The 57,671-nt window shown below is 45.0% G+C and carries 43 protein-coding genes and 4 pseudogenes (1 of these 47 running past the window's edge); 21 read left to right on the forward strand and 26 right to left on the reverse strand.

The window, feature by feature from the left end; all coding sequences use genetic code 11:
* Nucleotides 1–111 precede the first annotated feature (111 nt).
* On the reverse strand, nucleotides 112–447 hold the full coding sequence (locus RIB93_RS21700; protein WP_446375517.1) for a hypothetical protein: 336 nt from the start codon (nucleotides 445–447) through the stop codon (nucleotides 112–114).
* A gap of 214 nt (nucleotides 448–661) precedes the next feature.
* Between RIB93_RS21700 and RIB93_RS21705 the strand changes: the two genes are divergently transcribed.
* Complete coding sequence (locus RIB93_RS21705) at nucleotides 662–1,159, forward strand: hypothetical protein (protein ID WP_446375519.1); 498 nt, start codon at nucleotides 662–664, stop codon at nucleotides 1,157–1,159.
* Nucleotides 1,160–1,288: 129 nt separating this feature from the next.
* Here the strand turns inward: RIB93_RS21705 and RIB93_RS21710 are convergent, their stop codons facing one another.
* From RIB93_RS21710 to RIB93_RS21720, 3 genes are all read right to left on the reverse strand, one after another.
* Nucleotides 1,289–2,683, reverse strand: a complete 1,395-nt coding sequence (locus RIB93_RS21710) for a sensor histidine kinase (RefSeq protein WP_446375521.1) — start codon at nucleotides 2,681–2,683, stop codon at nucleotides 1,289–1,291.
* Nucleotides 2,676–3,887, reverse strand: a complete 1,212-nt coding sequence (locus RIB93_RS21715) for a hybrid sensor histidine kinase/response regulator (RefSeq protein WP_446375524.1) — start codon at nucleotides 3,885–3,887, stop codon at nucleotides 2,676–2,678. The genes RIB93_RS21710 and RIB93_RS21715 overlap by 8 nt, the downstream gene beginning before the upstream one ends.
* A gap of 151 nt (nucleotides 3,888–4,038) precedes the next feature.
* Complete coding sequence (locus tag RIB93_RS21720; RefSeq protein ID WP_446375526.1) at nucleotides 4,039–7,806, reverse strand: PAS domain S-box protein; 3,768 nt, start codon at nucleotides 7,804–7,806, stop codon at nucleotides 4,039–4,041.
* Between the two features lie 658 nt (nucleotides 7,807–8,464).
* On the opposite strand from RIB93_RS21720, the gene RIB93_RS21725 reads away from it, so the two are divergent.
* Nucleotides 8,465–9,088 (forward strand): Uma2 family endonuclease, encoded by a 624-nt coding sequence (locus RIB93_RS21725; protein WP_446375528.1) that lies wholly within the window; start codon nucleotides 8,465–8,467, stop codon nucleotides 9,086–9,088.
* A 130-nt stretch (nucleotides 9,089–9,218) separates the two neighbouring features.
* Here RIB93_RS21725 and RIB93_RS21730 read toward each other — a convergent pair whose 3' ends face one another.
* Nucleotides 9,219–9,833, reverse strand: a complete 615-nt coding sequence (locus RIB93_RS21730; protein WP_446375615.1) for an alpha/beta hydrolase — start codon at nucleotides 9,831–9,833, stop codon at nucleotides 9,219–9,221.
* 266 nt (nucleotides 9,834–10,099) lie between these two features.
* A complete protein-coding gene (locus RIB93_RS21735) occupies nucleotides 10,100–10,300 on the reverse strand; it encodes a hypothetical protein (protein WP_446375530.1) in 201 nt (66 codons plus the stop codon).
* A gap of 210 nt (nucleotides 10,301–10,510) precedes the next feature.
* On the opposite strand from RIB93_RS21735, the gene RIB93_RS21740 reads away from it, so the two are divergent.
* A complete protein-coding gene (locus RIB93_RS21740) occupies nucleotides 10,511–10,888 on the forward strand; it encodes an NACHT C-terminal helical domain 2-containing protein (protein ID WP_446375532.1) in 378 nt (125 codons plus the stop codon).
* Complete coding sequence (locus RIB93_RS21745) at nucleotides 10,810–11,736, forward strand: histone deacetylase family protein (protein ID WP_446375534.1); 927 nt, start codon at nucleotides 10,810–10,812, stop codon at nucleotides 11,734–11,736. The genes RIB93_RS21740 and RIB93_RS21745 overlap by 79 nt, the downstream gene beginning before the upstream one ends.
* Nucleotides 11,737–11,907: 171 nt before the next feature.
* Here the strand turns inward: RIB93_RS21745 and RIB93_RS21750 are convergent, their stop codons facing one another.
* Nucleotides 11,908–12,582, reverse strand: coding sequence for a hypothetical protein (locus RIB93_RS21750; RefSeq protein WP_446375536.1), 675 nt, complete (start codon nucleotides 12,580–12,582; stop codon nucleotides 11,908–11,910).
* A 717-nt stretch (nucleotides 12,583–13,299) separates the two neighbouring features.
* On the opposite strand from RIB93_RS21750, the gene msrA reads away from it, so the two are divergent.
* Both msrA and crtA read left to right on the forward strand, forming a co-directional pair.
* A complete protein-coding gene (gene msrA, locus RIB93_RS21755) occupies nucleotides 13,300–13,962 on the forward strand; it encodes a peptide-methionine (S)-S-oxide reductase MsrA (protein WP_446375538.1) in 663 nt (220 codons plus the stop codon).
* 457 nt (nucleotides 13,963–14,419) lie between these two features.
* Entirely contained in the window at nucleotides 14,420–15,250 is an 831-nt protein-coding gene (crtA, locus tag RIB93_RS21760; protein WP_446375540.1) for a cyanoexosortase A, read from the forward strand.
* A gap of 553 nt (nucleotides 15,251–15,803) precedes the next feature.
* Here the strand turns inward: crtA and RIB93_RS21765 are convergent.
* Complete coding sequence (locus tag RIB93_RS21765; protein ID WP_446375543.1) at nucleotides 15,804–18,956, reverse strand: protein kinase domain-containing protein; 3,153 nt, start codon at nucleotides 18,954–18,956, stop codon at nucleotides 15,804–15,806.
* A 194-nt stretch (nucleotides 18,957–19,150) separates the two neighbouring features.
* On the opposite strand from RIB93_RS21765, the gene RIB93_RS21770 reads away from it, so the two are divergent.
* The gene (locus RIB93_RS21770; RefSeq protein WP_446375545.1) at nucleotides 19,151–20,212 is read left to right on the forward strand and encodes an adenosine deaminase; all 1,062 of its coding nucleotides are present in this window, start codon (nucleotides 19,151–19,153) and stop codon (nucleotides 20,210–20,212) included.
* A gap of 200 nt (nucleotides 20,213–20,412) precedes the next feature.
* On the opposite strand, the gene RIB93_RS21775 is transcribed toward RIB93_RS21770, so the two are convergent.
* Nucleotides 20,413–20,610 (reverse strand): hypothetical protein, encoded by a 198-nt coding sequence (locus RIB93_RS21775; RefSeq protein WP_446375547.1) that lies wholly within the window; start codon nucleotides 20,608–20,610, stop codon nucleotides 20,413–20,415.
* 228 nt (nucleotides 20,611–20,838) lie between these two features.
* Entirely contained in the window at nucleotides 20,839–22,467 is a 1,629-nt protein-coding gene (locus tag RIB93_RS21780) for a mechanosensitive ion channel family protein (protein WP_446375549.1), read from the reverse strand.
* Nucleotides 22,468–22,697: 230 nt separating this feature from the next.
* On the opposite strand from RIB93_RS21780, the gene acpP reads away from it, so the two are divergent.
* The 8 genes and pseudogenes from acpP (at nucleotide 22,698) to RIB93_RS21820 (ending at nucleotide 30,403) form a co-directional block, all read left to right on the forward strand.
* Nucleotides 22,698–22,946, forward strand: a complete 249-nt coding sequence (gene acpP, locus RIB93_RS21785; RefSeq protein ID WP_006101784.1) for an acyl carrier protein — start codon at nucleotides 22,698–22,700, stop codon at nucleotides 22,944–22,946.
* Nucleotides 22,947–23,009: 63 nt separating this feature from the next.
* Complete coding sequence (fabF, locus tag RIB93_RS21790; protein WP_446375551.1) at nucleotides 23,010–24,266, forward strand: beta-ketoacyl-ACP synthase II; 1,257 nt, start codon at nucleotides 23,010–23,012, stop codon at nucleotides 24,264–24,266.
* A gap of 61 nt (nucleotides 24,267–24,327) precedes the next feature.
* Complete coding sequence (locus RIB93_RS21795) at nucleotides 24,328–25,878, forward strand: AAA family ATPase (RefSeq protein WP_446375617.1); 1,551 nt, start codon at nucleotides 24,328–24,330, stop codon at nucleotides 25,876–25,878.
* A 241-nt stretch (nucleotides 25,879–26,119) separates the two neighbouring features.
* Entirely contained in the window at nucleotides 26,120–28,138 is a 2,019-nt protein-coding gene (gene tkt, locus RIB93_RS21800; RefSeq protein ID WP_446375553.1) for a transketolase, read from the forward strand.
* A 200-nt stretch (nucleotides 28,139–28,338) separates the two neighbouring features.
* Nucleotides 28,339–29,004: pseudogene (locus RIB93_RS21805) on the forward strand (ATP-binding protein); the annotation flags it as partial.
* Between the two features lie 30 nt (nucleotides 29,005–29,034).
* Complete coding sequence (locus RIB93_RS21810) at nucleotides 29,035–29,367, forward strand: hypothetical protein (RefSeq protein ID WP_446375555.1); 333 nt, start codon at nucleotides 29,035–29,037, stop codon at nucleotides 29,365–29,367.
* Nucleotides 29,368–29,399: 32 nt separating this feature from the next.
* A complete protein-coding gene (locus RIB93_RS21815) occupies nucleotides 29,400–30,086 on the forward strand; it encodes a hypothetical protein (protein ID WP_446375557.1) in 687 nt (228 codons plus the stop codon).
* Nucleotides 30,087–30,184: 98 nt separating this feature from the next.
* Nucleotides 30,185–30,403 (forward strand): hypothetical protein, encoded by a 219-nt coding sequence (locus RIB93_RS21820; protein ID WP_446375619.1) that lies wholly within the window; start codon nucleotides 30,185–30,187, stop codon nucleotides 30,401–30,403.
* A 132-nt stretch (nucleotides 30,404–30,535) separates the two neighbouring features.
* On the opposite strand, the gene RIB93_RS21825 is transcribed toward RIB93_RS21820, so the two are convergent.
* The gene (locus tag RIB93_RS21825; RefSeq protein WP_446375559.1) at nucleotides 30,536–32,197 is read right to left on the reverse strand and encodes an adenylate/guanylate cyclase domain-containing protein; all 1,662 of its coding nucleotides are present in this window, start codon (nucleotides 32,195–32,197) and stop codon (nucleotides 30,536–30,538) included.
* A 239-nt stretch (nucleotides 32,198–32,436) separates the two neighbouring features.
* The gene (locus RIB93_RS21830; protein WP_446375561.1) at nucleotides 32,437–33,978 is read right to left on the reverse strand and encodes an FAD-dependent oxidoreductase; all 1,542 of its coding nucleotides are present in this window, start codon (nucleotides 33,976–33,978) and stop codon (nucleotides 32,437–32,439) included.
* A 306-nt stretch (nucleotides 33,979–34,284) separates the two neighbouring features.
* Here RIB93_RS21830 and RIB93_RS21835 point away from each other — a divergent pair, with 306 nt between their 5' ends.
* The 3 genes and pseudogenes from RIB93_RS21835 (at nucleotide 34,285) to RIB93_RS21845 (ending at nucleotide 36,270) form a co-directional block, all read left to right on the forward strand.
* Nucleotides 34,285–35,400, forward strand: a complete 1,116-nt coding sequence (locus RIB93_RS21835; RefSeq protein WP_446375563.1) for a hypothetical protein — start codon at nucleotides 34,285–34,287, stop codon at nucleotides 35,398–35,400.
* A gap of 202 nt (nucleotides 35,401–35,602) precedes the next feature.
* Nucleotides 35,603–36,088 (forward strand): annotated as a pseudogene (locus RIB93_RS21840) (type II toxin-antitoxin system VapC family toxin).
* A gap of 2 nt (nucleotides 36,089–36,090) precedes the next feature.
* Nucleotides 36,091–36,270: a hypothetical protein gene (locus tag RIB93_RS21845; RefSeq protein ID WP_446375565.1), complete on the forward strand. Its 180-nt coding sequence runs from the start codon at nucleotides 36,091–36,093 to the stop codon at nucleotides 36,268–36,270.
* Nucleotides 36,271–36,663: 393 nt separating this feature from the next.
* Here the strand turns inward: RIB93_RS21845 and RIB93_RS21850 are convergent.
* Nucleotides 36,664–36,807, reverse strand: a pseudogene (locus RIB93_RS21850) (CU044_2847 family protein); the annotation flags it as partial.
* Nucleotides 36,808–37,078: 271 nt separating this feature from the next.
* On the opposite strand from RIB93_RS21850, the gene RIB93_RS21855 reads away from it, so the two are divergent.
* Nucleotides 37,079–37,537, forward strand: a complete 459-nt coding sequence (locus tag RIB93_RS21855; protein WP_446375567.1) for a hypothetical protein — start codon at nucleotides 37,079–37,081, stop codon at nucleotides 37,535–37,537.
* Between the two features lie 170 nt (nucleotides 37,538–37,707).
* Here RIB93_RS21855 and RIB93_RS21860 read toward each other — a convergent pair.
* Together RIB93_RS21860 and RIB93_RS21865 are read right to left on the reverse strand one after the other, a co-directional pair.
* Nucleotides 37,708–37,902: pseudogene (locus RIB93_RS21860) on the reverse strand (mechanosensitive ion channel domain-containing protein); the annotation flags it as partial.
* Nucleotides 37,903–37,985: 83 nt separating this feature from the next.
* Nucleotides 37,986–39,404 carry a glycosyltransferase gene (locus tag RIB93_RS21865; RefSeq protein ID WP_446375569.1) on the reverse strand — a complete coding sequence of 473 codons (1,419 nt, stop codon included), beginning with the start codon at nucleotides 39,402–39,404 and terminating at the stop codon, nucleotides 37,986–37,988.
* 135 nt (nucleotides 39,405–39,539) lie between these two features.
* On the opposite strand from RIB93_RS21865, the gene RIB93_RS21870 reads away from it, so the two are divergent.
* The gene (locus tag RIB93_RS21870) at nucleotides 39,540–40,766 is read left to right on the forward strand and encodes a bifunctional sterol desaturase/short chain dehydrogenase (RefSeq protein WP_446375571.1); all 1,227 of its coding nucleotides are present in this window, start codon (nucleotides 39,540–39,542) and stop codon (nucleotides 40,764–40,766) included.
* A 342-nt stretch (nucleotides 40,767–41,108) separates the two neighbouring features.
* Here the strand turns inward: RIB93_RS21870 and RIB93_RS21875 are convergent, their stop codons facing one another.
* The 11 genes from RIB93_RS21875 to galE form a co-directional block, all read right to left on the reverse strand.
* Nucleotides 41,109–42,377 (reverse strand): glycosyltransferase family 4 protein, encoded by a 1,269-nt coding sequence (locus RIB93_RS21875; RefSeq protein ID WP_446375573.1) that lies wholly within the window; start codon nucleotides 42,375–42,377, stop codon nucleotides 41,109–41,111.
* 76 nt (nucleotides 42,378–42,453) lie between these two features.
* Entirely contained in the window at nucleotides 42,454–44,076 is a 1,623-nt protein-coding gene (locus RIB93_RS21880; protein ID WP_446375575.1) for a glycosyltransferase family 39 protein, read from the reverse strand.
* Between the two features lie 20 nt (nucleotides 44,077–44,096).
* Nucleotides 44,097–44,921 (reverse strand): hypothetical protein, encoded by an 825-nt coding sequence (locus RIB93_RS21885; RefSeq protein WP_446375577.1) that lies wholly within the window; start codon nucleotides 44,919–44,921, stop codon nucleotides 44,097–44,099.
* Nucleotides 44,918–46,168, reverse strand: a complete 1,251-nt coding sequence (locus RIB93_RS21890) for a hypothetical protein (RefSeq protein WP_446375579.1) — start codon at nucleotides 46,166–46,168, stop codon at nucleotides 44,918–44,920. Before RIB93_RS21890 ends, RIB93_RS21885 begins: the two co-directional genes overlap by 4 nt.
* Nucleotides 46,169–46,382: 214 nt before the next feature.
* Complete coding sequence (locus RIB93_RS21895; RefSeq protein ID WP_446375581.1) at nucleotides 46,383–47,138, reverse strand: class I SAM-dependent methyltransferase; 756 nt, start codon at nucleotides 47,136–47,138, stop codon at nucleotides 46,383–46,385.
* Between the two features lie 39 nt (nucleotides 47,139–47,177).
* A complete protein-coding gene (locus RIB93_RS21900; RefSeq protein ID WP_446375583.1) occupies nucleotides 47,178–48,440 on the reverse strand; it encodes a glycosyltransferase family 2 protein in 1,263 nt (420 codons plus the stop codon).
* Between the two features lie 27 nt (nucleotides 48,441–48,467).
* The gene (locus tag RIB93_RS21905; RefSeq protein WP_446375585.1) at nucleotides 48,468–49,541 is read right to left on the reverse strand and encodes a glycosyltransferase family 2 protein; all 1,074 of its coding nucleotides are present in this window, start codon (nucleotides 49,539–49,541) and stop codon (nucleotides 48,468–48,470) included.
* Nucleotides 49,542–49,723: 182 nt separating this feature from the next.
* The gene (locus RIB93_RS21910; protein ID WP_446375587.1) at nucleotides 49,724–51,001 is read right to left on the reverse strand and encodes a glycosyltransferase family 2 protein; all 1,278 of its coding nucleotides are present in this window, start codon (nucleotides 50,999–51,001) and stop codon (nucleotides 49,724–49,726) included.
* A gap of 16 nt (nucleotides 51,002–51,017) precedes the next feature.
* Nucleotides 51,018–52,724 (reverse strand): ABC transporter ATP-binding protein, encoded by a 1,707-nt coding sequence (locus RIB93_RS21915; RefSeq protein ID WP_446375589.1) that lies wholly within the window; start codon nucleotides 52,722–52,724, stop codon nucleotides 51,018–51,020.
* A 127-nt stretch (nucleotides 52,725–52,851) separates the two neighbouring features.
* Complete coding sequence (locus tag RIB93_RS21920; RefSeq protein WP_446375591.1) at nucleotides 52,852–54,006, reverse strand: glycosyltransferase family 2 protein; 1,155 nt, start codon at nucleotides 54,004–54,006, stop codon at nucleotides 52,852–52,854.
* Nucleotides 54,003–55,115: a UDP-glucose 4-epimerase GalE gene (gene galE, locus RIB93_RS21925; RefSeq protein ID WP_446375593.1), complete on the reverse strand. Its 1,113-nt coding sequence runs from the start codon at nucleotides 55,113–55,115 to the stop codon at nucleotides 54,003–54,005. The genes RIB93_RS21920 and galE overlap by 4 nt, the downstream gene beginning before the upstream one ends.
* A 234-nt stretch (nucleotides 55,116–55,349) precedes the next feature.
* Between galE and RIB93_RS21930 the strand changes: the two genes are divergently transcribed.
* On the forward strand, nucleotides 55,350–57,671 hold the 5' portion of the coding sequence (locus RIB93_RS21930) for an AAA-like domain-containing protein (RefSeq protein ID WP_446375595.1). The gene runs 135 nt beyond the window's last position; only the first 2,322 of its 2,457 coding nucleotides appear in the window; its start codon is at nucleotides 55,350–55,352; its stop codon lies off the right edge, out of view.

A 57,671-nucleotide genomic window follows, 5' to 3' on the forward strand; every position in this document is an offset into this window, starting at 1 on the left:
TGATAGTAGCCATTGATTCGACCTCTCAATGTTCGTCTTATTTTATATCACCTCAGTCAACTCTCTCCGGATAGAACCTTACCAATAAATGGGCAACAATGGGTAGATGTGTCAAGGGTTTTGGTTACAGTTACTCACCCCCGGAATGTATTGTTGAACTAATCCGAACCAATACAAACCCTCTCCAACCTGGCTATCCAAGGAAAAATAATCCCGATAGCGGGGGATTTGAGGATGAGTGAGCTGTTGAAGAACCTCGGCTTCGCGTTCAAATAACTTAAACTCATCCCACTGCATCTGAGGGTTAAATGCCAACAGCTTAACAATCACTGATTCTGGCGGGGATACAGAATGGTCAAACGCCAACCAGGTTTGGCGTCCAGGGTTATTGCCAAAGGGATGATGAAGGTGATAGCGATCGCATAAGACCTGTTCTGCTTGCAGCATTTCCCGTGTAAGTCCTGATCAAGCCTATTTCTCTACTTTAACCGTATTCCTATCGGTTTATCTTTTCTCAGGAGATGATCAGCTCCCCCAGCTCCCAGACGTAGCATGCTACGTCTCTACATGCTCCCCCAGCTCCCCCTTTTCCCTCATCTGCTTGAAAACGGCTGTAAATCAGCTATCCTAGCGTAGGATATCGTTCACCAGAAAACCTCTTATGAACAGGAAAAATCGTGTTGGCAATCGTCATTTTTGGCAAATTTGTGCCAGTCAGCTCGTTACAGCAAGTTTATTTACCCTAGCCTTTCCTGCTACTCCTGTCAGTGCTGGTGTCGATCAGTTTCAAATCTGCGCCGCAGAACTCTTGCGTGCGGGTATCTCTAGGGAAAATGCAGCCAGAACTTGTGCTGAGGCGCTTGAACCCAAGGATTTATCTCTCTGTGTCCTGAAAATCGAACAGTTAACGCCAATTGCGGCGGATGAAGCATTATTCGCTTGTATGCGTGTCCGACGTCCCAAGGAATTGGCAAGCTGTACTGTTGATATTAACCAGCATACTCAAGGATCTGATCCGGTTTCGGTGCTGGCAAATTGTCGCCGCACTCTTCTACCCTTACGTTTTTCTGAATGCGTGATTGGTTTGAGTCGCGAAATTGATTTCTCTGTCGAGGGTGCGCTAGCTACTTGTATTGATGCTGAGGATTTCCCCCGTTAAGTCTTCAAAACTTACTCATTAAGGGGGTTTTTCTCTGGAACTCTAAGAAGATAAAACGAAAGGACGCGGCTTCTAGTCCGTCCTGTAGTATCCGCTTAAAATCCCCCGCGCTCGATTCCGGGGGAGAAGTCAAGATTGAATTGGAATCTCAATCACAAACTCTGTACCCTTTCCCATTTCACTCGTGACCCATAATTGACCTCGGTGCTTTTCCACGATAATTTGGTAACTAATCGTTAATCCTAAACCCGTTCCAGAACCGACGGGTTTGGTGCTAAAGAATGGATCAAATAGCCTCTGACTTACCTCCTCTGTCATTCCCGATCCGTTATCAGCGATGCGGATAATAACCTTTGCTTCGTCTATACTCTCCGTACTAATCTCAATAGTAGGGATTTGGGATTGATTGGGAGTGAGTGGCGATCGCACAAATTCTCTCTCTTCTCCTTCATCCCCTCTAATTGACCACATATCATCCTCTAGTTTTAGGTTGCCATACTTCTCCTCTAAAGCATCAATAGCATTGGTCAGCATATTCATAAATACTTGATTGAGTTCACTGGCATAACATTTCACAAGAGGCAAATTACCATAAGTTTTGAGTACCTCAATTCTCGGTCGTCCGGCTTTAGCGTCTAAGTGGTACTGTAAAAGCAAGAGCGTGTTATTAATATCTTGATTAATATCGACGAACTTCAACTCAGCTTCATGTAAATGGAAGAAATTCTTGAGCAAAGATACAGTTTGGCGAATTCGTTCAGCCCCCACCTGCATTGATTCTAGAAGTTTAGGTAAATCAGATTGGATAAAATCTAGTTCAATCGCCTGAATTTTGCGATTAATTTTCTCAGTTGGATGAGTATAAGTTTGTGTGTAAAGTGTAATCAGATCAAAGAGTTCTTGAATATATTCATTGGCGTGGTACAGGTTGCCATAGATAAAGTTAACGGGATTATTAATTTCGTGGGCAATACCTGCCGCTATTTTGCCAAACGAAGACATTTTCTCCGCTTGAATTAATTGAACTTCCGTTTGTTGTAGCTTGTGTAATGCCTCTTCAAGTTCTAATGTTCGCTGCTTCTCTTGCCGTTGGGATTTTAATAAGCGTTCATTTTTGGCTTGCAGTTCCTTTTGCAAATTTCGCAGCGTCAGATGAGTTTGGATGCGGCTAACAACCTCTTCCGGCTGAATCGGTTTGGTAATATAATCAACAGCGCCAATCTCGAATCCATAAACCTTGTTAGAAATATCTGAAAGGGCAGTCATGAAAATGACTGGAATATCCCGCATTAAATGATTTTCTTTAAGTCGTTTACAAACCTCAAACCCATCCATTCCTGGCATCATCACATCCAAAAGAATCAAATCAGGTTGAGCTGCTTCAACACGCTGGATCGCGGTTTCTCCATCCGTTGCAACCCGTACTTTGAATCCAAACTTTGTCAAATAAGTGAACAGAAAACTCAGATTCGTGGGATTATCTTCAACAATTAATAATTTTCCTTTATCTGCTGTTTTATCCATTGTTTTGCTTGGGTATTCTCACAGTAAAAATACTTCCTTTGTTAATTTCACTGGTTACTTTTATATCCCCCCCGAAACCTTTTAATATCTGCATACAAGTATAAACACCTAGTCCTGTGCCTGTGGGTTGATTTCGCTGTTTTTCCTCACCCTTCAATGGTTTAGTGGTATAGAATGGATCAAAAACTTTGGAGAGATTGTCTGGGGCTATTCCACACCCTGTATCTTGGACATCAATGTAAAGATTGTCTTCATCCTGCCGGGTGATAATTGTTAACGCTTGTTCTTCCTTATCCCACATAGCATCTAGGGCATTACTGATTAAATTATCTAAGATTTGGGAGATATCAGTATAAACTAAAGTAGTTAAGGGAATATGCTCATCCAAGACATATTTCTTTTTAACCTTGTGTTTAAATTGAAGGTTTGCCTGCCAAAAATCGAGTTCTTTTTTTAAGATATCATTAATATTCAGCAAAGTTAACTGCAAGGAGTGATCCATTTTGCTCTTGTGCATGAGATTATCCAGGATTTGACTCATATTCCAGGCAGCTTCAGCCATCTTTTCAATGTAAGCGAATGTCGTTTCTGAAGAAACAGCTTCTTCGGTCATTTCTCCCGTCGCCAAACATTTATAAGATAAAATAAGCTGAATACGATTTCGTAAATTATGGACGATTCCCTGAGTAAGTCGTCCGATTAAAGCGTTTTTTTCTTGTTCAATCAGTTGTTGAGTTCTAGCTTGAACAATTTCTTCGAGATTCTGATTCAAGTGGGCAAGTTCTTCGGTTTTAGTTTGCAGTTGACTTTGCAGATAATAGAGCTTGATGTGAGTCTGAATTCGACTCAGAACTTCTTCTTGATGAATGGGTTTTGTGATATAATCGACAGCACCTAGCTTAAAACCTTGAACTTTATCTACTGTGTCTGAAAGTGCCGTCATAAAGATGATCGGGATATCTCGATTCGATGGATTTTGTTTCAATCGTTTACAGGTTTCAAACCCATCAATTCCCGGCATCATCACGTCTAAAATAATCAGATCCGGTTTTGTGACTTCGGTTCGCTGAATGGCACTTTCACCATCTAACGCCACAAATATTTTGAAGCCAGATCGCGTCAAAAAGTCAAACAAAATACCTAGGTTATGAGGTTGATCGTCAACAATCAACAGCTTGGGGTTTTTGGGGGTTGAATTATCCATAAAGGGTAACGGGTTAAAATTATATTTATATTTGACAATTGATACAATATATAAATTAGCCTAACATAAGCAATAGTATTTTGTTTATACCTTATGGATGATTAATTAGAGCTTATAATTATAAAATTATGGCTTATAAGTTAAGTTTTGTTTACGAGGTATATTGATTAATAAGTTGCTCTATTTTTTTTAGCTGAAAGCCTCTAGCGAGATCATGAATTTGTGTAGCAAAGGGAATCCATTGACTGTTTACGTCTTGCCAATGCTGCGCTTGATCGATCATGCCTTGAATATCCCCCATTGCTAACAATTCCGACAAAATAGCTAATTCTGAAGCAGGTGGCGGAACCAGCGGTGTAGTATTGGTTTCCAATTCAAAAGTTGTTGAATCTCTAGGTTCTTCATAAATACCTTTCACACCTAAATGGACAATCAATAATTCCAGGAGTTGCTGGATTGGCAAAGGTTTTGAAAGAAAGTCTTGGCATCCAGCCGCTAAACTCTCCTGCTGGGTCATCTCGAAAACATTAGCGGATATGGCAATAATAACCGTCTTTTCGAGCTGAGGCAATTGGCGCAGTCGCCGCGTTGCGGTCAAACCATCTAATCCCGGCATGATTAAGTCCATTAAGATCAGATCAGGCTGAATCTCGACTGCCTTTTGTAAACAATCTTGACCATCGACGGCTTCAAAAATGTTTAAGTCGAACGGTGTGAGTAATTCTCGTAATAGAGACCGATTAATCGTATTATCATCAACAATGAGAAGCGTTTGCTGTTGTCCTTTAACGCCAATGAGTCGGCGATCGCACAATGACTCCGAGACTTGTCCGTCGGACACATCAGACAACTCTAAATCAAACCAAAATATACTACCTGCGCCATGGCACGTCTCTACATCTTCAACATAACCAACTTTAAACGTCACGCTACCCTGATCCGTAAACTTCACGGCATTACTAAGTAAGTTAATCAGAACCTGTCGCAACCGTTTCTCATCAGCGATAACATTCTGGGGAAGAGGAGATAAGACTTCATACGTAAAGTCAATCTGTTTTTGGCTAGCACGCAGACGAAAAAGACTGCTGATGCTGCTGAGAAAGGTTGGCAAATGAAACTCAGTTGGGTCAAGTTCTAATTTCTGGGATTCAATCTTAGAAAAATCTAAAATATCATTGATTAGCGTGAGTAAATGTTCGCCACATTGGTAAATAATGTTTAAATTATCTCGTTGAGTTTCGGTTAAATTGGTATCGTTTTGCAGGAGTTGAGCATATCCTAAAATGCCGTTAAGGGGGGTTCTGAGTTCGTGGCTCATCGTTGCCAGGAATTCGCTTTTCGCCCGATTTGCGACTTCGGCGGCGTCTTTGGCTTGTTGGAGTGCCACTTCTATCTCTTTATGCGCCGTAATGTCCCGGGTAACACTTAACACCGACCAAATTGTGCCATCAGCATTAAATTCAGGTACGATGCGAGAGTGAAAAAATTTCATCCCGTTGCTGGTGGGAAAGTCAAACTCAATCAGTTGTTCTTGTCCGGTTGTCAAGACAGATCGCAGCGCTTCATCCCAAAACTGGGCTTTATCGGGCGGCATTCCCAACTCCCCATTGGTTTTACCGATAAAGGTTTGAGTGGAACATTTTGTGACTTGTTTGATTGCCGGATTCACATAGAGATGACGCAATTGGTGATCAAATCGGGCAACAATATCCGGTGAATTTTCCACCAACGCCCTAAATTGTTGTTCGCGGTAATAGAGTGTTTCTTCGGTTTGCTTGCGATCGCTAATATCGCGGTTGCTGGCTCGTTGACCTAGCCATCGTCCATCCTCACTATAGACAGGCTGGCAAGCATGGGCAATCCAACGGATCGATCCGGTGCGAGTAATGATGCGAAAGTCTGTCGAGTAGACATGGGGATTGTCTAACTGTTGGCGGATATGTTCAGTAATTCTCTGGCGATCATCGGGATGAACAATTGCCTCAAGTAAGCGAGGATCATTGAGGAATTCCTCAGCCTGATAGCCAGTGATCCGTTGACAAGAGGGAGAAACATAAAGAAAGCTGCCATCGGGATCTCGCCAATATTCCCAGTCATAAGTAAAATCGGCTACGGTGCGAAAGCGTTGTTCACTCTCTTGTAAAGCTTGTTCTGCCTGTTTGCGTTCAGTGATATCATGAGCAATCACATAAACTAATCGTTCTTGCACAAACGGTACGGCTGTCCAAGAAAACCATTGGTATGATCCATCTTGACAGCGATACCGATTCTCAAAAGATTTAACTGTAATCCCAGATGCCAGTTTTCTCATTTGCGCCTGAGTCGCTAGGCGATCCTCGGGATGAACCCATTGGATAAAGGGTTGGGTTTTTAAGGCTTCAGAGGTAAAACCTAGGGTTTTCTCGAAAGCGGGGTTGACATCGATAAAGTATCCCTCGAAGTTAACAATTCCTTGGATATCCAGGGAGAGGTTAAACAAGCGATCGCGTTCTTGTTGGATTTGTTGACGTTCTCTTAATTCGGCTTGAAGTTGGGAATAGAGTTCAGCTTGTTGGATGGCGATCGTGACTTGAGTCGTTAATGAACAGAGGAGTTCAGCTTGCCACGGCTGCCATTGTCTGGTGGTGGTATAGTGATGAGCAATCAGTAATCCCCAAAGGGTTTCATTCTCCAGAATCGGCATCACGAGTTTGGATTTAACCCCAAACTGCCTGAGAGTATCAGCTAAACAGGGTACTATGTCATCCTGTTCGACATCAGCAATGGTATGAATTCCCCCGCAACAGTAAAATTGATGACAAGCTGGGGGAAAGATTAATTCAGGCAGGGAATGTTCCTGGGGAACTGAACAGTCTGAGGCTAAGGCTTGGGCGACAAGGTTTCCCGTACCATCACGATGAGTCTGGTAAATCACCACCTGATCACAAGCCAACAATTGCTGCACTTGGGTTACGGTGGTGTTCAGAATCTGATTCAGATCTAAAGACTGGCGAATCTGTTGAGCGATCGCACTAATTAACCGTTCTTGTTGAGCTTGCAGATGCACCGCAGCTTCGGCGCGTTGGCGTTCCTGAATTTCATGGTTTAAGTTGTCATTAGTACACTGGAGTTCTTGGGTACGCTCAATGACTCGTTGTTCTAACTCAGCATTGAAGCGATAGATTTGGGTTTCAGCTTGTTTGCGATCGCTAATATCAATCACTGTACCGAGCATCCGCACCGCTTGACCTGTTTGATCATAGATAAATTTTCCCTTTCCCTCAATCCAGTGAATACTCCCATCTGACCACACTACCCGAAATTCATGATCATATTCATGCTGTTCTAACTGAGAACGGTTCGCCGCTTGTTTAACAGCTTCTCGGTCATCCGGATGAATACAAGCCTCAAACTTCGCGTATGTGCCATCATAAGTACCTGGAGTCAAGCCAAACAGCAGTTCATGATACTCTGACCAACGAATCTGATTCGTCAGGAGATTCCAGTCCCAAATGCCCATCTGAGCCGCATCGAGAGCCAGGTTAAGGCGTTCTTCACTTTGGCGCAACTCGGCTTCTACCTGTTTGCGATCGGTAATATCTCGCAAAATGGATAAATGGCGATGAGGAATCACATTAGCAGTTGCCGCATATTCCGTCTCCCGGATTGTCCCATCCCGACGCCGGATACGAAACTCCCCCTTTACCTGTCCCTGTTCCAGAAACATACGCCACGCCTCTTGGAAATCCAACTCCGAGTCAGTAAAATCTGAGATGCGGCATCCTAAGAGTTCCTCTCTAGATAAACCAAACAGCCGACAAGCCGCCGGATTGACCTCAACATACTGTCCTTGATCATCCGCGATCGCCATGGCGTCGAGCGCTTGATTAAACAGTGCCTGAAATAGCGATAAAGAGTGACTGTCACTGTTGCTATACATAGCGTATACTATTTATTGATTGACTCTCATCCGTTGGGATGTGATGTGAACAACCGCTGCTCATCCTCTTGACTACAGCACCATCACGATACATATCGGATCAGGTCTAATTTGAGTTGATTCCAAACGTTGGTGGAGAAATTCCCCCCAAAAAACGATTCAGGGGTAAGGACAAAAAATGGGGGGTGATCCAGTATTTGTAATCTACTATACTCTAACTTAGAAACGTATAAGTTAAGGCTTGCACCATCCCAAGGCAAGTTGATTGAATAGGATGGGCAAGGGTGATCAGGATTAAAACGTTTGTACTATAATGTTGGGTTATTTCCTGCCTAATCTCAGCACTTTTGTGCAGAGGATGGAAAGTAAACTTGTGTGCTTGCCCTTTGTTTTCAGACTGTAATAGAGTGGTTGGTGGGCAATGCCCACCCTACGGATAGGATGATGGAGTGCGATTCATGATAACCAACTCTACTGGCGTGGCACACCTTAATTGGTTGATTAGAATTGTAGGGGCACCATCCTTGCGCCCAGTTTAACCCTTCGACTTCGCTCAGGGTTAACCGTCAAATCTATCCCACAATTTTAGCTGTGTCAGTCCACTACTGTTGCCTGTTGCCTTCCCCCACAAGCCCAACTTATTCAGCAGACCCTAACTATGGTTCAATCACCAGCGAAACTGATATCCGTTGATGAATTCATCACTCACTATGGTGACGATAATTGCTATGAACTAATTGATGGGGAATTAATTGAAATGGAACCCACAGGACCCCATGAACAAGTTGCAGCTTTTGTTGGGCGCAAGCTGAACGTTGAGATTGACCGCCACGATAATCCTTATTGTATTCCCCATCGTTGTCTGATCAGACTTTTAGGAACAGATACCGCCTTTCGTCCTGACGTAATCGTTTTAGATCAAACTCAATTAATCTATGAACCCTTGTGGCAGCAAGAACCTGTCATAACTCTAGGAAAAACCATCAAGCTAGTTGTTGAAGTTGTCAGTACTAATTGGCAAAATGACTATGCTCGAAAAGTTGAAGATTATGCCATTTTAGGAATTCCTGAATATTGGATTGTGGACTATCTGGGAATTGGTGGTAGAGAGTATGTTGGTAAACCCAAACAGCCAACTCTCACTATTTGCCACTTAGTTGAAGATGAGTATCAAAAGCAATTATTTCGGGGAGAGGATTTGCTCGTATCCTCTATCTTTCCAGAGTTACAACTCACAGCGAAACAAATTTTCAATAGTAGCACATTAGCAACGGCGACGTAAGAGCGGTAAGTTCCCCTTCTCCCATGCAAAAAAAGCGAAGCATCCTTTGTCCTCCCTCCTCGCAGGGGGGAATGAGGGGGGTTGGAGAAGGGGTTAGGGGATGAGGGTGAAAAGTTTACGAGTAACATTTTCAGCCAATAACATCCAGCACAAAACGCCGTACCAACATTAACTCTTCTGGCAAAATCTGATGTGCCATATCAAATTCTTGATAGGTTACCTCGATTCCCAACGCCTTTAAATTATCTCTGGCGTGTCGCGCTTTACTGATAGGCACAACCGGATCTTGTCTACCATGCACGATCAAAACTGGGGGTAACGATTCCCGCGTCAGTTGAGCCGAATCATGCCAGTAGCCACTCATTGAAACTAAGGCGGCGCAGGGTAATCTTAACCCCACATCCAATGCCATGGCTCCCCCTTGGGAAAATCCACTTAAAATGGTGCGGGATAGGGGAACGCCTGTACTTTCTTCCAGAGAGGTTAACCAGTCGATCAACTTTTGACGACTTTCCTCTAACCCCTGATTATCTTGGCTTTCTAAGGCATACCAGGCATTGCCCCAGGGGACATCGGGATGAGGAAACGGAGCATCGGGAAATAGAAACTGGACATTGGGCAAGTCTAATGCCAAGGCTAATGGGACTAAATCCTGAGAGTTAGCCCCCCAACCATGTAAGCACACCATCAAGTGGGTTGGGGATTGACCATTGGTGGGTTCAATAGTGACGGATTCTAAAGACAAAGACTGAGATCCTAAATCAGAGGTTGTTGGATTTCTAGCAGATGGAGAACGGTTTTGGCAAGCGTTCAACCCCAAAACTGTTCCCAGTGTGGCACAGCCTTTTAAGAAAAATCGCCGTCCCATTAATTTTAATCGAGACTCTGGCATTTGCTACGTGCGTGCCAATGTTAAATATATTGCACCTATTAACGAAGACTATGTTTCAGACGTTAATTAGCGATCGCGGATTTCAGTGATGAGTTAGGACAATTGAGTGGTTCGCCTGTCTAGGAATTAATATGCCTTGAACTAGGCACTCTGGAATTGATTAGATGAGAGCGTAGGATAGTGGCAAGTATAGCCGCGCCATATTTGTCTTGAATCTCATCACAGGTGGCTTCGCAAAGTCTCTCGACTTCATCGATACGCTGTTGAAGTTCAGCAATTTGTTGGTCAGTTTTGCTTATTTTAGGCTGTATCCCAAACATTTCGTCGTTCTCCTCAACGAATTAAACGGTTTGCCAAGCTGATGTCCTAGCCCTCTATAGGATAGTCGGAATGTGCGATCGGGTCTGTTCTTTTCAATGTAACCCTACGGCTAATTGAAATTTGGATTGAGAAATGCTTGAGATTCCCCAATTTATATGTAAATTTTTTTAAATTATACCGTGTTTAGAGAAAAATAATAATGATAAGATTTGGAAAAATCGGGTCAAACTGTGCTATGTTACCGTCTTGAGGAGGCGCTTGGGCGAATTAACGTCTCCAGAATTCTGCTATGCCGCGACGACCCCAGGTTAGGCGAAGCCTTACAGGATCTCAAGCAACAACTCCCTGATCTAGATTTAAATCTAGATGGGAATGAGTGGCACTTTAAGCAATGGTGGCAAACTCATGGTATTTTTTGGACAGAGCAATTGTCGGCGGCGATTCAATGCCGAACTAATAATAATACAATTATAGAAAGCACTAATTTGCTGCCAATTCTGCTGAACCTATGTTTCCAGTTATTTACTCCGACGAATTTCTCAATCATGAGAACGGTGGTTTCCACCCCGAACGCCCGGAACGATTGACAGCCATTGTCAACGCCTTAAACGCTGCACCCTGGGCAGATCAAGTTGATTGGCAGCTACCTACGCCTGTAGAGAATCGTCCGGTAATGCCTCTGTTGCAAAAAGTTCATGACCAAGATTACATCAATTTAGTCCAACAACTCGCCCATGAAGGTGGAGGGATGATAGATGGCGACACCAGGGTTTCTCCCCGCAGTTATGATATTGCCCTGTTAGCCATCAGCGCTTGGTTAGATGGAGTTGATCGGGTTCTCACCAGCAACAACCCGGCATTTGTCCTCGCACGTCCTCCTGGACATCATGCCGAAGGTCCACGGGGGATGGGATTTTGTCTCTTTTCCAATGCGGCGATCGCGGCTTACTATGCCTTAGAACAACCCGGTATCCAAAAAGTCGCCATTTTAGATTGGGATGTTCATCATGGTAACGGCACCCAAAGCCTGGTGGAAAACGATGCCCGAATTGTCTACTGTTCACTCCATCAGTATCCCTTCTACCCTGGCACCGGGAACCCTCGCGAACGCGGCTCGTACAATAATATTCTGAATATACCCATACCATCAGGCAGTACATTCACAGAATACCAACCCATGTTTGAGCAGGGGGTGATACCATTTCTCAATGAATTTCAGCCCGATTTACTCATCGTCAGTGCTGGTTACGACGCCAACGCCGATGATCCCCTCGCCAGCGTCGCCCTGAAACCAAAGGATTTTGGCGTATTCACAGATTACTGTTTGCAAGTGACTCACCGTATTTTATTTGGCTTAGAAGGAGGTTATGATCTGACTGCTTTAGCCAAGTCCGTTATTGCCACCATTGAACCTTGTTTAAAGCTGGGTGAATAGTTGCACAAAGACAAAAAATCAGCCTTCGTCATACTCGCTCCCTTGAGAAGCAAGCTACGTCATTCGTCATTCGTCATTCGTCATACTCGCTCCCTTGAGAAGCAAGCTACGTCATTCGTCATTCGTCCTTTGTCCTTCACCAAAGAACAATCAACAATCAACAATCAACCATTAGAACAGCTTCAGATTGTAACCTACACCTAAAACCAGTCCCAAATCTGTTTCATCATCCTCAGGAAATGCCACATTGACACGCACTGTTCCAGTAAATCGGGGAGGGATGGGAACATCGACACCACCGGAAACCAACGGATCAGCTTCCCAGTCATCATCAGGTTGCAGCAGCACACCTCCTCCAACAAAAGGAATCACAATCGTTTGTCCGGTAACGGGAGTCTTGATCGGGAAATTTAGGCTAAGAGTAAGTGATGTGGTGGTTTCGTCACCAAACATGACCGCATTGTGCAAGGAGAAATTCTCAGCAAACCCGGCTTTACTGACAATGACGACAGACCCTTCCCCTAAGTTGGTTTCCTCACCATCCAGACCAATATTTCCACCTACGCCGATATAGCTGCGTCCCAGTATTTTTAGGGGATTAACTCCAGGGACTTGTGCTACCTCTGGAGTGGCGGCGACAGTTTGGGGTTGAACCAAAACTAGGGTTGGTTGGGTGTTATTAGTTGCTGAGCCAGACGATTGAGCCGAGTCAGAGGGAGTAACGGTTATATAACCATAATAGGCGGAGTCTGGCGTCTGGGCTTGAGCGGATAAACCACTACACAGCAGGGACGAAGCGGTGAAACCGAATAGCCAGGAAAAAAGGGTTGCCGAGTTCGGTTGCATGATTTTTTACTCTTCTATATTGAGAAAATCATGCCACAATTTAACCCACCTTGGAAAGTGAAGATAGAGAAATTGAACCTTGCATCCCCACCTAACACTCGTCTAGAATCTCCAGTCTTCATCCCTGGAAGATGTCAAGCGGGTTGTAGTAAATCTCTACTACTATGTTGGATTTGAGCCAGAATCTGCATCGCTTCTGTCAAATTCTCACAAAGATAGTTGGTTTTGAAGTAAAAAGGTTTAAGACGCTCGGTCGTTATTTCAGCCGGTTCCCAAATGATCAGCTTCAAGGGTTTTTGGGGATGGTTCGTTGCACAAAGCGAGTGGAGTATCATCGTAGTACGCACCTCAATCAGTAGAATGCTCCGGGTTCAGAATCCAGATTCAGCGTCCCACCGCCAGACGGCTGACAGCTATCAGGACTTTTTCCGGGGTCTTTACAAAACTACATTCACAAAGGTGTCTATCAGGACGCTTCATTAAATCTTTACAGTTATCAGTTATCAGTAAGCAGTTATCAGTTATCAGGAGCAGGAGGAGATAGGGAAGATGGGGAAGATGGGGAAATTGTGTAGGGGCGGGTTTCACTACTATCTTTTCGGTTACACCCAGATGTAACTAAACCCGCCCCGACTTGACCAATGACCAATAACCAATGACGAATGACAAATATTAAGTAAAGTAAAGATATAGCAGCAAAATCGGAGTTGTAATTTTATGGTGTTATTTGGATTTGGCGGATTTGGCAAAAAGCTCAGCCTGCCTAAACCCGAAGAAGCGTTACCGGGGCGGGAAGAACCCATGTCCGTTCCAGCCAACCACGATGTCAACGGCAATCCTCTCAAACCCCCTTACCCCGATGGTATGGAAATGGCAATGTTTGGCATAGGCTGTTTCTGGGGGGCTGAACGCATATTTTGGCAACAAGAGGGAGTGTTTGTTACGGCTGTGGGTTACGCAGGCGGAATAACGCCTAACCCCACCTATCAAGAAGTCTGTACCGGGATGACCGGTCACAATGAAGTCGTGCGCGTCGTATTTGACCCCAAGGTGATCAGTTATCAGCAATTGCTGAAAGTTTTCTGGGAGAGTCATAATCCCACCCAAGGGATGCGCCAAGGAAATGACACGGGTACTCAATATCGTTCGGGAATTTATACCTATTCCGATAGTCAAAAGAAACTCGCAGAAGCCTCACGAGACGCCTATCAAAAAGCGCTGAGTGAGGCGGGTCATGGAGAAATCACCACAGAAATTGTTGATGCTCCAGAGTTTTACTATGCAGAAGGCTATCACCAGCAATACTTAGCCAAGAATCCCAATGGCTATTGTGGGCTAGGAGGAACTAATGTGGCTTGTCCGACGCCCGTGGCTCTGTAGTGTTATAAATTCCAAATGACCTTGATTTGACCCCACCCTCACCCTCCCCTTACCAAGGGGAGGGAACTCGAATAGCTTTGGTTTTGTCCTTGGAGCCTTCTCGACTTCACCGATGGAACGCTTCACCTTCAGGCTAATTCCATCCTGGCGAACTCTAAGAAACCAACAGGAGAGATCGCTGGGCTTTTGGGACATATTTGGTGATAACCGCCATGTATTTTAGCGATTCTTGACAAAAAATTGGCACGCCATCTCAGAAAAGCCAGCGTGAGAGATCGCTGGATGACATGGAAAGTATCATGGTGCCGCTACTAGATTACACCATTGCGGGGATGACTGAAAATAGTAGCTTTACAGTTTGATACTTTCGCCGCAAAGGAAAAGCTGGATTTATTTTTTTCTGTGTTAACTTATGGGTATTTGCATCGAAGCCGCTTGAGTTCTCAGTTGCTGAATCATGACTCAACTCAATCCCCTGAAATCTAACCAATTTTGGTTATTGGGTATCGCCACGGGTTTAACCACACTGCATTTCACGTTAGTATCGAGAAGCAATAATAATAATCTATTCAGCGCCAGCCTCCTGTTTGGGTGCGTGGTTTTAGGGTTGCTGTGGATGAAGCGCGATAAAATAACCTGGCACAGCAGTCCATTATCCAGTAGTTTGGCAGGTTTGCTGATAGCTGGGATTCTGTTTAAAAGTACAAACGTAGTTGACGATGACGTTTTTCTGCCACTTTTCCCGTTGATGTCAGGATTGGCGTTAGCGTTACTAGCGTCTGGGTTTAAGGGATTAAAACAATACAATCAAGAATGGCTACTGCTGGGGTTTATTGCAGTTCCTTGGAGACAACTGGTTTATCCAGTTCTTAACTTATCCTTGTTAACCGCTAAGTTTGCCAGTGGTTTTCTCTGGCTATTGGGCTTTGAGGTTAAGCGTGAAGGGGTTATTGTTAGTTTACCTACGGGGAGTATTGAAGTTTACAATGGCTGTGCTGGTTTAAAGCTTATGGTTCAGCTTTTAGGCATTGCCTTGATTTTTTTAGTTCTTGTACCAACGGGATTAAAACAGAAGGTTTTACTACCCATTTTTGCCGTTTTTATCGGTTTTGTGATTAACGGGATGCGGGTGGCGCTGATGGCGGTACTTGTCGCCCTATCAGAGCAAGAGGCATTTGCTTACTGGCATTTGGGACAGGGTTCTTTACTATTTTCGCTGATTGCAGTATTGATTTTTGGTTTAGTCTGCCATAAGGTTGCAGGGGGGAAATATCCTTACTTTTTATGACATCTCTTCTATCGACGCACACTACTCTGCCCTCAAATTATTGGCTCCACGAGAGATTACTTTATGTCTTTTTAAGTGCGATCGCGCTTCTTATAATCGGTGGATAGTTGCATCCCTATTCCACGAGTCGTCTGTTTGGGATCAGGGACAATATGCATTAAACGGTTTTTTTGTCAAATCTGCCTCGAAATGAGTCTAGGCAATTAGGTTGTGCAATATAGTTGTAGTATTTCAGGTTTGCCGACACGAGAACGAAAAAAATAACGCATTCACTTGTAGGGGCGGGTTTAGGGACTCAATTAATGGGGAAACCGATAACTTATCAACGAAACCCGCCCTGATTAAATTGACAAAACAACGTCCTAATTCAATTTCTTGGGAGTCCCCTGGGGAATTTTCGGGCGCACGTCTTAACTGTATGAACTGGTACAGATTGCCAACAATGGCGAATTCGACAACAGAATATTCCCGATGATTAAATTGGCAAAACAACGTCCTAATTCAATTTCTTGGGATTCCCTTGGGGAATTTTCGGACGCACGTCTGTGCGCCCCTACGAACGGATTTTTATGATTACCTTCCTTAACGGCTTGATCCCAAAGACAACTATCAATAACAGCAGGGTAAAGAGATTGCCGATAATCTGATCCGGTTCCGGTACACTAGCGGTGTTTCCAGTCGATGGTGTATCTGTTCCTTGATTATCCATTCCTTCAGGTGTCTCAACGGGTACATCGACTTTTTTACCATCCTTGCTATCGACTCGGATTTCTTCGGTAACCGCTACAAATGAGGTATATTTGGACATTAAGCGATAATTGAGTGCTGTATCCGTCACCGCTTCAACTACCTCTGGGGTTTCACGACCATACATTTGATTCATTAACGCCTTAATCCGCGCCCGTCCCCACAGTTGCGCGATCGCACCATTCCCGCGTACCTCGTCAAAGTTCACATCTAAGCTGGTTTCGTAGGGTTGACCCCCTGCCACAATGCCGCTAATCTTGAGTTTGCCATTCGTGCGATCGCCTTTGCGTCCAAATACGACTAAGGGCTGGTTTGCAAATAAATCCCGTACCTTTTGGGGATAGAATTCCGGCGCGTTTCCTGTCCCCTCCCAACTGACTTGGATATTCGTCAAGACAGGATTATTAATCTCTTGGAAAAACTCCTTGGCGACACCCTCGGCTGATTCATTCGGGGGAACCACTTCGGCGGTTCCGCGCCCCAATTCCGCTAACCGTTCAATTAAAAAGCGATTCGTCGAAGATCCCACGCCAAAACTATACAAGCGATTTCCCGGCTTCAGGCGATCGCGAATTTCACCGATAATCTGTTCATCATCGCCAATTAACCCATCGGTTAATAATACAACACTCCGCAACCGTCCCGCAGGTGCAGCCGGGAAATTCAATACGGTGTCAATTCCATTCATTAACTCAGTTCCGCCATTGGCATTGAGGCGATTAATATAGTTGAGGGCTTTTTGTCGATTTTGAGGGGTATTCGCTAACGGTTTATCTGATAAATGGGTCGTACTATTAGCAAAATCAATAATCGTAAACGTATCCTGGGGATTCAATCCCTGGATAAACTGGCGCATCAATTCCTTGGATTGGACAATGGGGGAACCCGATTGTGATCCAGAGGTATCGACGAGGAATACTACATCCTTGGGGACAATTTCATTCTGTTGATACTCAATCGCCGGGATTAAATAGGTGGCGAAATGACCCCCTCGTTCATCAGCTTGGGTTAAGACAGTGGCTTGCGTATCTGCACCCGCCACTTGATAGCGTAAAATTAAGTCTTTATTCGGAATCGTCTCTTGATCTGCCAGTTCTACCCGTACCGTGGAACTCGTCTGTTGTGTCGTAACCGGATGAGAGGGCGATCGCACATTACTGATAGGTACACCTGCATCAATTTCCACCGTCACATCAATATCATGACTGGATCGTCCTGGCGGTGCAACTGGAGGATTCACCTGTGCCGCATAAGCCACGTTTGTAGTCAGTGCTTGGTTTGTAGTCAGCGCTTTAGCGCTGCTAGCACTAAAGTGCTTACTACCAACAGAGTTTGTCATCAGCGCTTTGTTTGTAGTCAGCGCTTTAGCGCTGCTAGCACTAAAGTGCTTACTACCAAAACTATTCCCAGCCTTATATCGCGGCGCTACCACCATCGGAAACGCAAACTCATAATCCCCGCCCTCAAATTTCAGGCTATCGGTATAGCGAATCGTCACCTGAATACTTTCCCCTGGTTTAATATTCGCCAACGACTGAGTAAACACATTTGCCCGTTCTTGTTCTAATAACCCCGCCGTTTTCCCCGCTTTTTTCGCTTTCTCATAAATTTGCTTGGCTTCCTGGCGTTTCTTAATCACGCCACGAATAATCCGATCATCCAGTTGAATTTCCATATCATCCACCGCCGCTTCATCAGGGAGGGGGAATTTATAGACGGCTTCTAAGGGATGATCAAAGGGATTGGTAAACGTTTGGGTAACTTCCACCCGCGACACATTCCCAGCAATTTTTGTGGCGACTTGGGTATGTTCTAAAGGGAATACCTGCTGTTGTCCATTAACTGTGGCGAAAAGTCCCCCAGTTTGACTCGGTGATGATGTCGGTGACTTCTCCTGAATCGGATTCGTAACCACTGGGTTACGGGTAGAAACCTGCTGGGTGACAGGTGATACCAGATACCGAATTCCCGCCCATCCCATAATCAATACCGTACTCGCCACCAACCATTGTTTTCTCTTGCTTCCACGCTGAGAAGGGTTTAAATCCTTTAATACCGCTTCCGCCGACTGATAGCGCCGTTTGGTCGCACGTTGCAGCAGAGTATTCAGAATCTTGGCTAAGGGTTTACTGATTGACCTGTTCCCGTTTAAATAATCCTGCCATACCCAAGCATCTTCATGACTATCCAATAAATCAAAGGGCGGTATTTGCGTCAGCAGGTGAATACAGGTAACGCCTAAACTGTATAAATCACTGGCAAAAACCGCTTTTCCGCGCACCTGTTCCGGGGCGGTATAAGCGGCTGAACCAATCACCGTTCCGGTGCGTTCCAGAATGGTTTCTGTAGCAAACTTAGCCGCACCAAAATCCACTAACACCAGATTCCCATAACCGAGACGACGAATAATATTTTCCGGTTTAATATCCCGGTGAATGACCTGATGACTATGGATAAATTGGAGAACAGGTAATAAATCGCGCAACAGCAGGCGGATTTTTAATTCACTGAAAGGTCCTTCGCTGGCGAGTTCAGTGGCTAGGTTTTGTCCATGGATAAATTCTTGAACTAAATACTGACGCTTGTCTTGGCTAAAATAATCCAATAATTGGGGAATTTGGGAATGATGTCCCAGAGTTTTTAAGCGTTGGGCTTCTTGTTCAAATAGTTCAGCCGCTTTCTCCTGATTCGTGGTGCTTGAGTGTTTTGGGAAAAACTGCTTAATCGCACAGTCGGGGTGATTGGGATTGGATTCATCCACACCGCGAAAGGTTCTACCAAAGCCACCTTGTCCTAGGGGATGAATTGCCCGATAGCGATCGGATAATAGTAACTCTGAACCGCAACTGTGACAACTGACAGCATCTCGCGGATTCTCTGGATGCTGACAATCGGGGTTAAGGCAATAGCACTGATAGGGATGAGAGGTAGTGCTGTTTTTAGGGTTAGCGGTAGTCATGGCATCCAGTTCCCAGTTCTCTAAGTCCTTGAGGTTATTCTAGCTGGTGAGAATGGAAAAAGGGGAATTGTAAATTACTGTTGCAATAATTAGAGTTGCTGCAATTTTTTTTTACAAAGGCTACCGTTGATCTAAGTCGTGGTGACATGTCTGTCCAGCCAAGACTGAAAACGACCCGATTATCAGGAGATTGTATGCCATTATATGCAGAATTACACCGTCATCTGGGGGGTTCAGTGGTTCCTCGGATTCTCTGGCGATATTTTCAACGCCAAACTGATCCGTTGACCCAGAAATTTGCTGACTATGACGACTTTGAGGAATTTTACACGCGATCGCGCAACACATTAGATGAGTATTTGGAACTGCACACCTTAGTCGAACATGTGCAAACGGTGCAAACGTTGCCCTATTTTATTTATCGCTTAATTCGCGGTGCGTATATCTTTGAGAATTTAGCCTATTTAGAACTGCGGTATACGCCTTATTTACGCACATCGGAACAATTAAGTCAATCGGAACGGATTGATCAGATGGCGCAGATTGTGGAGATTGTTGGACAAGCCAGTCAAGTCCAGGATTATCCGATGGTGACGAGTCAGATTCTCTGTATGCATGCGCGGCTTCCCTATGACGTGAATAAGGCAATTGTTGACCTTGCTGCCCAAAGGAAGGATTATGTTTGTGGGGTGGATTTGGCAGGAGGAGATGCCCATTATAGTGAACGGTTAGCCGAATTTGTCGGACTCTACCAGTATGCGCGATCGCTCGGTCTGAATACAACCGGTCATCTCTACGAAACCAGCGACGGTTGTTATCCGGAACTGTTACCCTATTTAATGCGGATTGGTCATGGAATTCATATTCCCTTAAAGTATCCAGAGTTGTTAAACGATGTCGCCCAGCGCCAGCAATGTTTAGAAGTCTGTCCCACGACCTACCTAAAAACCGGAACCTTGGAGGATATTCAGCAACTTAAAGTCGTCTTTGATTCCTGTTTCGAGGCGGGGGTTGACATTGCCATTTGTACCGATAACGCCGGATTAAATAATGTGCGGTTACCCTTTGAGTACGAAAACTTATTAACCCAAGATGTGATTGATTTTGAGCAAATGCAAGCCTGTCAAGATGCCGCCTTTCGTCACGCCTTTGCTTGGCCCCATCAACAGCATCCCGCCTCTCTCTTAACCGGATTACTAAAAAATCCCAGAGATGAGGTTGTCGCCGCCAATGGTACGCCCAGAACCAAAGATTAGGGGTAGAAAGGCTTAAACATGAAACACCTGTAGGAGTCGTGTAGAGGCGACCCGCTTGCATCAATTAACAACAGTAATTCACTCAATTTGATCGGGTCGCCCTCTCCTCCTGTTTAAGCGGATATCATATCAAAGAGTATTTCATAAGAGATTTTGCGCCATCCTCTTAAATCGGGGAGAATTTGTCTAATCGTATTTCCTTAATCAGCGTCATTTACAATTGTAAATTCATTGGACATACGTTCCGACAACGGCAATAATTCTGTTTTCAGTTGAACGGCTGGTCGAGAATCATTCACAATCTCGGCATGGTAAATTAATTGATCAGTACGAATGGCTGCGTCACCCCTCGTTTGAGATGTTGCTGAACAGCCTAGTGTTACAATAGCTAATGCCATACCCATCAATCTGACTCTCTGGTTTAACTTCATAAGATTTGCAGATACTTAAGATCAGGGTTGCTGACTTAATCCCTAAGCTAAAGTCTTTTATACAAAAGCTATATAGCTACAGATGAAAACGATGAGCCACTAGACTCATCCCTTTCGACAAAAGTTCCTCAAATCCTTACTGTTGCCTGTTCCTTCCTAATTTCAACCGTTAACTTTAATGAAAGTACGACTTATTCAGGGTTTAACGGGTGGATAACTATCTTTAACATGTCGCATCACTTCTTGATAAATTTCGCTACTTACGCGGCTACCCCGTCTAAAGTCTTCTAATTTGGCATTATCCAAATAGAATTCAATGGTGAATTTAATTAAGGTAAATCCCTCATATTGGGATGTTCCCTTCATCCTAATTTTCGGTTCTTGCCGTTGACTTCTAGCTTGTTTAAATCGCTCCCGCAACCATTTCACTAAATCCATGACATAATCATCGAGCCGCGTTTCTTCCCGATGAGGATTACTAATTTTCTGAAAAACTCGTTGAAATCGTCGTTTTAACAGTTCAATTTTTCGCTCCCATTCGTCAGGCAAAATATATTGATCTTCATCGCGTAAATCTGGATCTCTTAACCAAATGCGATACCATTCCCGCACCAAACCAATTAATGTGTCTTGTGATTCATTTTCTTCTAATTCAAAGATAATCCGTTTGTTCTGCCGTCTCTGCACAACTTCTAAACCCACTTGTTGAAGAACATCCTCATATTCTTGTTGGATCGTTTCAATTTCTTCAATATTTAGCCCGCCTTTTTCGGCAAATTGAATCGTTACCATCAGGGCTTCTAACGATTGCTCAATATCTTCGAGTTTAAGATTTACATCATTTTCCCGAATTAGACGCTGACGACCCACTTCTTTTTTATAGGCAAAATTAGTTTCTAAATTATCCACAACAAAGAAATCATCTATATGAGTTAGTTTTTTGTCAATATCTCCTAATGCATCTGGATGAGCAAAAACAATTTCCCACATTAGCTGCTGACTTTCTTCTAAATCACATTCAGGTGGTATTTCTATCGGCAATGCGTAGAAGTGATGGGGGATCGGGCGACTTAAATTGGTAATTAATTGACCTTGTAAAACGCTATTGGGGATATAGACTTCACTGCGATCATCAAATATATAAAGCTGAGTCACGCGCACACCAATCTTCCGCAGCATACCAATGGAGCCATTTTCTAACTCCAGGATGTCACCAAATTGAAATGGCGTATCAATCAATAGAACAATTCCACTAAAGAAGTTCGCTAAAATATCTTTAACCGCAAACCCGATAATAAACGTCGCCCCACCCAAAGTGACCCAAATCCCAGTTAAATCAACACCAAAGGATTGGAGAACAAAAGCACTAGCCAGCAGAAAAATCACAAACGGGACAACCCCTTCAAGGAGAGGCAGCAGCACGTTGTCCCACATCGCTTCTGTTTGTCGGGCGTAATCTTTGAGGTAGTAGACAAAAACTTGAATAAATAACTGGATCAACCAATAACTAATTGCCACAATAATGCCAGCAGTCAACAGGCGATCAAACCAGCCGATGGTATCCCCAGAATCAAGATCGGCAAAGGAAACCTTTAAACTGACCAGAATGAAAATGCTCAGGATGGGATAGGCGGAGACATTCAGGGTGACGAGGGCAATATCGCTCTCAAACTTCCGAAAAATGGAGCGTAGCCCATAAAATAAGAGGACATAGAGGAGACAGGCACCCAGGGCAGCGATCGCTAGCTTCCCCAAAACGAACCCCATGGTCTGTAAGGGAATGACAGTAAATGCAGTGAACAGAATCAGAGTGTTGATGTTCATGGTTGATTGCCACGTAGTTTGCTTGAAGACGAAGGAGTACCACGTAGCTTACTTCTCTCTTCGCAAGTACCATGAACATGATATGATGATTAGCCCAACTGGATGCCAGTTGGAGAAGCGACTACCGATGGGTTTGATGATCCCCCTTTCGGATAAGATGAGAAAATGCAAAGGAACCAAGTAACATAACTTGATAACGTTCTAGCAAGTCGGTTGAGGTATACAAGTAAATGAACCAAGAAATTTTCGATAGAGTCAAAAAAATAGTTGCGGAACAACTGGAAGTTGAACCCGGTGACGTAACCCCTCAAGCTAACTTTGCCAATGATCTCAACGCCGACTCCTTGGACGTGGTGGAATTGGTTATGGCTTTAGAGGAAGAGTTCGATATCGAGATTCCAGACGAAGCCGCCGAACAGATTGCCACAGTCCAAGCGGCTGTGGACTATATCAGCTCAAAAACAGAAGCGGCGGCTTAATCAGCGGTTGTCTTCTCGACCAAGTTCTGCGTTATCGGGCAGTTTCCCTGTTTTATTGGCATCATGACAAACATTGAACTCAAGCGCGTTGTTATTACAGGTTTGGGCGCGATCACTCCCATCGGCAATACCCTGACGGAGTATTGGGATGGACTTTTACGTGGGCGTAATGGGATTAGTACAATTACCCGGTTTGATCCCTCCCGCCATGCCTGTCGGATTGCTGGCGAAGTCAAGGGGTTTAATCCCCATGACTATATGGATCGCAAAGAAGCTAAGCGGATGGATCGCTTTGCCCAATTTGGAGTCGCGGCTAGCAAACAAGCGATCGCGGATGCGAAGTTTGTCATTAATGAACTGAACGCAGAACAGGTGGGTGTTGTCATTGGCACCGGGGTTGGTGGGATTAAAGTCATGGAAGACCAACAAGAGGTCTACTTGAATCGGGGTCCCGATCGCTGTAGTCCGTTTATGATTCCGATGATGATTGCCAATATGGCAGCCGGACTTACGGCAATTCATACCGGGGCAAAGGGACCGAATACCTGTACCGTCAGCGCCTGTGCCTCTGGCGCCCATGGGGTGGGGGATGCCTTTCGCTTGATTCAACGGGGGTATGCCCAGGCGATGATTTGTGGGGGAACGGAAGCTGCCGTCACTCCGTTATCTGTGGCGGGATTTGCTTCGGCAAAAGCCCTGTCTACCCGCAATGATGACCCCGAACATGCCTGTCGTCCCTTTGATCGCGATCGCGATGGCTTTGTCATGGGTGAAGGGGCAGGCATTTTAATCCTAGAAGAACTAGAACACGCCTTGAGTCGAGGGGCGCGGATTTATGCCGAAATGGTCGGGTATGGCATGACCTGTGATGCCTATCATATAACCTCACCCGTACCCGGTGGTGAAGGGGCAGTCCGGGCAATGCAGTTGGCACTCAAGGATGGGGGATTGCAGCCTGAAGATGTCAGCTATATTAATGCCCACGGGACGAGTACACCCGTTAATGATCCCACAGAAACCACTGCGATTAAAAAGGTTTTGGGCGATCATGCCTATAAAATTGCCGTCAGTTCCACCAAATCGATGACGGGTCATCTGTTAGGTGGTTCTGGGGGGATTGAATCGGTAGCTTCTGTCTTAGCGGTAGCCCATGATCAAATTCCGCCGACGATTAATCTAGAAAATCCTGATCCAGACTGTGATCTCGATTATGTCCCCAATCAAAGCCGCCAGCAAACCGTCGATGTGGCGCTATCTAATTCCTTTGGCTTTGGCGGTCATAATGTCACCTTAGTCTTCAAGAAGTACAAACCTTTGTAGAGACGTAGCATGCTACGTCTCTACATCCCCCATGCCGTGCCGTATTGCCCAACGTCCGCCCATGCCCAAATGGTTTAACACGGCAGGTCCGTGCAAAGCGGACATTCACTATATGCTCTCCCCCTTAGATCGGCTACCCCAGCTAGACCGATTAATTGAGCAGCAGGGCTACTTTGTCATCCATGCGCCCCGGCAAACAGGCAAAACCACCGCCATGCTAGCGCTGGCACAACAGCTTACCGCCAGTGGACGCTATACGGCGGTCATGGTATCCGCCGAAGTGGGCGCGGCTTTTCCCCATGACCCGGGAACAGCAGAACGGGCAATCCTGGATGCCTGGAAAGAGGATGCCACCTTTTGGCTACCCCCCGATCTCCATCCTGCGGATTGGACGCCCTCTGAGCCAGGGCGACAGATTGGGGCGGCGTTGAGCGCTTGGACGCAACAGTCCTCCCGTCCTCTGGTTGTGTTTATTGATGAAATTGATGCTCTGCAAGATGAAACCTTAATCGCCCTATTGCGCCAACTCAGAAATGGCTATCCGAAGCGACCAAAAGGGTTTCCCCACGCTCTGGCGCTAATTGGGGTGCGGGATGTGCGGGATTATAAAGTGGCATCTGGGGGGAGTAAGCGTCTGAACACCGCCAGCCCGTTCAATATTAAGGTGGAATCCCTGACGCTACGGAATTTTACCGCCACAGAAGTCGCCCAGCTCTATGGACAACACACGGCTGAAACGGGTCAAGTTTTTTCCCCCGAAGCGATACAACGGGCTTTTGAATTAACTCAAGGACAACCTTGGTTGGTGAATGCCCTCGCCCGACAACTTGTGGAAGTTGTTGTGCCTGATCCGCAACAGGTGATCACCGTTGATCATTTGGAACAAGCCAAGGAAATTTTGATTCAACGGCAAGATACCCATCTGGATAGTTTAGCCCACCTGTTGCAAGAAGACCGAGTACGGGTCATTTTGGAGCCGATTTTAGCCGGACAAGAATTGGGAGATATACCGAATGATGACCGACAGTTTTTGGTGGATTTAGGTTTAGTGGTGCGCCATCCGGCTGGAGGGTTGACCCCAGCGAATCCGATTTACCGGGAAGTTTTACCCAGAGTATTGGCAAGTGGACCCCAGGATAGTTTGCCGGTGATTCACCCCAATTGGCTAACCCGTGAGGGGAAACTGGATTCGGAGCAACTTCTGGAGGCGTTTCTCAGGTTTTGGCGTCAACATGGAGAACCCTTACTCAAAAGTGCGCCCTATCATGAGATTGCGCCCCATTTGGTGTTGATGGCATTTTTGCATCGGGTGGTGAATGGGGGAGGAACGCTAGAGCGCGAATATGCTATTGGTAGTGATCGGATGGATCTGTGTTTGCGTTATGGGGAGATCACGTTGGCGATGGAGTTGAAGGTGTGGCGTGAGGGACGCCCAGACCCGATTAAAGCGGGATTGGAGCAGATTGATCGCTATTTGGCGGGGTTAGGACTTGATACAGGATGGCTGGTGATTTTTGACCAACGTCTGGGATTACCGCCCATTGCCCAGCGTACCACCACAGCATCAGCAATTACTCCAGGCGATCGCGCCGTTGTAGTGATTCGGGGATGAGTCAGTCGAAACGTTGCGAAAAAAAATATTGTGCGATCGCATCCTTTTTGACTTCATCGGCACTATCTCAGCCGACCCAACACCCCAATCGCCAAATTTTAGCCAAGCTTATACCAAGCCGTCTTGATCATCGATCCCCCTAATGGGATGATAAGTGTATCCTTGGGGAAAGAGTAACCCTCGCTTTACGGAAAAAATTTTGCGTTAAACCCTAGTTTCCTGGAGTCATTAGATAACACCTATGGTCGTTGCAACCCAATCTCTCGAAGAACTTTGTATTAATTCCATCCGCTTTCTGGCGATAGACGCCGTAGAGAAAGCCAATTCCGGTCACCCCGGATTGCCAATGGGCGCAGCACCGATGGCGTTTGTGCTGTGGGATCGGCTGATGCGGTACAACCCGAAAAATCCTAACTGGTTAAACCGCGATCGCTTTGTTTTGTCGGCGGGTCATGGCTGTATGTTACAGTATGCCTTGCTCTATCTGACCGGCTATGATGACATCACCCTTGATGATCTCAAGCAGTTCCGTCAGTGGGAATCCAAAACTCCCGGTCACCCAGAAAACTTCATGACTCAAGGGGTAGAAGTCACCACCGGACCTTTAGGACAAGGGATCGCCAATGGTGTGGGGTTAGCGATCGCAGAGGCACATTTAGCCGCCCAATTTAATAAACCCGATTGCCAAATTATCGACCACTACACCTATGTCGTTTTAGGTGATGGTTGCAATATGGAAGGTGTATCTGGAGAAGCCTGTTCTGTCGCTGGACATCTGGGATTGGGCAAACTGATTGCCCTCTACGATGATAACCATATCTCCATTGATGGTTCCACCGACCTTGCCTTTACCGAAGATGTAGGCAAGCGCTTTGAGGCTTATGGTTGGCATGTCCAGCATGTTCCCGATGGTAACACCAACTTGGACGCGATTCACAAAGCAATTGAAGCGGCTAAAGCGGTTACCGATAAGCCCTCCTTAATTAAAGTCACCACCACCATTGGTTTCGGTTCCCCCAATAAAGCCAATACCCACGGTGTCCATGGTGCGGCTTTAGGTTCAGACGAAGTGAAAGCCACTCGTGAACATCTGGATTGGAAGTATCCAGAATTCGAGGTACCCGAAGACGCCCTGAAACATTTCCGCAAGGCAGTTGATCGCGGTGCTGAGTACGAAGAAGAGTGGAACAAACTCTTCACCCGTTACAAAGCCGAATACGCAGAAGAAGCTGCCGTATTGGAACGGATGGCCAGCGGCAAGTTGCCCGAAAACTGGGAGAAAGCCCTACCCGCCTACACCCCCCAGGATAAGAAAGATGCCACTCGGAATCAATCGGGTGCAACCCTCAACGCCATGGCTGGGGTACTACCAGAACTCATTGGCGGTTCGGCTGACTTAGCCCCGTCCAACAAAACCTTACTCAAATCCTCCAAGGATTTCCAAAAAGGTGCGTATGAAAATCGCAACCTTCGCTTTGGGGTTCGCGAACATGGTATGGGAGCGATTTGTAATGGGATTGCCCTGCATAAGTCTGGGTTAATTCCTTACGGTGCCACGTTCTTAGTCTTCACCGACTACATGCGGGCATCAATTCGTCTGTCTGCCCTATCCCACGCTGGGGTAATCTGGGTGATGACCCATGACTCCGTGGCATTAGGAGAAGATGGTCCGACACACCAACCGATTGAGCATATTCCTACCCTGCGAGCGATTCCCGACTTAATCGTGATTCGTCCGGCGGATGGCAATGAAACCTCTGGTGCTTATAAGGTAGCGGTTGAGAAGGCAAAACCTGCCCAGGGTTTAGCAACACCCAGTCTATTAGCACTGTCTCGCCAAGGGCTACCTAACTTAGAGGGAAGTTCAATTGATGCTGTCGCCCAAGGGGCTTACATCCTATCTGATAGCGATGGCACACCCGATATCATCTTAATTGGTACAGGTTCGGAAGTTCACATCTGTGTTGATGCAGCGGAAAAACTCCGGGCTGCAGGCAAGAAAGTCCGCGTGGTGTCCATGCCAAGCTGTGAACTGTTTGAAGAACAGGATGAAAGCTATCGCGAATCGGTATTACCCAAAGCTGTAACCAAGCGGCTAGTGGTGGAAGCGGGTTCTAGTTTTGGCTGGTATCGCTATGCTGGCGCTGAAGGTGACACGATTAGTATTGATCGCTTTGGCGCATCGGCTCCCGGTGACGTTGCTTTAGAAAAGTTTGGCTACACGGTGGATAACATTGTGGCTAAGGCTAAGGCGCTTTAGGGATAATTATCTCGCAGTAGTCACTCTACTGTAATCAAAAAGGCTCTCTGTTTCTAGGGAGCCTTTTTCAGCGATAGCTTCAGCAAAGAAAGTTATCAAATTTGGTACTTATGTACTATTCTAGGATACTATAGTGCAGTACAACCCCTTATACTGAGAGAGGCTATGAAAGCAGAGCTTCTCAAGAGACTTTTTAGAGCGATCGCGAGTATGCGGCAAGAGATAGACTCGCTCATTATGGACTACGTTATCGGCAAAAAATTCTCCTCTATGGTTTCCCCGGTTGCGGAAAGACGCTGGGAGCTGAACGTTTAGCCTGGAACACAGGTTTACCTCTGCTGAAGGTTCGCTTTGATGCCATGGTATCGTCTTTTTTGGGAGAAACTGCCAGTAATTTGAGGCTGGTATTTGATAAGGCGTCAGAAGAGCCATGTTTGCTGTTTCTTGATGAATGTGACTCTATCGCTAAATCACGACAGGATACTCAAGAAGTAGGAGAAATAAAGCGAGTTGTAAATACATTTCTACAAATCCTAGATGAGTACGAACCCTCTTCTGGTCTTTTAGTCGCGGCTACTAATCTGAACAAGTCTTTAGATACAGCACTTTGGAGACGATTTGATGACTTAATTGAAGTACCCCTACCCGGAGAACAGGAGCTAGAATTTATATTAAAGCAAACGTTGTCTGCTATTGAAGTTGGCTCAATTAACTGGTTTGAGATCATTAAGCAGATGAAGGATTTCTCTGCGGCTCAAGCTGTGAGAGTAGCACAAGATGCGGCGAAACGAGCGATTCTCGATCGAGAGGGTTTAGTAATTCATGAACACCTGGAAGAAGCAATCAAAGAAATCAAGATTTATTAGAAAGAACTATGAGCTTGTTTGGAGAACTAAATGGTTGATTTTCCTCATATCCCGCTTAGATTGACCAGGGCAGGAACTGCTGCATTTACCTTTGGAGGGAGAAAACCAAATCCTCGAACCACTACAAACCTCAGTGATCGCTGGGGACATGGAAATAGACTCAAGAACTCAACAGTATCTATCGTCTCGGCGTGGCAAGATATTCAACAGAAGCGGGAGGAAGAGGAAAAACCTCCACTCCCTGATGCTCAACGGATTATTTTACAGATTGACCCTGATGCTTTTGATCCAGATGATTTGAAATTGCAGCTTATCTTGCGGCTGAATTTCCCAATGAGAGTTGTCTTCTGTACCGGGCGCTAATCGTGCAGTCAGCAAGATGGCTAGAGTGGGCAATGGCAGATAATGTAGATAAGCTACAAGTTATTCGTCAAATTGGTTATGGTCTTCCTAATTTTGACCGCGCTTTGAACAATTCACAGAATCGCATCACTTTGATTACGCGAGGAGAAAAGCATATTAAAGCTCGACAAGCTCATGTTTATCAAGTGAAATTACCTGATACACTACGTTCTCAAGGGGAAGAACTAGACATTTTACTGGAAGTCACCTTATCCTACAAAGCTCAACCTCGTCGAACGCGGCAAAATCGCAGAAGATATCTCTCAACTTGGGTTGACTGGGAGTGTAGTAAAAGAGGGGAAGATCCAGATAGTTTCCTGGCAAGAGTTTTGAAAGAGTATGATGCTCCAGATGATGCAGACAAGGGAGATAAAATTTTTAGTTGGACTCTAGGAAAACAAAAAAATCATGGAAGAACTCAGGGGATATCTAGAAGTGCAGGAACTCTTCAGAAAGATTGGGCTATGGTCAAATCTTATAATCTTAGAGACGCTTTCTGTATAGCAGTAGTTGGACATGAAGGCTGGAATAATGATCCAGATGCTAACGCTCCGTACTCTCTAGTTGTAAGTTTTGAAGCTGTAGAATCTAATATTCCGATTTATGCTGCACTCGTCGAAGCTCAAGTAGAACCAGAGATTGAGCTACAGACGGAAATTCAAGTAACGAGCAACCAGTGACGCGATTGCGCCTTGGACACTCAGCCGGATATAGAGTACCCTAAACTAAACGCCGTGGGCGATTTGACTTGAACCCAACTCCATACCCTCTCATCCCCATGTCACAGGAATTCCGCCAAATTGTCCCCACCCCTCCACCTGCTGCAGATATTTTTGCCACCTACCAACTCGCTCAAGAGTTCCACCGAGAAACGCAGTATCGTCAAGAATTTGAGTCCTACTGCCAATGGTACCGCCAAACCGCCAAACGCCACCAACAGGAACTCCAAAAAATGCAAGGCGACATCAACCTGTTTAGGTGGTTCTGTCGCCGCTAATCTGAAGTCCCCCCGTGCGGATGTACTACACCCAGCGTCAAGCCTTATTCCGTAGTGGTTTGAGCGCTCAACTCCCGCAGAAATCGTACATAAGTAGCCCTTGCCATTCCGTAATGATAGCAATTCCCCTGCTCATAATTCAATATATTCAATCGTTGGCGAATTCTGCTTTCTCCCCGTGAGCAAATAACAATTCATTTGCCCCTTCCCTTTGACTTGAATCAAACCGCGATCGTCAAAATAATAACGATGCTTGAGGCGCTTATATGTGTCTTCCGTTACCTGAATACTCCCCGGTAAGCCGTGGGATTCCATACGACTGGCAATATTTACTGTATCTCCCCACAAATCATAAATAAACTTTTTAATCCCAATAATTCCTGCAATCACCGGTCCAGTATGAATGCCAATACGAATAGTAAAGGATTTCCCGGTTTCTTGACAAAATTGCTCAATTACCCGTTGCATATCCAACGCCATATCCGCGATCGCTTCGGTGTGGTTGAGCATCGGCATTGGTAGCCCGCCAACCACCATATAGGCATCACCAATCGTTTTAATCTTTTCTAAATGGTGTTCCTCAACCAGTTGGTCAAACTCCGAGAAAATCACATTCAAAATCTCAACCAACTCAATCGGCGAAGTGTGAGACGCCAACTCCGTAAACCCGACAATATCGGCAAAGAGTACCGTCACCTCATTAAAGTGATCCGCGATCGTCCGCTCTTCTCGCTTCAGACGATGGGCAATGGGTGCTGGCAAAACATTCAGTAGTAAGTGTTCGGATTTTGCAGTTTCCCGATCCAATGTTCTTAAGGCAGAAGCAAACTGTCTGGCAATAATTACTGCCGCAATTAATGCCACCAACACAGCCGCCACTAATAATATCGTCGCCGTATAACTGGTGTCATTAATCGTTCGACGCGCTCGATCCGCCTCCGCATCTGCCAAGTCGATTAATTTATCTGCTAATCTCTGTGCCTGTTGATCAAAATTGCGAATTTTGTCCTGAATTTCCTGATCCAGTTTAACGATCTCTTCGGCAACCGATTGATAAGCATCGAGATATCTTAATGCCTGTCTCCGTTCGGTATCATTAAATTTAGCACTAGCGTTAATTTGCTCACGTAACTGTTGCGCTGTTTTAGTCAGCAACTCCATTCTGGCAGGTTCACGAGTAGATAAATATTCCTTTTCATAGGACTGCATTTGATTAACTAATACCAGAAACTCTTGAGCCTCGGCGAGTTCCAAGCGCTTCCGCAATCGGGTTAAATTTTGTTCCAGTTGTTCGAGGACACCAACATTATCAAGTCCCAAATTACTCACCAAACCCACCGTTTCCTGGAAACTGCGAGAATATTGCTCAACAATTTCCACATACTCCACCAAATCCGGATTACTCTGCCGTTTAAATATCCCCCCCTGAACCTGAGCCAGAAGCTCTTGCAGTTGGCTACTAATATCGATAACTTTTTCAATCTCTTGACGGTGTTTGTCGCGAAAATCATTCAGATTGGTACTGGAAAAATTAATGCTGGGCCACCGTAAAAAGAAATCAATTTCTACGCGACGGGCATTGCGTAATGCTGCATCCATTTCAAACCCGCGCCGTTGCACCTCAATACTGGTCAGAAGCACCGCTTTGGTCTCATTACGCATTTGTCGCAGAGAGACAAAGCCTGTCATTGACACAATACCAATCAACAACAGCAGCGCAATAAATGCCAACGCAAACTTGGTAGTGATGCTAAGTTTGCGCCCACTTCCAGTCAGGCGCTTCCATATCTTCATAATCCTTTCTTATTTAGTCCTTCGTCATTTGTCCTTAGTCCTAAAGCACCTTTCAATAACCAATAACTATGACCCAGCCATCAAGTTTTGACCCTTCACGACCTTCGGGAAACCTGTTTTGTAGGGGCGGGTTTAGGGATTTTCTTTTTGCGATTGATGGTAACGTTTGTGCAGAACCCGCCCTGATTAAATTTTGCATTATCTCCCCCATCTGACACACCCTCCTGTACCAAGTTAGATTAATAATCCCCCCCAGAACCATAGCGCCATGCATCTAGCCAACGGTGGTAATAGTATTGGGGAGTCGGGGGTAATTGGTTTACGGGTTTGCTCATAAATTGTCCTAATGGATATAAGCCACTGTAGACACCCAGATTTATGTAATGCACCATCCAATCTAACAGGGTGGTTAACCCAACTTGGGGAATCACAGGCGTCACCAGTCCCGGTTTAGTTAGGGAAATCAGTGTTAGAGTTTGGAATAATCCAGAAAACTGCACCACATCTTGCAGGAAGGGGCGCAGTACGTCATCCCCCAACTGTGCCATTGTTTGAAAAACACCACTCAGCAACTCATTGATTTGATTGGGGGGGAGATTTTGCTCAACGCCCACACTCATCGCCCGTTGAAACATCCAGGTAACGGCAATATTTGGCTGATAGGGTTGCAGCAGGTTCAAGGCGTCTTGGGTCAAAACGTCACAGCTAAGGGCTTCCTCAATGCCTTCTGTCAAACGTTTAAGGTGACGCACCATGGAACCAAATCCGCCAAAACTGACGGGGGATTGAGCGCCACTGCTATCACCCACAGGCAAAATTCGATTCCAGGGCATTCTGATGGGACTGTCTTTGTAGGATGGGAAAAAGCCAAATAACACTCGTTTAAAATCAAGTTGGGAGAGTTCTACCCCCTGATAGTCAGGCAATAGCCGGAAGTATTCCTCCATAAAAAACCCCAAACTGGGGCGTTGGGGATGGGCGTCGAGATAGCTGAATAAATAGGTGGTTCTGCCATCTCGGGCGGGAAAGGCTTCCCAAAAGTATTGACAATGATTCTGAATGGGTGTAAAAGAGACAATTAAATCCCCCGTATCATTCTGGGTAAAGCCTTGAGCGCAACTACCCACAACCAGACAAACCCCTTCCGGTTTTTCCCCCTGTCGCACTTGTTTAACAATGGGAGAGAAGTTACCCATTGCATCAATCAGTAACCGGGTGTTTAACCCCCCCGCCGCCTCAACTCGTACCCCATCCGGATGAATCACCGCCCCCTCAAAGGCTGTTTTTTCTAAAAGTTGACCCCCAGCCTCGAGAAACTTGGACTTGAGGGTATCCAGGAGGAAAACCGGGTCAACGCCAATATTCAGGACATCCCGCACCCAGACATCCTCTCCCCCCAAAAAACTAACCCGACCTGGGTTATACTCAGATGCGATCGCGTCCTCTAATTCTTCAGGGGATAACAGGTCAAGTTCCAGGAATACATCAAGTTCTGGGCGGGAAATATTCCACTCTTGATCCCTCCCCCGCAAAATCCCCCGTTCTAATACGGCGACGCGCCAGCCTCGCCTTTGCAACGCAGCGCCCAGGAAAATGCCTAAGGTACCACCACAGATAATGATATCCCAATCGACGGTTCCCAAGGGTTCTTTCGATTCCTTAACCACCTGGGGAATCGGCGTAGTATCGTCTCGCAATGCTTGCCAGAATTGGTCAGCCTTCCGCAAGCCTCCCAAGACATCTCCCGGTAACTGGGAAAGAATTTGTTCAGTTTGATTCATGACTCTCTCTCTTGGCACAGATGCTCCCTCTACATCCTAATCTGCGAGGGGTTAAAGATAGAAGGCTCCAGGGCAGGAGGCAGATGGCACAAGGCAAGGAACAAGGCAATAATATAACGGTTCAATAAAACATGACTTAGGCAGAATGACACCGACTTAAGCTGGGTTCGTAGTAGGCACTTGAGTGCCATCAGCGCTTTAGCGCTGACTACAAACTCTCAAGTCAGTGTTATTTGACTTAGACGGACTTTACGGTTGAACCCTCAATTTCGTCTGTTCACTGTTCCCTTGTTTTAAATCTGAAAAATGAACAAACTATTTTTATTAGCTATTATCGCTATCGGCTCTATGGGATTAGCCACTCCGGCTGTAGCCGAAACCAAAACCGCTGAATCGGGAAACGTTCGAGCTGAGTTTTCCTATCAAAGCCAAGACTTTTGTTTAGATGACGCCCAATTACAAATCAGTCGAGATGGGGCAATTTTACTGAATCAATCGTCATTAACAGACTTTGGAATTTGTCGGTTGACGGATTTGCAAGTCCGCAACTTAGACATTAACGCCGAGCCCGAAGTGATTTTAGACATCTATACGGGGGGAGCGCATTGCTGTTGGGTTTCTATGATTTATCGCTACGATGCGGCTCAAGATGCCTATACTCTAACCGAACAGTTTTGGGGGAATGCGGCGTATGAATTCAAAGACTTAAATCAAGATAACATTCCTGAATTTTGGACGCGGGATGATAGCTTTGCCTACGCCTTTGCCTCTTATGCTGGTTCATCTTTTCCCTTGCAGATTTGGCAGTATCGCAATGGCAAGATGGTAGATGTAACGCGCAGCTATCCGCAACTGATCTACAATGATGCCTATCAACTATGGCAGCGTTATACAGAAACTGATTATCCCGGTGTAGCTAGAGGAGCATTAGCCGCTTATTTAGCGGATAAATACATGCTTGGTCAAAGTGAAGATGGTTGGTACCGTGTTCGTCAAGCTTATCAAGGAAATGACAGAGAGTCATTCTTTAAGGATTTACGCAAATTCCTTCAACAAACGGGTTATATTAGAAACCCTGGAGAAACAGCCTATTATCGGCTAGCTGAAGTAGAACAGACGGGATTATATAACCAATGTCCCCAAGAAACTAGCTTAAGAAAGGCTGGGGAAACAGACAACTATCGTTTTGCCATCTGTGCGGGTGAGTCGGGTCAATATTATATGGGACAATCGAAGCGAACGGGAGATTCGATTACTGTGAAACATAAGCAGAATGATCCAGAGAATTCGTTCCGTCGTGGCGATACGGTTTATCGCCTACAAATGGATGAAGGTGACTCGGCGAATTTGTATCTGGAAGTCTATCAAAATAATCAGCGATTATTGCGGGAAATGGCACAGAAGGTGTATTCATGGAGGTAGAAGCGGTAAAAGTTTATTCATTAATTTAATAAAACAGGGCGGTTGAAACCGCAGCTACACAAACCAAACCCGCCTACGCGGGTTTCCACACCCCTAGTGCGATCGCCAATTTTGTAGGTTGGGTTGACGCATGTTACCCAACACCCTCGAAACAAAGATGAAACGCGGTAGGATAAAGAGTCAATAGATTTTTTAGATTGCCGTGAGTGAAACCGTTTATATTGAAACTAGCATTTTGGGACACTTAACTGCTAGACCAACGGATAACCTAATTCTTGCTGCCAATATCAAGATTACACAAGACTGGTGGAATGATTTTAGGAGTTCATTCGTTCTTTATGCTTCAGAAATTGTTGAGGATGAAGCAGCTAGGGGAGATAAATAAATCGCCGCTCGAAGGTTAAATTTGTTAAAATCATTAATGCTTCTTGAGCTCACAGAAGAGGCTTTGGAGCTTGCTCACGCATTCCTCAACCAAAGTAATCTTCCATCAAAGGCATCAAATGATGCGCTACACATGGCATTGGCAACAGTTTATGGCTTAGACTATCTGCTAACATGGAACTGTAAGCACATGGCAAATGCTCAAATTCAGCGCAAGCTATCACAAATTAGTTCTCAACTTGGGTATGTTTTACCCATCATTTGCACACCGTATGAGCTTATAGGATATGAGGGAGAGATTTAGGTATGTACAAAAATGAAATTATGGAAGAAATTTACCACTATCGAGAGGAATATGCTCGCTCATTTCACTATGATTTGAGAGCTATTTTTAATGATTTGCAAAAGAAACAAGCCGCTCACAAAGATAGACTGGTCAAACTGCCAATCCAGCGCTGGTCTAACCAAAAATTTCCTCGTTGCTAATGTACTATAGCAATCCTAAATAGGTTGTGGCAATTTTCAAAACTGAAACCCTTGCTATACCTGGATTTCAAACCGTCCGCTTGTTGCATCCTATTTAGGATTGCTATATAGGATCTTGTAGGTTGGGTTGGCGATAGGAAACCCAACACCCTCGGAACAAACACAGGGTTTACTCCCAAACGCCTATAGTAGGGGTACGGCATTGCCCATCCGTGTCAACTTAAAACTTTGTATAACTAGCGCTCACAGTTTAGATCCCCCTAAATCCCCCTTCAAAAGGGGGACTTTGATTCCATTTATTATTCCCCCCTTTTTAGGGGGGGCTAGGGGGGATCTCTTATTAAGGCGGATTGATCTGATTGGGTTTGTATTCCAACCGTCATCCGCATACACTTATTTGATGTTAGCGTCCTGTTCAGTTGAGTCCGGAAATGAACATTCGACGGTAATCTTTAGGTTGCTTTTAGCTGTTCCTTTGGTGACATACGGGACGCCAGCTTCACCACCCAGTTCGATACCAAATTCTAGAGTGACTTTGTGAGACGGCATTATACAATTGTTTAAGCCTAAGGGTAAATCAGTCCCAGATACAGCGCTATTATACTTTTCCGGGCATGGACTACGGCAAGATTTTGGGGTTGAAGAAGGCTTTTGAGCCAGCAGTGATGTGAATCCAGAGGGGGAAAACTGGGGATTATCTCTACAGTGGTTACGTCGATTGCTGCTGGCTGACTCGCTACTTTATGGATTTTTAGTAGGTTTGAGCCTTTCAGTTGTCTTAATTTCCCATTAATCGGGTCGCGCTCAGATGCCAAACCAAGATCCTCGGAGTATTTCAACTGATTTAGCGCCGTCAACTAGGATTCCCATAGGTACTCGAAGGGGATTGGATGAGCTTAAAGCTCTCCTAGATGCTTCCGAACCGATAAATGCTCCTTCAATTAGAAGAGTTGTCATTTCTATTCCAGCCGAACTACCTGATTTCGTTCGTTTACAGGAAGCTGCAACAACTGCTATCCGAGAATTTTTCTTGATTGCAGATAGTGAGTCATTAAGACTGAATGATAGTGATCCAAGAACAGTACCTGATCTTGAAAGTCCCCAAGGTGTAAGAGCTAGATTGCCCAATGGTGGAACAATAACTCTGAGAATTAGGAGAGTGAACGAAAATAATCGCCGTAGAGCCATTGGAGAAATTCGCATACGAGATCATCAGATTCCGGGTTACGAGAAAGTTAACCAGATAGAGTTTGTTACGCAGGTGTAGGGTGCGTTAGGCGCATAGTTTTTATTTAGTTTTGTTTCTAACAGAACACCCGTGCGCCGTAACGCACCAATTAGAATGGTGTAACGTACCAATTAAAATGGTGCGTTAGCGAAGCGTAACGCACCCTACAAATAGGCGACAACTCTTTGAGACGATCAGCTGAAAGTTTGTCATGATGAGGGAATCGATTGATTCCCATTTGTCGGCTCAATTGTTCGCGGAGAAGGAGTCGATACATCCCGATATAATAACCGATTAAATATTTCCTCCAGTTTAGGCGATCGCAGATGCAAATCCCGCTGCGGAAAGGGAATCTCAATATCATAATGGCGCAGACAGGCTTCAATCCGATAGTTGATATCACTTGATCAGGTACAGCCTCAAGCAAGATCCCCGACTTCTCCTACGAAGTCGGGGATCTGTCTGTAGAGCGAAGCCGAAGGGTTGATCAAAACTCAAAACTTTCCTTCCCTGTCCCCTGATGCACCGTTTTCACCCATTTCAATCGCTTGGGACGCACGGACATGCGAGCGGTTGTAGCTGACATTACCACCATCCAATGCATCATATAAAGAACACCGCGCACTGTTTGCAAGACATTGAGAAATAAACTGCCAATTGTCAACGGTTCATCCCGTTGAATCCGACGCAATCCCGTAAACATGGCAATGAAAGACAAGGTAAGAGTCAATCCGGTAATCGGACTATACAGAGGTAAACGAGAACGAAGCAGCGCCATTAAACAATCCGGTATAGCCGCCGTTGGCAATAGGTACTGAATAATTAAAAAAGAGAATAAATCGATGGTTTTGCTCAAACCCAAACGATTACTAGCAATCAGACGCCAGTAGTCTAAATAACGCTGATATCCCCCCTCTGCCCAACGACTCCGCTGATGCCAGAGGGATAGGGCGCTTGTCACACCTTCCTCATCCACGCCAGGAAATTCCAGAAACCGAATATCCCATCTATCCAAATGCAAGCGTATAGTTAAATCCAGATCATCGGTAATCGTTTGCTCATTCCAGCCGCCACAGCGTTCTAATGCCGAACGACGCACAAACTGACCATTTCCCCGCAGTTCACCAATCCCACCAATGGCAGTCCGTTGGTTTTGGAAATAGCTATCCAGCGCCATTTCTGCCATCTGTCCTTTTGTCCAGAAATTCAGAGGCGCATTCGCGATCGCTTTTCGCACTTGTACCGCGCCGACTCTAGACTGGTTAAAGATGGGTAGCACTCGCCGCAGTAGATCTTGAGTGACATGAGCATCAGCATCAAAGACACCAATCACCTCCCCTTTGATCAAGGGTAATACCTGATTCAACGCTCCCGATTTACCGCCTGTGGCGTTAGCATCGCGATGAAATACGTTTAACTGATCGTATTCTGCCGCCAGTTGCTCTAAAAGGATTGGGGTTTTATCGGTACTGTGATCGTTAATTACCCAGAGTTCGCAGCGTTCCTGGGGATAATCTAAGTTGCACAGCATCCTTACCAGGTTCTGAATTACCGCCTCTTCATTTTTGGCAGCCACCAGTAAAGACACAAACGGAAAATCAGCCGGATTCTCCCCCTGTAGCAGTTTCGGCACTCTGATGGGTCGCGCCACTAATACCCGGATCGCCTGAATCCCTAACAGTGCAGTTAACCCAAAGACTAACCAATACCCCCAGGACAGCAGATGCAGAGTGATCGTCCCGCCCCAAATCAGGGTTAGCGCCAACGCCGCTTTGCGTCGTCGCCCTTCGAGTCCCTGAAAGAAAAAGTCGCTTTCAAAATCATCTTCAGACCACTCAGACAGCAGAGAGCTAAGGGGATCAAGCTCACTGCTATGATTATTCTCTGTCCAGGAGTTCTCTGGCATAAGCTCCTTGATTTCTCCACCCACGCAAATTGTATCTAATTGTATCGTATTTCGTTAATTTTTTTATACTTTGAGGAGGATACTCTAGTATTTTAACGTTTGCTGGTTCTGCATGGCTGAGGATATAGCGTTTGTATGGTGATATCGTTTTTGAGTACAGCAGCATGGGGACTAGGTTCTGTCCTGTGGGTAGAACTAATCCGCGACTTCTATCACGTCTTGTCCCATCATTGGACACCGTTATATCGGTTGCATGTTTGGCATCATCGGGTATTCAAACCAGATTTAACCCCGGTGAGTGAGCAAATTTATCGCCAAGCCCATTGGTACAATGATTTACCGGAATCCCTGGTCATGTTGCTGTTTAGCCTGGGATTGTGGGGAGTCGCCTATATCTGGAGTGAACCCCATTGGGCAGCGTTGGCGGGGGTGCTCTATACGTTAAGCTTTTTAGGAAGTGCGATCGCGCGAGGGAGTGGACTCGCTGGTGCCGATGAATTAACCGACTTAACCCATCGTCCAGGACAATTCTTTAGTCCCCCCTCAAACTGGACAGTCAATCGCCCCTATCATTGGCGACATCACTTTGATAACCAAAAGGCGTATTATTGTGGCACATTGACCTTCGTCGATAAACTTATGGGTACTGCGCTATCCCTGAAAGGTAAAACAGTAGCCGTTACTGGGGCGTCTGGCACATTAGGGCGATCGCTATTGTATCAGTTGCACCAGCGCGGGGCTAAAGTGATCGGGTTAACCTCCAAGTCAGACCCGATTATTTTAACCGCAGCGGGTGAACCGTTATCCGTGAAAACGATTACCTGGCAAGTGGGACAAGAATCTGAGATTGCGGCTGAGTTAGAATCGGTTGATATTCTGATTCTCAATCATGGAATTAACGTTCATGGAGAAAGAACCGCTGACGCGATCGCGAAATCCTACGAGGTGAATACATTCTCCAGTTGGCGGTTACTAGAATTATTTTTGCAGACAGTTCGCAGCAACCAAGATATTGCCCGCAAGGAAGTCTGGGTGAATACCTCAGAAGCCGAAGTCAGTCCTGCCGTCAGTCCTCTGTATGAATTAAGCAAACGGGCATTAGGGGATTTCGTCACATTACGCCGTCTCGATGCGCCTTGTGTAATCCGGAAACTGATTTTGGGACCGTTTAAGAGTAATTTGAATCCCATTGGCGTTATGTCTGCGGATTGGGTGGCAAAACAAATTGTTAATTTAGCGGTGCGAGATGTCCGGAATATTATTGTCACGATTAATCCGCTAACGTTTTTAGCATTTCCGATTAAAGAGTTTTTTGTCAGTTTATATTTCCGAGTCTTTAGTCACAAGGCGTCAGAATCATAAGGACGTCTCTATTCCTTTTGAAAAAACACCAGTTAAAGCCGTGTAGGGGCGACCCGCTTGGCTAAATTAACAACTGTAGTCCACTCAATTTTGTCGGGTCGCCCTTTACTCAATTTCTGCTTGTTGTTTTAGATTTGACATAGTATTTCCGTAGGGTGCGTTAGGCGTAATTGATAATCATCATGAGCGGGTTAATCTGAATGTCGCCGTAACGCACCATGATGGCAAGGCGTAATTGATAGTCATCATGAGCAGGTTAATCTGAATGTCGCCGTAACGCACCATGATGGCATCCGAACAAAATACCGTTAAATCGGGCGCACGTCGGTGCGCCCCTACGGTTCAACTATCACGAAAAAGGAAATCACGTAATTGCTTACCAACCGCCTCTAGAGAGAAGCTCATTTCGACTCGATGTCGGGCACGTTTGCCTAACTCACGCCGCCAAGCGGGATCGTCGATAACCCGACCCAGAGCCAGTGCTAGGGCAGTTGCGTCTTCGCGAGGGACAACCAGTCCTCCTGATAACTCACCCTTCTCCAGAATATCAGGTACACCGGGCGCATCAGTTGCCACAACGGGCAAACCACAAGCCATTGCCTCTAAGGGAGCAACCGGGAACCCTTCATGGCGAGACGGCAGGGTATAAATGTCAGCGGCAGAAAGATAATTGCGGATAGCGGTGCGATCCAGAATGTATTCGTTGATCCAGATTACACCCCGTAACTCCATTTGGGAGATCTGTTGATGTAATTTATCAGCATCGCTACCGGTACCAACCAGGAGTAGCCGCAAGTCTCGTTCTGGGCGATCGCGACATACCTGTTCCCAAGCCGTGGTTAGGATATCGAGTCCCTTACGGCGCAGGTCAATTCGTCCATGCCAAACCACCACCTCTGCTTCTGGTGGGATACCTAGGGCGGTTCTGGTGGTCACGCGATCGCTCTCATCCCATATACTCAAATCTAAGGGGTTGAAAATCTTGGCTATCTTGCTCAAAGGTACACCATAGCGAGACTGCACTCGCTGGACTTCCGTCTGGGTAGCGACAATGAAACCCGCGCCAGCTTGCATAGAAAATGGACGCAGGGGACGTTCAAGGCGACTCATCTGGAAGTCTCCCCCCTGAAACGTGGCAAACACAGGTAAGCCGATTAACTGCCCTAACAGGACACACAGATCAAAGCGGGCATATTCGTATTCTTGGCATAAAATTGCCTGACAGCCTTCCTGGCGTAGTTCGTGGGCGAGTATCCTCAAGGGCGTGGCTAGGTAAGGGGCGATATCTCGCCGTACTGCTGATAACAGGGCACTAAAACCTCGAACCATGGGGCGGTGGATGGCGCGATAGCGTTTAGGGGCAGGCAGTACACAAATTGTTGCACCTGTCGGTAAGTGAGTATAGCGTGTCGGTGTACTCACCCGGGCGGAAACACAGAATAATACCGTCCGCACACCAGCCAGTTGCAAGGCGTCGATGTAGCCGAACATCCAGCCACCTGTCATTTCCTGACAGAATCCCTCAAAGGAGACGCCGATGCTATCGAGAAAATCTTCAATTAGATCACCCCAATGGAGCAATGCGATCGCGGTTTTGGGTTGGGTGTTCATTGGGCAAAGCCTCCATTCACGTTATCGGCTTTCATCAGGTCAAGCATCAGGGGTAGTAGCACAACTGACAGCACATTCATTCGGAAGCAGGAAGCTGAGTTAGCTTTTCTGGAGTAAGGATGCGATAAATGAACCAGTCTGGGCTTTCTTGCTTCAGTTCACAGGTGCGTTCGATATGCTCAGCCAGCATTGGGTGATGATTCCAGATCCGCTTTTTATGCCGATTAACAATACCCAACCAATCCGCACCCTGATTTTGCAGTTCATGGAAAAGTCTGATCGCTTCTTGGTCATCTTCAGGGAGTTCACCCCAGGCTTTATCGGGTTTAGCTGGGGGAAATACCCATCCCCGCCTTCGGCTATAGTAAATCGCAACCGGATCGCCCAAATCATTTGCCATGGTAATCACAAGTTCATCGGGTGGGGATATCTCTCGCAGAGCAAGTCCAAGTGTATAACTTTCTTGAGCGTAGGGATGGTATATCCACCTCAAATTCCAATGAGCAAATCCACCAATGCTCAGTAGTATGACGACTACAGTTACGAGTGAAGCCGCCGACGCAGAAGGGACTGCACGAGAACGCGCTATTCGGTTGGTCAAGGCTGCGATCGCCATGATTGCATTCCCGGCTAGTGCTGCGGCTGCGGGGTTTATCAGGTGAAGGTTCCAAGGATTGCCAACCAGCTCCTTGGCTCCAATCAGGTAATAAATAGCAAAAGCTAACATCCACCAATGAAATAACCATGGAGCTTTTTGGGAGTCACCTAAGCGTTGATCAGAGTCCGCTTTTTCATGGGGGGGATGAAGGAATAAACCAAAAAACACAAGAACGATTATCGGTTCCGTCCACATCCAGCCATTGAGATGTCGTCCCAGTTGGAGCAAAAAGAATTTTTCGTTGAACCAATTCTCTAATCCATAGTCCCACAGCCAATTTCCAGAACCTGCAAAATGATAGGGTGGATAGGAAAGGGAAAGATGTCTTGCCCAAAGGTAATACGTGATAACGGGTAAGAGTGTGATCACCGCAGCAACACCAATGGTGACTAGCTTCTTTGGATGCAACATCCGCTTGCGATTGAGAATCGTTAGCATTGCATACAGCATGGGAATGCCGATAATTAAGCCGGGGATTTTCGTTAAAAAGCCTAAGATACCGAATAAACTTGCAAGTATTAGATAGCGCAGGCGTTCGGTTTGGCTGTAAGCGACTAACATCCAGACGCAGGTTGTGACTAGGGCAACCATGGCGGGATCAGGAAGGAATGAGCGTTCAACGAAAACGCTTCCCGGTAACAGCGCCATAACCGCAGCACTGACGAGGGCATATTCTTCATTCCACACGCGACGGATAAGTTTATAGAGCGCAAAAATACCCCACAAGCCAAACATTACAGCGATACTACGCCCAACCCAATCTTGTTGACCGACAATTGTATAAAACAGCGCCGCAAGGTAGGTTACGGTTTGAAATTCACGTCCTTGGTAGTTTGGACCAGGACCCGTCCAATTCACCTCTGGGTAGAAGATATTCCAATTACGGCGGTAGAAGTTTTCCGCCATCATCGCCGTACTAGCCTGTCGCCAACTGAACATATCCGTCAAGGGTTGGCTAATGTGATTAAACCGTAGAATTGCTGCGGTAATTAGGATGGCGATGAGAAGATAAGTTGTGGTGTGAGAACCGTTTATTTTCATGGCGCGGCTTTGTTATTCATTTACATATAAACTTTTGCTAATCTCTTAATATCATCCGTATAGTCTCCACCATTAAGTAAAACGGCACTAGTACCGCACCTGCCTACTATCTGAGGCTCTATTAAAAATGGGCTAAAACTTTTTCCTATCAAACTATCATAGTATGTATGTTCTAAATAATATCCCCATTGATCATAAACTTTTTTGTAGGAATCCAATAAATTTTCCTTAAAAAAATTCACATTAGACTTATAAAACCGCGTGGTAATAGTATACCGAGGATTATGAAATCTCTTGGTTTTGATGGCAAACTTTACTTCAAAAATAAACCAATACAGTAGTTTATTAAACGAACTACGATCATAATAGGCGTTTAAATTGAAGCTAGGAGCATTAAATACATTAGGTTTGTCAATATGCAACTTTCTGATTTCTTCAAAGTTTTTTATAAATCCTCTTCCTGTTATTTTGTAAAAATTAACATTGTTTTTATTTAGGTACTTGCTATTAAACATAGCAAATTCTAATATTTTTCCTTCCCCATATCCCTTCCCATATCTTTGTGAACTTTTTTCATTAAATTTTAATATTTCTAGAGTTTTTTCATGGCTTTCAGCTAGCTCAATTATGTTGTCAAAGTTATAATCTGTATTACTGTTTTCGCAAAACACAATTGTCTTAATAGAGGTTAACTTAATCCATGCTATTAAACTACATAAATACTCAAACAATCTTTCTTTAGTATTGTTAATTGCTACATAAGGAGTTTTTTTAGCATCAATTGTTGCTGTTATGAGCAATATTTCATTGGAGTCCCATACTTCATTATTTATATTATCAGTCATTTTACCCTCCCTTTTTTTTTTGATACTATATTCCTAATTTTATCGATAGTTTGATTATCATAAGAATTCAAATTAATTATTATTGATGATTGATTACTTCTTCTAAAGAACATATGCAGCCAATAAGCAAATCCTCCTGAAGTTACAACGAGTATATCTGCACAAACTATTGCATGAATACATTTGAATAGATTTTTTTTTGATTCACCAACTACCAGAGATACGTTGGGAAAGCTTGAAAAAATATCAAACTCTCTGTTGAGTATTTTTTTGATTTTATACAGTTGTTTTAAATCATCTGTTTTTAGCTTAATTTTACCTCTAATTACAGCCGAAACAATAGCATAAAATGCTCTTTGGTAACCATCTGAAATCACGATAACAGAAAAAATATCTTCTCCGTATTTACTAAATATTTTTTGAATAATATTATAGGACTTTTCAGTATTTACTAGTTCTGTATTAGATTTTTCTCTAGCGTCATTGCTATTAACTAAATTTACGGATGATCCAAATATTGAAACTATTTTTTTATTTAACTTTATTTGGGTTCTGTCACCTTTTCTAATATGGATGACGACATTAACTCTGGAATTTACAAGTGGTATATTTACAGGAAAACGTTTCTTTGCTCTCCAATACTTTCCAGGTAAATCCAAATATTTAATTGTACTGTCATCTAACTTGACACTGTTTATTATCTGATCGATTTTAGCTTCAAACTTATAGATGCCTTGGGTTACAAAACAATAGATTACAAATTTTGAGGATAAGTCTAAAAACTCAATACTTTTCTTTAATGCTGGGGCAGAAAAAATATCACTTTCTCCTAATATATTATCTAAATTTATTTCTATAATTTTATATTTCCTAAACTGTGTATCACTTATATTTAAGTCATGCTTATCTAAGCCAATAAATTTGATCAGCTTATCCGCAGATGATTTTCTGATGTCTACAGGAGTATTTAAAAGCTTTTTCAATTGTATAATTATAGTTTCCAAATAGCCTACACTATAACTCCTCGGACACCTAAATGGCGTATGAACGTAAGTATAGGATAAAGCTATACCCAGACTATATAACTTGGATAGATGCCAGAGCTGGTCAGAGAGTCCTACATCTCTAGGTAAGTTTACTGTGAAAAAAGTTTCATCTACTTTTTCAGTCTCTAAGTTACTCTCCTGATACTGAACTTGATTATTTTTGTGTAATTTGTTGCTGATATTAATTGATTTTTGTTCCATATTATTGCCTTCTCAGCTTTAAATAAATGACCCTGTATTTTGTTGCTCATCACTATTTTAGTGTAACTTATAAGTAGGTTGGTGGAAATAGACTCAATAATATTAAGTTATATAAACAAGCCTTAAACCCTTACAAATGACAAATGACAAATGACGAATGACGATCCCCACCGTTAACTTTAATTATCCCCACCTACTTAATACTGTTCTACCGTTAATTTTGTACAGATTGTCCTACCTTCTGCCAAGCAGATGCAGTTTCCGTACCCATGGCTTCTGGTTTATGTAAATAATACCCCAACCACGTTAGAGGGCTGAGTGCTGTACAAAAGAATTCACGCTGAAGTGGGGATAACTTTGAAAATGCAAAATCATGACCCACTACGGTTAGGGAATTAATAAACGTGGCATGACCCAAGCATGGTAAATTGATTAAATCTTTGAGTTCTTCTAGGGTATAGCCACGCCGAACATGGCCCCATTCAGCCATGACATCAGTATCACTAGGGCAGATAGGTTTCATAAATCCGTAATAGGGAAACCGCCAGTTTTCGTTGGGCGTGCTGACTAAGAGAAAACCATCTGGTCGTAATATCCGCCGTACCTCTGATACAGCTTTTTCGTGCTGCGCAATATGTTCTAAAACATCGAACATGGTAACAGCATCAAATGAATTATCATTGAAAGGTAGCGCTGTTGCGTCTCCACAAACAAAGCGAACTCGTTCCTGTTGATTACAGAGTGCTTGGGAATATTCAGAATTGAGGTCTAGATTCGTAATTTTTGCTTGGGGGTATAACAGAGCAGTGAGACCACTCTGACCCCCACCAACTTCGAGAATTTCTCTAAAATTTACCTCTGGAGCAATGCGGTGAATAGCACGCATTTTTTCCCGGTAGAAAAAACCTTGGGTTAGGGGACGAGAAAAAGGATTTTTGGATAAAAAATGATTGAGTTTATCTTTGTACATAGCTTATCGACAAAAAGTTTTATAAAGCATTGACAATCATTAAGAAATATTTGGCAACCTTTTACCAGATACTCGGTTCTGTAAATAAAACTTGATTCCGGCTAAACAGCCCCAAACTTCTTCCAAGTAGGTTCTGTGCCTAAGTCCAAATCCTCTAAGAAGACCTTTTAATAATACCAGGGCGTAATAGACTGGCAAGATGACAAATAAGCGAAGCAAGTTACCCCAGTGTTTGTACCTGGCGAATTGGATTAACAGAGCCGCATTATGTCCTCGCATATACTGATACATCTGCTGTTTCAAGGTATCTAATTCTCGGCGATGGTAGTGAAAAACTACCGCTGTTGGTTCGTAACGACAAAGCCACCCTTCAGCAAGAATTCTGTACCAGAATTCCGAATCCTCACTACATCCAGATGCGCCCGCCCCCAAGCGTTCATCAAAGTCTCCTACCTGTTCAAAAATTTCGCGTCGAAAAGCCATGTTAGCACCCGCCCCGATAGTCCAAACTGGAACTCCTCGATGCTTTGTTTCCTGAAAGAATTCTTGATCAAACGTTTTGGCACGGTACTCTCCACTCAAGCACCCGTGGTTCATTTCAAAGATTACTTGAGATTCTGTTTCTAGCTCAGCAGGTATGACTAATCCAGTCACAGCCATTACTTGAGGATTTTGAAAGCTTTGTTGTAGTTGAGCAATCCAGTTCGGATGAACGGTGACATCATCATCAGTAAAAGCAATAATCTTACCTGTACTGTGGCGAATGCCTGTATTGCGAGCCACACTTAAACCGGGACGAGGTTCTTGTATGTAGCGAACATCAGGCATCTGGGAGACGAGTTGGCGCGTTGTTTCTGTACTCGGTGCGTTGTCTACAACGATGATTTCCTGTGGGTGATGTGATAAACTCTGGAGCGATCGCAGACATTTAGCTAACTCTTGGGAGCGATCGCGCGTACAGATTACCACAGAAACCAATTCATCCACAGGATTTGACCAGCATTCCCGGAGTTGCTCGCTTGGGTTTTTTACTCCCACTTGTGAGTGCCAATCTGGGGAGCTATTCTTATCTTGGGGCAAAATCCGATCGCCGACAGCGGGCGCAATGGTTTGCAAGACGCGATTAAGTAGCTGTGTGGCAGGCATGGGTAACTCGGCGGCGGGAATCTCCTGATGATCTAGGGGAATACCATGCCACCAAAACACCAGGTAAATTCCCTGACAGTCGGGAGTAGCAGGTAGTGGAGGGATGCCTTCACTTAACTCAAGGTGGATAATTTTCCAAGGGATAAACGTACTCATACCATCTACTACTTAATTCGCTCGTAATTAATGTCCGGTAACATCCTGGCAACTGACGACGTTTTCGCGATTCAATGTCACCATTGAACGGCATTTGCGCCCCAGCCAGCCAATTCCTGCAAAGCAAAGCACACGAATCATCCAGCGCCAAATTCTGGCAGAACGACTGCACTTAAGTGCTTCTTGAAGTTGGGATACGGTGGCGTCTACATCGCCAGTAGCCAGGAGATTCCCTGCCGTTTCTACTGCCCACCCTGCATAGGTTTCTCTCGCTTGACTGGTCAATTTGTCAGCGACGGTAGGTGGCAGATACTCAGGTAGATAGGATTCAATAATTTCTGTTGCTTTACGCATATCTTGAACCAGCTTGTTGGTTTTCACTGAACGTTCCGTTAGCGAACCCAGTCGCTTGACTCGATAGACAGCAAGAGGCTCAACTTCAAACCAAATAGGGTACTCCGTCGCTATTCTCACCCACATTTCCCAATCCTCCCCGCAGCATGAGAAACGGCGGTCAAATCCACCCAATTTTTCGTAAACATCCCGCTTAACCACGATTGAGGGTGTGGTTATCCGTTGTCCGGCTGCAATCTGCTCTAACCAATTCGGTACAATGCCACTTTCTGGTTTTTCGAGGTGGGAAATGCTTTGCCAGTGTCCGTATTCGTCCATATAAATATGGCGACAGAACGCCGCACCAATCTCTGAATTTTCCTCAAAAGCCCTTTGGAGTTTACAATAGAAGCCATCCCGCACATAATCGTCACTATGAAGGATGTGGATGAACTGACCACGCGATCGCTCTAAGCAGGTTTCAAAATTGCGGATATAGCCAACATTTTCGGGCTGTCTGTAAAAATGCACTCGACCTTGACCCAGTTCCTTAACTACCGCTTCTGGATCATCCTGGGTAGAATGGTCATCAATCACCTCAATCTGCATCACCTCCGCTCCTGGGTCTTGAGCCAGCACACTTGTCAAGGTTTCCCGCAGATATTCAGCGCAATTATAAGTAGGAATCATCACTGACCACAAAGGGCGTGGTTCTCCTTGTGAAACTGGGATAATTTTCGCTCGATAGGGATGTTTGTTATTCGTCATTTGTTATTCGTCATTTGTCATTTGTTATTTGTTATTTGTTATTTGTCATTTGTAAGGTTTGAAGGAAGATTCAAAGTATTTAACAGAATTCAGTTTATTTCTATCAACCTACTTAGGGCTTTAAGCGAGGGAGACGAAAAGCACTACTGTTTATCTCATCACCCCCTCACCCTCTCACCCCCTCACCCTCTCACCCCCTCATTTTGGGAGCTGCTCAGTTGGGGAACTGCTAATTTCACCTCTGAAGAACATTGTTGTTTAATCTGCTCAATCCGCCTCTGTGAACGAGGATATTCTCCCAAAAGCCCGACAATTCCCCCCCAAAGTTCCGCCAGAATCATTCCCGGTGGTAAAGGATGAAAACCTAGCAAACTTTCTGCAAGCTGGCGCAATTGGTATTGAAACCACCATCCGACCAACAGGCGAAATCTTAAACGCATGGGGATGTCTTGCTGGTAAGACTTAACCACAAACGCCATAAAACCTAACCCCCACGTCCAATACTGATGGCGGAGTTTTGCCAGTTCCCGACGGTGTTGGTGAAACACTAAGTATTGAGGTTCATATACCAACGGATATCCGGCTCGAACTACCCGGTAAAAGATATCCAAATCCCCGCCACCCGGAAGCGGTGCGCCTGTATCTAACGCCTCATCAAAGCCACCCAGTTTGAGTAAAACCTCCCGGCGAAACGTCATATTGCATCCAGCACCAAAAATTCCGGCTCCGCAGGGATAGAGGGGATTACCCGGTAAAATTTGTCCATGGCGGATTTTCTCAAAACCGCGCCGAAATCCGCCCCTTTTTTCAAACAGAATTTGTGCCTCGGTGACCAACTCATAGGGCATAACTAAGCCCGTAAACCCACCCGCATCGGGATTTTCTGCCCAAGCTTCGACCAGTCCATTGAACCATTGACGGTCTACGGTGACATCATCATCAAGGTATGCCAGAAGTTCACCTGTCGCCTCTTGCAAAGCACGATTGCGAGCAAAATCTAGGCCCCCTTTCGGTTCCCTGGTGTAGCACACAGTCGGCAATGTGTCAATTAAATCTTTGGTGCGATCGTCAGACGGTGCATTATCCACCACTAAAATTTCAAAACGAGGCGAACCGTCTAATTTTTGTAGCTTAAGTAAAGACTCCAAACATCTTGCCACATTGTCGGGACGGTCTTTTGTACAAATCGCCACTGTTAGGGAAGGAAACTGCTCTGAATTCGCTGGAGGAACCAATTCCTCTCGGATACTTTCCTGAAGCAGCTTCGTGCCAATTTCCCGACTCAGGAGTGGCGCTAAATCTTCGGGCGTTAGGACGCTGTTTGGCGGGAGTTCTTGCATCACCAAACCGATGGGTCTGTCTTTACGGCGCAGCACCAAGGCGATCCCGGTTTCGTCCTCCTTTGTCTGAAGGGTGGGTAGGGGTTGAGTGACTTCCAAATCAATGAGGGAGTAGGACATAAGTCTGGTTTGAGGGTCAAGCTGGAGACTGGTTATATTGCAGTCGGTGGAGTTTAGCAAAGAGTCCGTTGAGTTGGAGAAGCTGCTGGAGATTCCCTGACTCAACCACCTGTCCCTTCTCCAGGACAATAATCTGATCCGCTTTTTCGATAGTGGACAGGCGATGGGCGATGACAATGACGGTACGGTTATGGCTAAAGGTATTCAGCGCTTCTTGAATTAAGTGTTCTGAAATCGTGTCTAGGGCGTTGGTGGCTTCATCCAGAATCAGAATGTCTGGATTGCGGATAATCGCACGAGCAAGAGCGATGCGCTGTCGCTGACCCCCGGAGAGCCGAATTCCGCGATCGCCCACTTTGGTATCGTAGCTTTGGGGGAGTTGCATGATAAACTCATGGGCATTGGCTTGTTTGGCGGCGGCAATGATCTCGGCTTCTGTTGCGTCTAAACGACCATAAGCAATGTTCTCCCTGATGGTATTACTGAAAATATAAATGTCTTGACTAACGATTGCCAGATGACGACGCCAAGAGGGTAAATCCAATGCTTTTAATGGGCGATTGTCTACATAGATTTCGCCTTCACTCACCTCATAAAAACGGCAAATTAGGTTAACTAAGGTAGACTTCCCCGCGCCGGAAGGACCCACAAACGCGGTGGTTTTGCCACGGGGAATGGAGATGGAGATAGTTTGTAAGGCGGGTTGATCCTGGGGATTGTAGCGGAAGCTCACGGATTCTAAAGAAATAGCCTGCTGCAATCCAGAGAAAGCCAGATTGCCAGAACGGATGTAGGGCTTGTCCGAGGGTTCCAGAAAGTACATCACATCATCCACTGAACTGGCTAACATCAACAACTTGACGCGATGGCTACCGAGCAGTTGCATCTGTGGCTGGAGTCGATAGAGAATGAATAGAAAAGTTAGCAGGGTAGGTAATGCGGTTCTATCTTGCAACAGAGCAATCATCATAATGCTCAACACCAGCAATGCCGAAAGCACATCATAGAGGGGATTTACCGACGCCGACAACGTATCGAGCTTCATAAAGATATTACGGACTTGCTCAGACGCCTGATCAAACTGTTTTTGCTCGTAAGGTTCTTGTCCAAATGCTCGAATAGTTCTCATTCCTGCTAACCCTTCATACATTCGTCTTCCCAGAGCGGCATTTACTTGGACTGCCTTTTGTCCCAGAACTTTGGACTGGCGCGTCACCACCTGGATAATTAGGGAAATCAAAAGTGTGATCCCGCCGACTAACAGGGTCAATTTCCAGGAAATCAGTAGGAGTAAGGCGACATAAACAACGGTAGTGCAGGAACTTACAATCAGGTTAACCAATATCCCGAGTGCTTCACTGGTGCGCCATGTCTCAGTTGCCAAGGTATTGAGTAATTTCCCGGAATCCTTTGTTTCTAAGAAGCTATAGCTGACGTTTAAAAGCTGATCAAAAATACGAGAGCGCAACCGATGACTGATCCGTGAATTCAACCATGCCAATAGAACTGAATTGCTGTAGTTTAAGCCATTTTTCAGCACAATCGTGCCAAAAATAAACAGAGGAATGATGACTAGGCGCTGACTGGCAGGAACAATACTGAGGACTTGGTTGAGCAAGCTGATTAAAGCATTGTCACTGACGGTTGGATTTGAGGCTTGAGACAAGCTTTGTAGAAATGGAATAAATAGGCTAATCCCCAATCCTTCCGAGAGGGACGACAAAATTCCTAGAGTAACAATTGCCGGAATTGCCCAGGGGTAAAATTTTAACAGTAGGAGTAGCCTTTTAATATTTTTTTCCTCTTAAATCGTTGTTTTTAGACGTCAATTTTCACCCAAAAATACTTTTTTAATTCCAGGCTGACTTTTTACTATTTTCAGGCTTCACATTAAGTTTCGGAGTTTGGGCAAGCTTAGGAATGACATAGTGAAATATCTTACTAATTACTTCCTTGAATTTAATTGCCATTTTTTTGTTTTTGATATCTTCTAATGTAATTATTTCTTTGATATTGGGCGACTGGTTTTTCTCCCAATCGTATCGGGGTATGTGAAGCTTTAAAAATAACCCTAACATACTTTTTAAAATCAATAGATAAACGCTCGGACGTATCCAAGGAGTGATTAAATCGAATTGGATCGCTTTATATAGCCAGAATAGAGTCGTTTTATGATCTTTTGAAGAATAGCTTTGGTGAGCAAAGTAGATATATAAGCTACTACTAGAAAACCCATAAATAGCCGTCCTTATTTCGGGATGCTTTTGTCGCACAGATTGCATAACCAAAGTGTGGGACTTCGCCATTTTGGTATAATCACGAGACATACTATTGGTCATCTTGCGATAACCAACCAGAAATTCTGGGACAACTCGAAATTGGTAAACCTCAGCAATACTCAGGTAAAGATCCCAATCTTCACATCCCTGAGCATCCTGTTCTTTAAATTGGCAGTTATACCCCCCAATTTGCTCAAAACAATCTCGATGAATCATGGAGGAGCTAGCATTACCGATAAAATTGTGACACACTAAGGTAACGTAAACCTCTCCCTCAATTTTGGCAGCCCGAAAGATACCCGTGGGTACATCATCTTGATCAATATCCACAGACCAAGAATAGACTAATCCTACCGAGGGATCAGATTCAAGAAAACATTGAACTTGCTTTTCCAGATTTTCGGGATACCAAATATCATCCGCATCGATGGGAGCAATAAATTCACCCTGAGACGTCTCAATCCCTAAATTCCGGGCGGCGGCGACTCCAGCATTTTTCTGGTGTAACACGATTACCCGTTTATCGTGTTGGGCAATCGATTTAATAATTTCAGGAGTTCGATCCTGGGAACCATCATCGACAACTAAAACCTCCAGGTTCTGATACGTTTGAGAGAGAACGGATTTTAGCGTCTTTTCAATAAAGGCTTCGGCGTTATAGGCGGGAATAATCACCGAAACTAAGGGTAAGGTAGAAGCGGCGCGATCGCTGTTCATGGTTGTCATGACTTTTTGGGTTGCTGCTGAAACTGTATACCAGATGCCCCAGATGCACCAATGCAAGGCTGAACCATTTGTTTCTCTAGCCAACCGTGGCGGTGTTGATGCCAATGCCAAGCATGGGTGATCATATCCTTGAGTGCTGGGTATTGGGGCTGCCAACCTAAAACCTGCTTGGCTTTTTCTCCACTGCTGACTAGCACAGGGGGATCTCCTGGGCGGCGATCGCACTCAATCACGGGGATCGGTTGTTGGGTTACACTCCTGGCGGTTTCAATCACTTGTTTGACGGAGAAACCTTTGCCACTCCCCAGGTTGAAAATTTCACTTTCATCGGTTTGCAAGAGGCGAGTTAATCCCAGCAAGTGCGCCTGGGCGATATCAATAACATGAACATAGTCTCGAATACAAGTACCATCTGGGGTGGGATAATCGGTACCAAACACGGAAATGGATTCTCGCCGCCCTAAGGCACTCCACAACACAGAGGGAATCAGATGAGGTTCTGGGTTATGATCTTCTCCCAAGCGTCCCGTCGGATCTGCCCCAGCCGCATTGAAGAAGCGGAAACAAATATACTTTAACCCATAAGCCGCGTCAAAATCAGCCAGCATTTTCTCGACCATCAATTTACTACTGCCATAGGGATTGATGGGAGTTTGGGGTTGTTCTTCCGTAATCGGTAATGACTCCGGGATGCCATAGGTGGCACAAGTTGATGAAAAGACTAGCTTTTTCACCGAAGCCGCCACCATCGCCTCCAGCAGCGTCAGGGTTCCCGCCACATTGTTACAGTAATACTTGGCTGGGTTGGCGAAGGATTCCCCTACATAGGCAGAGGCGGCAAAGTGGATAACGGCTGTGATAGAGTGAGTGGCAAATACTCGATCCAATAAGGCGCGATCGCTGATACTCCCCTCAATTAAGGGAACCTGCAAAATATTGGTCACGAAATCTCGATGTCCGCAGGTTAGATTATCCAGAATAACCACTTGATAACCCGCCTGCTTTAAGGCTTGCACTGTATGAGACCCAATATATCCAGCTCCCCCTGTAACCAGGAGGGTTGGTGTCGGTTTAGATGCAGTAGCCCACGTTTTATTTTGTTGATTCACTGGGTTCTGGACTAGAAATATTATCGCTTTTTACCATACATTAGGTGCTGATTAATGTATTAGGGACAACTTCATCAAATCTTCACACTAATCCTCAAATTATCAGGTTCTGATGAAGAATTTATGAAGTTAATTCATTAAATGTGATGCATAAGGCTCTCAGTTCTGGGAAATATAACAATCTAGGATAAAATCCTGTCAGAGGGAAATCCCGTATTTTTACCTAAACCCCAGGTGCGTCCCATTATTGCCATGGAAAACTCAGCCTACGAGTATCAAGTTGGGGGTTGTCTCCCCATTGATGCTCCTACCTACGTGGTTCGACAAGCTGACAATCAACTCTACGAAGCGCTGAAAGCTGGCGAGTTCTGTTATGTTCTCAACTCCCGCCAGATGGGGAAGTCTAGCTTGCGGGTTCGCACGATGCAGCGCCTGAAGCAGGTGGGGATTGCCTGCGCTGCGGTTGATCTGACCGCGATCGGATGCCAAAATATTACCCTAGAACAGTGGTACGCGGGTATTGTCTACACCTTGGCTGGCAGCTTTGATCTCATGGATGCCAGTGAACTGGAAGCTTGGTGGTCCACGCGCAAGCATCTCTCGATCGTACAACGGTTTGGCACATTTTTTGATGAGGTATTACTTCAAGCAATCCCGCAAAACTTAGTCATCTTTTTCGATGAAATCGATAACGTTCTCCGCTTAAATTTTCCGGTCGATGATTTTTTCGCCTCAATCAAATCTTGCCATAGTCAGCGAGCCACTAATCCTAACTATCAACGCCTCACGTTTGCTTTGCTCGGTGTTGCCACACCCTCTGATCTGATTCAAGATAAATACTGCACCCCATTCAATATTGGTCAGGCAATTGAACTTTCCGGATTTAAACTCGAAGACGTTCAACCTTTAGTGCAGGGATTAGTGGGAAAAGTCAGTCATCCCGATTTGATTCTCCAAGAAATTTTAGCCTGGACAGGAGGTCAACCATTTCTCACCCAAAAGCTGTGTAAAATAGTTCATCAACAGGTTGAGACGCCAAGACATTACACCCAAACCGGAGAGATACGGCAACCTAGCCTGCTACAGAGAATTTATCCTGGACTAAATCTTAAATCGAAAACATCAGCTTGGGTCAAAAAAATCATTCAAACCCAAGTCATTGAAAATTGGGAAGCTTTTGATGAACCCGAACATCTAAGAACGATCCGCAATCGCTTGCTCAAATGTGGACAGCGTCATCCGGAAATTATTTATATCTACCAGCAAATTTTACAAGATGGACAAATTACGGCGAATGACAGTCGTCCCCAAATGGAATTGCGGTTGACTGGATTAGTGGTCAAGCAGAATAGTCAACTCCGAGTCTATAACCCGATTTACAAGTCTGTCTTTAGTGAACAGTGGGTGCAGCAGATTCTTCCTAGTCTACCTCAACCTGTTTCCTTCGCGAAACAAAATCACGAGGGAGAGCTTGACTTAGACACCCTAGCCGAACGTCTCTACAAACACTTAATAGACTGCTTACAACGGGAATCTCCGGAGCAAATGATTGAGCGTTTCCATCAGTTGTTTATCCATGGAATCGACTATTCCGATCCAAAAATTCTAGATATACTTTACAGAATTACCGCCTCTAGACGAGCAGATCAAGAGTTTAAATATATCATTTATCGCTGCTGTCACATTCTGGTGAACCGTTGGCAAATGACGCCTCAAGAAAATATGGCGATCAACAAGTTGCTGGATCTGTTCCAAATTAGCCACCAGCGCACCTCTAGCCGTTTGCGACAACTGGTACAAACCTTTATTAATTCCGAAGAGTATCGAGCCTTAGAACGTCTTAGGGTAGTGGTGGATGAGCCAACCTCTACAGAAAAGTCTTCTAAATGGGAACGGAAGAAATTAGCTGAGTTAATTGGGCGATATCCATTCTTATTTTCCTATTGTCTATTGAGTCAAGACTGTTCCGAGGAAGCTCAGCAAACCATCCAAAAACTGCAAGCGGAAAAACAGCAACAGTTGGAAGACGAACTGTGGCAGTATGCAACCTATCTAGTAAAGGAAAGCGTATCCCCTACTAGAATGAGAAAGCCGTTGGTAAAAAATCCTACCCTATTGGATGATGACGAATTGCATCTGGCACTGCGGCAGTTTGGCGGAAAAGCTAAGAATTCCTATGCCTACTGTGAGGCACAAAATTTTCTACACCGCACATTTAAAACGCCTTCATATTCTCTCTTTAAAGACAATTTATATCAGTATATCATTGCATCAATTGATCCCAGCTATGGACAACATTATTTTTATGGATTGTTAAATAAACACCTGGCGAATACGCTAACTGAATATAATCAGAATAAACTGGACAAATTCCTGATCAAGAAAACATGCAGCCAGTTGTTTAATTTACTCATCGTCGAAAGTCCAGAAAAACCAGAACATTATTGGTTTGATGATTTAGTGGTTAATCTTGGTTCGCTACAAATGACAGTTTTGCTGCTTAAACTGGTTTTGTTGTCTCCATCCGAAATTCGCCCCGACCTGGAAAAGCGCATG

The sequence above is a fragment of the Coleofasciculus sp. D1-CHI-01 genome (genome assembly GCF_040218875.1).
Classification (GTDB): Bacteria; Cyanobacteriota; Cyanobacteriia; order Cyanobacteriales; family Coleofasciculaceae; genus Coleofasciculus.

Coding starts and splice junctions, on each gene's coding strand:
- RIB93_RS21700 (WP_446375517.1), bottom strand. CDS start 447: ATGCTGCAAGCAGAACAGGTCTTATGCGATCGCTATCACCTTCATCAT.
- RIB93_RS21705 (WP_446375519.1), top strand. CDS start 662: ATGAACAGGAAAAATCGTGTTGGCAATCGTCATTTTTGGCAAATTTGT.
- RIB93_RS21710 (WP_446375521.1), bottom strand. CDS start 2,683: ATGGATAAAACAGCAGATAAAGGAAAATTATTAATTGTTGAAGATAAT.
- RIB93_RS21715 (WP_446375524.1), bottom strand. CDS start 3,887: ATGGATAATTCAACCCCCAAAAACCCCAAGCTGTTGATTGTTGACGAT.
- RIB93_RS21720 (WP_446375526.1), bottom strand. CDS start 7,806: ATGTATAGCAACAGTGACAGTCACTCTTTATCGCTATTTCAGGCACTG.
- RIB93_RS21725 (WP_446375528.1), top strand. CDS start 8,465: ATGGTTCAATCACCAGCGAAACTGATATCCGTTGATGAATTCATCACT.
- RIB93_RS21735 (WP_446375530.1), bottom strand. CDS start 10,300: ATGTTTGGGATACAGCCTAAAATAAGCAAAACTGACCAACAAATTGCT.
- RIB93_RS21745 (WP_446375534.1), top strand. CDS start 10,810: ATGTTTCCAGTTATTTACTCCGACGAATTTCTCAATCATGAGAACGGT.
- RIB93_RS21750 (WP_446375536.1), bottom strand. CDS start 12,582: ATGCAACCGAACTCGGCAACCCTTTTTTCCTGGCTATTCGGTTTCACC.
- msrA (WP_446375538.1), top strand. CDS start 13,300: ATGGTGTTATTTGGATTTGGCGGATTTGGCAAAAAGCTCAGCCTGCCT.
- crtA (WP_446375540.1), top strand. CDS start 14,420: ATGACTCAACTCAATCCCCTGAAATCTAACCAATTTTGGTTATTGGGT.
- RIB93_RS21765 (WP_446375543.1), bottom strand. CDS start 18,956: ATGACTACCGCTAACCCTAAAAACAGCACTACCTCTCATCCCTATCAG.
- RIB93_RS21770 (WP_446375545.1), top strand. CDS start 19,151: ATGCCATTATATGCAGAATTACACCGTCATCTGGGGGGTTCAGTGGTT.
- RIB93_RS21775 (WP_446375547.1), bottom strand. CDS start 20,610: ATGGCATTAGCTATTGTAACACTAGGCTGTTCAGCAACATCTCAAACG.
- RIB93_RS21780 (WP_446375549.1), bottom strand. CDS start 22,467: ATGAACATCAACACTCTGATTCTGTTCACTGCATTTACTGTCATTCCC.
- acpP (WP_006101784.1), top strand. CDS start 22,698: ATGAACCAAGAAATTTTCGATAGAGTCAAAAAAATAGTTGCGGAACAA.
- fabF (WP_446375551.1), top strand. CDS start 23,010: ATGACAAACATTGAACTCAAGCGCGTTGTTATTACAGGTTTGGGCGCG.
- RIB93_RS21795 (WP_446375617.1), top strand. CDS start 24,328: ATGCCCAAATGGTTTAACACGGCAGGTCCGTGCAAAGCGGACATTCAC.
- tkt (WP_446375553.1), top strand. CDS start 26,120: ATGGTCGTTGCAACCCAATCTCTCGAAGAACTTTGTATTAATTCCATC.
- RIB93_RS21810 (WP_446375555.1), top strand. CDS start 29,035: ATGGTTGATTTTCCTCATATCCCGCTTAGATTGACCAGGGCAGGAACT.
- RIB93_RS21815 (WP_446375557.1), top strand. CDS start 29,400: ATGGCAGATAATGTAGATAAGCTACAAGTTATTCGTCAAATTGGTTAT.
- RIB93_RS21820 (WP_446375619.1), top strand. CDS start 30,185: ATGTCACAGGAATTCCGCCAAATTGTCCCCACCCCTCCACCTGCTGCA.
- RIB93_RS21825 (WP_446375559.1), bottom strand. CDS start 32,197: ATGAAGATATGGAAGCGCCTGACTGGAAGTGGGCGCAAACTTAGCATC.
- RIB93_RS21830 (WP_446375561.1), bottom strand. CDS start 33,978: ATGAATCAAACTGAACAAATTCTTTCCCAGTTACCGGGAGATGTCTTG.
- RIB93_RS21835 (WP_446375563.1), top strand. CDS start 34,285: ATGAACAAACTATTTTTATTAGCTATTATCGCTATCGGCTCTATGGGA.
- RIB93_RS21845 (WP_446375565.1), top strand. CDS start 36,091: ATGTACAAAAATGAAATTATGGAAGAAATTTACCACTATCGAGAGGAA.
- RIB93_RS21855 (WP_446375567.1), top strand. CDS start 37,079: ATGCCAAACCAAGATCCTCGGAGTATTTCAACTGATTTAGCGCCGTCA.
- RIB93_RS21865 (WP_446375569.1), bottom strand. CDS start 39,404: ATGCCAGAGAACTCCTGGACAGAGAATAATCATAGCAGTGAGCTTGAT.
- RIB93_RS21870 (WP_446375571.1), top strand. CDS start 39,540: ATGGTGATATCGTTTTTGAGTACAGCAGCATGGGGACTAGGTTCTGTC.
- RIB93_RS21875 (WP_446375573.1), bottom strand. CDS start 42,377: ATGAACACCCAACCCAAAACCGCGATCGCATTGCTCCATTGGGGTGAT.
- RIB93_RS21880 (WP_446375575.1), bottom strand. CDS start 44,076: ATGAAAATAAACGGTTCTCACACCACAACTTATCTTCTCATCGCCATC.
- RIB93_RS21885 (WP_446375577.1), bottom strand. CDS start 44,921: ATGACTGATAATATAAATAATGAAGTATGGGACTCCAATGAAATATTG.
- RIB93_RS21890 (WP_446375579.1), bottom strand. CDS start 46,168: ATGGAACAAAAATCAATTAATATCAGCAACAAATTACACAAAAATAAT.
- RIB93_RS21895 (WP_446375581.1), bottom strand. CDS start 47,138: ATGTACAAAGATAAACTCAATCATTTTTTATCCAAAAATCCTTTTTCT.
- RIB93_RS21900 (WP_446375583.1), bottom strand. CDS start 48,440: ATGAGTACGTTTATCCCTTGGAAAATTATCCACCTTGAGTTAAGTGAA.
- RIB93_RS21905 (WP_446375585.1), bottom strand. CDS start 49,541: ATGACGAATAACAAACATCCCTATCGAGCGAAAATTATCCCAGTTTCA.
- RIB93_RS21910 (WP_446375587.1), bottom strand. CDS start 51,001: ATGTCCTACTCCCTCATTGATTTGGAAGTCACTCAACCCCTACCCACC.
- RIB93_RS21920 (WP_446375591.1), bottom strand. CDS start 54,006: ATGACAACCATGAACAGCGATCGCGCCGCTTCTACCTTACCCTTAGTT.